The organism is Rothia sp. HMSC069C01 (genome assembly GCF_001814655.1).
Classification (GTDB): Bacteria; Actinomycetota; Actinomycetes; order Actinomycetales; family Micrococcaceae; genus Rothia; species Rothia dentocariosa.
The window spans coordinates 338,824-396,494 of the sequence record NZ_KV817408.1 but is presented as its reverse complement, the minus strand read 5'-3'; the positions used below and the strand labels follow the sequence as shown (position 1 = coordinate 396,494).

Sequence of the window (57,671 nt, the reverse complement as noted above, 5' to 3'; positions counted from 1 at the left end):
ACTGCCCAAAACATCACAGTCCTCTTAGACTATGTGCCCCATCGTTTCCGTTTATTCTCACTCTAGCAGGCACTCTTCTCTGTCAAACCTTAAGTTACGTTTCCTAACATCCCCTATCGCGCACAAAGGTTCAGGTCAACAAAAGTACCTGCATCCTCTCCTTTACATGGGTGAGGATGCAGGTACCTTAAATACAAAGCGGAGAACGAAAGCGCAGACCATACAAGACTGCATTTTTTGCAGCGTTTACCCAACCATCTGAATAAACCTTGTCTTATCCGCTATAAGGCTGCGAGCACCTGTTACTGATAGCGCCAATTCCTTCAATGCGGGTTACTAGAGTCTGCCCAGGCTTAAGCCAGTTCCGTGGGTGCAGTGAAAGCCCTACTCCGGCGGGAGTTCCGGTAGCGATGAGGTCGCCAGGTTCTAGGGTCATGAACTGCGAAATATATGAGATAAGCTGTGCAGAAGTAAAAATCATGTCAGAGGTATTACCGTGCTGACGTATCTCACCATCAATTTCGCAGGTAAGCTCAAGTCCGCGGGTAGGGTCAAGTTCGTCCGTCGCAACAATATAGGGACCAAACGGTGTCATGCTATCCCAGTTTTTACCCTGAAACCATTCGCTGGTGCGTCCCTGCCAGTCGCGCACCGAAACATCGTTGAAAATGGTGTACCCCAGCAGTCCAGCGAGCGCTTCTTCGTCGTCTACCCGGCGCATCTTTTGCCCAATAACAAGGCAAAGTTCGACCTCCCAGTCTATTTTTGTGCTTCCGGTTTCGTTTGCAGAAGGCATCTGAATTTCTTCGTTGGGGCCGATGAGCGCGTTTGGATATTTCGTGAAGATGGTGGGATACTTCGGGATTTCGAGTCCCATTTCTTCGGCGTGATCGCTGTAGTTGAGCCCAGCACAAAGGACTTTTCCAGGGCGATCCAGCGGTCGTACAAAAGGTAGGGTATTCCAGAGTTCTTCGCCGTGTCCTAGTGTTGTAGCACCGTTTTCACGGAGGATACTCGCCGCGTTGGCAGGGTCGCCGAAGTTGGTGCGGTAACGGCTGTAGAACTGGAGTAGGGGTGAGAGTTTTGCGGGGAGTTCATAGATGGTGTCTTCGTGCATGCAGACGGCGCGGCGGCCTTTGTCGTTTTGGATTTGTCCCCAGCGCATATGCTCTCCTTGAGGTGTGATGGCGGTCGTATTACCAGTCTACGGTGAACTTATCTTTATTGTCTTGCTAGGGGTGCCGTGCAGCTGCATGGATTATGTGGGAACCGCCGATAGTTTTAGCGGACATAAGGCGGGAACGCTGCCTTGGTGCATAACGGCTATTTGAAGCCATTCTGTGCATAAATCTCTAAAATTGCGTCTTCGAGGTCTTCCATGAGCAGAGCGGGGTTTGCGTCTTCGGCGGCACCTACAGTTGCAGGGTTAAGGGGCATGCCGAGAGCATCGTATACTCGCGAGGTAATCTCGCGTAGAGATGCCGAGTTATATACAACGATTCCGGTGCTGAACCACCAGCCACCCTGAATAACGCGCTGTGCGGTCCCCACAAGTTTGATGCGTTCCCCGGAGTGTTCACCGCCTAGTCGGACGTATACGGAGTATTCTCCGGGGCAATATTCTTGGGGGATTTCGCCGACTGCCGCATCCACCCCGACGAGTTGCAGGGCTTGAGCGTACATTTCTCCGAAAAGTTTGTAACGCAGGTTGTTGCCGGTTTTTGCGTCTTCGGCGGGCTGAAAATGATCGATGACGAGGCAGCCGGTGTGGTAGGCGGCCGCGTGACCGCCTACTTTACGCACGAGTATGTCGTACCCAAGATCACGGCACGCCTGCGCGGCGGCGGTAAATCCTGGATTGAGCTCATCGCGACGGCCGAAGGCGACGGTAGGGTTCGGCTGATAGATGCGCAGGGTTGCGGGGCGTTTTCCTGCTGCGACCTCGCGCAGCATTGCCACGGTATCGTCGTGGTGCATTAGGAGCTCACCGGATTTTGGGCCTTGTTCACGAAGGATTTCCACGGATTTTATTCTACCGGGTTGGCCCATCATTCCCGACTGTTCAGCGAAAGTAAGGGAAACCAAAGCAGCCCTGTGTTTTTGCGGGCAAACCCTTTTCTGAAAGGTGAGTCTAGACGTAAACTTAAAACGTCTGAACGGTATTCCCACATAAACCATCAGATACCAACACATTCACAGCATAAGAACGCTGACGAAACCGTATGCACACTGCACGTGTGCGCCTATCAAGTTTCGTTTCAAAGGAGTACGGACATGAGCCAATCGTCCTCGACATCCGAACCCGATGCCACCGCTCGCAATGAGCAATCGCAACCTCCCGAAAAATCCAAGCAGGCTAATACTGCTCTCATCGTCAAAGTTGCGGTGATTCTCGCGGTTACTGTAGCCATCTGGTTTATTCCCGTACCCCCAGGGGTGGAACCACGTGGCATGCATATGCTCGCTATCTTTGCCGGTACTATCCTAGGTCTTATCTTCCAGCCGCTGCCAACCCCATCGGTGGCGCTTATTGGTCTCGGTGCCGCAATGATCACCGGTACCATGAATGCGAAAGAAGAAGCGCTTAAAGGCTTCGGCAACGACTCAATCTGGATTATTGTTGCCGCGTTCTTTATTGCCGATGGGTTCCTCATTACTGGGTTAGGAAAGCGCATCGCCCTATTGTTTGTGCGCATGCTCGGTAAGTCTTCCCTCGGGCTTTCGTACGGCATGGCGATCACAGACCTCGTGCTTGCACCGGCTACTCCTTCAAATACGGCTCGCGCGGGTGGCGTGATTTACCCGATTATTCGCTCTCTTGCTGAGGTGAACGGCTCTACCAACGAGACCCCCGAGAAACGCCGCAAGCTAGGCTCTTATCTGCTCATGACTGAGGCGCAGGTCAATACCATCACCGCCGCAATGTTCGTGACAGCAATGGCTGGTAACCCGCTGGCTCAAAAATTTGCTCAAGAAAAAGGACTGCATCTGGACTGGGGCACCTGGGCGCTTGCCGCATTAGCCCCCGGCCTGATTGCCCTTGCCGTTATGCCTTGGTTTATCTCGAAGGTATACCCGCCGACCATCAAGCACACCCCTGATGCTCCCGACCATGCACGCAAAGAGCTTGCCGAGATGGGCCCCTTAAGCGTGTCGGAGTGGATTATGCTCGGTACCTTCGTACTGCTGTTAGCCCTATGGATTGGCGGCACGTCCTGGGGTATTAGCGCGACCAGTGCAGCTTTCTTCGGCATCGCAATTCTTCTTGTGACTAAAGTGCTCACCTGGAAAGATATGGCGAATAACTCCAGTGCTTGGTCCACCCTCATTTTCTTCGCGGTGCTTGTGGGCATGGCGGATCAGCTCAAGAAGCTCAAGGTTGTTGATTGGGTAGGTGACCGCGCCGCACACAGCGTCGCGGGTATGTCCTGGCCGCTCGCCTTTGGCATTCTGATTCTGGTGTACTTCTACATTCACTACATGTTTGCTTCTAACACCGCGCAGATTGTCGCCCTCTATGCTGTGTTCCTGGGGGCAGCAATTTCGGCGGGTACTCCCCCAATGTTCGCCGCACTTTTCCTCGGCTTTACCGGCAACCTTATCGGCGGTATCACTCACTATGCCTCTGGACCGGCAGGAGTGTACTACGGATCAGGGTATTTCAGTGTGGGTGAATGGTTCAAGCTGGGCTTCTTATCTTCGCTCGTAAATATTATTATCTGGGGTGTTGTGGGCACCGCGTGGCTATTCGCTCTCGGATACGCTACTCCCTAGTGAACGCTCGCTAAGCTCTTCCGATTCTATTCAGCCCAATAATCTCCGTGCACTGAATCTTTTTCTAGGATTCAGCGCACGGAGCTTTTTATTTCTGCCGACATTCTGCATTCTGCCCACACCCATAAGCACTCGATACAGCGTGACGTAAACAAAGCCGATACACCAGGGGTCTAGCGTTGAAACTTAAGCCATCTTCCGTAATCTTACTGCGCATCCCTGCAAGAATATGCGCTAAAGCTGTTAGGGTTGTTGTACAACAACGGCGATGTGTTCTATCCGCCATATACGTATTCCCCATCTAAGCATTAACTGTCCGCCATCTACGGGAGAGCCCCATGCATCAAGACCAGCATTTCACGCATGACGCCCAATCGCTGCCCATCATCAAACCCCACCTGCACGGCGCGTTTCCCCCAAATTTTCTATGGGGCGGAGCCTCCGCAGCCAACCAGTGTGAAGGTGCCTGGGATGAAGGCGGCAAGGGTCCTAGTATTCAGGATGTGCTTCCTCACGGAGGGCTGAACCCACGAAGTGCCGCGCCCACACCCGATAACCTCAAACTTGAGGGCACCGATTTCTACCACCGCTACCCCGAAGACATCGCTCTCCTTGCGGACATGGGGTTCAAAGTATTCCGGTTCTCCGTCGCTTGGTCACGTGTCTTCCCAAACGGTGATGAAACAGAACCGAATGAGGAAGGTCTCGCCTTCTACGACCGTGTGCTTGATGAACTTGAAAAATACGGCATCGAACCGCTTATCACTATCAGCCACTACGAAACACCGCTTTACCTTGCAGAACAATACAACGGCTGGGTAAGCCGCGATCTTATCGACTTCTACGAACGATACTGCCGGGTACTCTTTGAGCGCTACGGCAACCGGGTAAAATACTGGCTCACTTTCAATGAAATCAATTCGGTACTGCATCTACCGTTTATGTCTGGCGGTATTAACACCCCCAAAGAACAGCTGAGTGAGCAAGACCTCTACCGAGCAATTCATCACGAGCTTGTCGCCTCAGCGCGCGCTACCCGTGCTGCCCGCGAGCTCGCACCTCAAGCCCAGATTGGCTGCATGATTTTAGCAATGCCAACCTATCCGCTCACACCATCACCCCAGGATGCGCTCGCCGCCCTGCACGCCGAACACGCGAACTTTACCTTCGGCGACGTGCACGTTCGTGGAACCTACCCCGGATATTTCCTACGCATGCTCCACGAAAAAGGTATCGAGCTCAACATTACCGAACAAGATCGGGAAGACCTCAAAAATACAGTCGATTTTGTCTCATTCAGCTACTACATGTCCACCTGTGCCAGCAGCGACCCAAGCTGCGGCGAAAGCAGCGAAGGAAATATTCTCGGTGGAGTATCTAACCCGACATTGACTGCTTCCGAGTGGGGATGGCAGATCGATCCTGTCGGGCTGCGTATTGTACTCAACCAGTACTGGGACCGCTGGCAGAAACCGCTCTTCATCGTCGAGAACGGCTTAGGCGCACGCGACGAACTTGTTGAGGTCGATGGTGAAATGACCGTGATCGACGATTACCGTATCGATTATCTGCGGGCACACCTGGAACAGGTGCGCGAAGCTATTGCCGATGGCGTGCAGCTACTCGGTTACACTACGTGGGGCTGTATCGACATGGTTTCGGCGTCTACAGCGCAGATGTCGAAACGCTACGGTTTCGTCTATGTAGATCGTCATGACGACGGTTCGGGGTCACTCTCCCGCTACCGTAAGAAGTCTTTTGAATGGTACCGTCGAGTGATCGTATCTAACGGTGCGGAGCTTGAGAACTCCTAGTAAATCTTGTGAGAAATGCGGGGTTGGTCTTCGGGTAAGTTTCTGAAAGACCAACCCTGTGTTGTGGGCGCTCACTGAAATTCTCTGACTCTCGCCGAAAATTTTACAAACCTTACGATGCTACATCGAGCGGCATATCGTGCATGCTCGTTGAGACAAACTCCCACCATGTAGGGATGAACCCGGCCGCCAAAGCCACGCGCTGTGAGAGCACATGTGAAGGGCTGGTCCCATAAAACGGAACATACCCATCGGCAAGAACCATTCGGGAAAGTTCATATACAAGACGCGCAGCAAGCCTGCGTTGTCGCACCTGTGGCAGCACATCAATACCGATTTGACGCATCAGTGGCGAATCGTCACTTGCACCCGCCATTGCTAAAGGATCCGCCAAAGCAAGGTCGGCGTCAGAGTCAAACGCGGCAAGGACCGTAATATCGGGACGACGTTTGCTAAACCCTAAAGCGTTCGCATACCGTGGATCACCGCGAAAACGCTCGTACTGCTCAGGTTGAAGGAGCTCTATTCGTACCGAGAGTTCCGAAGCTGCCATATCATCTTCGTCTGCCTCTAAAGCATCTGCCGAAGCGTTCGGTACCGTCATCACCGTGTGAAGACCGCAAATATGTTGCCGTAAGGATTCTCGAAGCGTCCCGCTATCTACCCGGCGCATCATACCGATTCCAGGTACCGCACATTTAACCTCTTGCGCCGAAACATCCGGCGGAACCACAGATTCAAGCAGGTTACGTGAAGGCGTGTAATATACGCTTGTTCCGCTCACCTGCTGGCTGTAAGGGGTCAAGAGTTCATTCAGCTGGCGTAACGGTGCATAATCGCCCAGCCAATTTGAGAGATCCCCACGCATATACTCAGTGGCCGTTTTCAAAACCCGGGGATACTTTGCGCAAAGCAACCCCACGCCCAGATAGTTACCTACCCGAAGTTCCCAGGTATCAGCGTTGCGGCGGCGGGATGCGCTCATCTCTTCCGCTGGAAGCTGCAGTGCACTCAAGACCTCAGCACCCAGATTCTGTGCTTGAGAGATAGCTCCCGCAGGTAAACAGAAATCTGCCTCTAACTGAGCAGCAAGAATATGGCGTACTCTGTCGAGAGTTGTTACAGCACCGCGCATTTGCGCTCGCGGATGATCACCTGAAATATCACTCATACCAAAAGTTCCTTGATGAAACGTCCGGTATGAGACTCCTCGACCTGTGCGACGTCTTCAGGCGTTCCTTCGGCGATTACGGTGCCTCCACCGTCGCCACCTTCCGGACCCATATCAATAATCCAGTCAGCACATTTAATGACATCAAGGTTGTGTTCAATTGTAATAACGGTATTGCCCTTGTCAACAAGAGACTGAAGCACAGTTAAGAGCTTACGGATATCCTCAAAATGCAGACCTGTTGTAGGCTCATCAAGCACGTAGATCGAACGACCGTTAGAACGCTTCTGCAGCTCTGCGGCAAGTTTCACGCGCTGCGCCTCACCACCTGAAAGCGTGGTTGCGGGCTGCCCTAGACGAATGTAGCCAAGCCCCACATCAACCAGCGTGTTTAAGTGCCGAGCGATCGGGGTGAAGGCCGCAAAAAATTCTGCAGCTTCTTCAACCGGCATTTCAAGCACATCAGAAATAGTCTTACCTTTGTAATGCACTTCGAGGGTTTCGCGATTATAGCGTTTTCCCTGGCAGGTTTCACAGGGCACATACACATCCGGCAAGAAGTTCATCTCAATCTTGAGGGTACCGTCACCCGAGCATGCTTCGCATCGACCGCCTTTAACGTTGAACGAGAACCGCCCGGGCGTATATCCGCGCATTTTAGCCTCATTCGTCTCGGCAAAGAGCTTACGAATATGGTCGAATACACCGGTGTACGTCGCGGGATTTGACCGCGGGGTACGCCCAATAGGCGATTGGTCAACGTGAATAACCTTATCCAGATGTTCCAGACCGTCTACCTTCTTGTGCCGTCCTGGAACCTGTTTTGCACCGTTGAGTTTATTCGCCAGTGAGGTATAGAGAATATCGTTCACGAGGGTTGATTTACCCGATCCCGATACGCCTGTGATCGCGGTAAAAACACCTAGGGGGAAGGTAACATCAACATTTTTGAGGTTGTTCTCGCGAGCTCCATAGACCTTTAACACACGTTTACGGTCATGTGGGCGGCGTTTCTTTGGAACTTCAATAGAGCGCCGACCCGCCATATAATCACCGGTTATCGACTTTTTATTGGACAAAAGTTCCTTGTAAGTGCCCGAATGGACGATTTCACCGCCATGTTCGCCCGCGCCTGGACCAACATCGACAATCCAGTCGGCTTCCCGCATCGTGTCTTCGTCATGTTCCACTACGATGAGGGTATTTCCCATATCGCGTAGCTTTGTCAAGGTATCGATTAGACGTCGGTTATCGCGCTGGTGCAAACCTATAGAGGGCTCATCCAACACATAAAGCACACCAACGAGCCCGGAACCAATCTGGGTTGCCAGTCGTATGCGCTGGGCCTCCCCGCCCGAAAGCGTGCCAGCGGAACGTGATAACGTCAGGTAATCGAGCCCTACGTCCAAGAGGAATTGCAGGCGTGCATCTAGTTCCTTGAGCACCTGGTCGGCGATCTTAGCCTCGCGAGGGGTCAACTTTAGGGCGCGCATAAAATCTAAGGCGGTACGAAGCGGCATAGCGGTTACATCCGCAATGGATTTACCCTCAATTTTGACGCTGAGAATAGTAGGGTTAAGCCGCGCACCGTGACATACCGGGCATGCAACTTGACGCATATATTGTTCGTAGCGATCACGCGCAAAATCAGATTCAGTTTCTTGATGTTTACGCATGATATTGGCTTTAACACCCTCAAACCCGGAAGTATAGCGGCGTTCGCGTCCAAAACGGTTGCGGTACGAGACCTCAACTTTAAAATCTTTGCCCTCCAGAATTGCTTTGCGAACTTTGGCAGGAAGATCTTTCCACGGAGTGTTAAGATCAAATCCGAGCTCTTCGCCGAGACCTGCAAGAAGACGTAGCCAATACTCGGTGGTAGATTTTCCCTGCGACCACGGAGCAATAGCACCTTCACCCAGAGTCATGTCTGGGTTGGGTACTAAAAGATCCTCATCAACTTCAAGCCTGGAGCCAATACCATCGCAAGCTTGGCATGCGCCGAAGGGCGAGTTGAAGGAGAAGGCGCGCGGCTCAATAGTGTCCACCTGCAGGGGATGATTGTTGGGGCAGGCAAGGTTTTCACTAAATGTTCGGGTACGTTCGGGTGAATCTGCTTGTACATCTACGAATTCGATGAGCAAGCGGCCATCGGCTAGTCTGAGTGCGGTCTCCACAGAATCGGTCAGTCGCTGGTGGATGCCCTCCTTGATCACGATGCGATCTACCACAACGTCAATGGTGTGTTTGTATTGTTTCGCTAGTTTAGGAGGATCCGAAAGTTGAACTGTTTTTCCGTCCACCCGGGCACGCGAATAGCCCTGTGTCACCAGGTCTTTGAACAGATCAACAAACTCACCTTTGCGAGCTGATACCACGGGGGCAAGAACCTGCAAACGCGTACGTTCGGGGTATTCCAGCAGTGCATCGACAATCTGCTGCGGGGTTTGCTTGGTAATTTCTTCACCACAGACAGGGCAATGCGCACGTCCTACACGGGCCCACAGCAGGCGCATATAATCGTAAATCTCAGTTATGGTGCCTACCGTCGACCGCGGGTTTTTTGAAGTAGATTTCTGGTCGATAGAGACCGCTGGCGATAGCCCCTCAATAAAATCAACATCGGGCTTATCCACCTGCCCAAGGAACATACGCGCGTAGGAAGATAGTGATTCAACGTACCTGCGTTGTCCCTCTGCGAAGATGGTGTCAAAAGCAAGTGAAGATTTACCCGATCCCGATAGCCCTGTAAAAACCACCATTGCGTCACGTGGAATCGCAAGATCAACATTTTTGAGGTTGTTCTCACGGGCACCCTGCACACGAATGCTACTCAAGTCGTTTGACTGCAAAGGGGTGGTTGCTGATCCAGCGCGGGGAGGCATCGAAAATCCTTTCGTCTATCTTCGAATCTACATTCTACGCTCTTTCGGCGGGGATAGCATGCTTTATGATGCAGGTTTGACTCGTGGCGAACTTTTTTCCTGGCGACTTTCGTTCCCGTTACCCCCTTATACCTGCCGCTAGAAACGGGATATACACCGCATCAGTACACTGGATATATGGCTACTTATCCCGAATCAACTCTTATCTTCGAAAATCCGGAATTTACGGTACGTGCCCTAAGCGTCTCAGACATGGATAACAGCGTCTACCTGATCACGATTCGCCATACTGGCGAGCAAATGCTGATCGATCCCGCTTATGATGCGGAAGCACTGTATACCTTCACGCTTGAGGCAATCATGCAGGACTGCCCAAACCTAGCCCTTACAGAAGAAAACGACCGCCGAGTGCGCATTCTCGAATCTGAAGAAGATTTCGAGCCCATCCCCCGCCGTGCTCTTGGCGTGACGGGCATTATGGCCACCCATGGGCACTGGGACCACATTCGTGCTCTGCGCGAGCTTGAATCTCTCACCGGTGCCATTACTTATGCAGGATCCGCGGACGCCGAGGCCATTCGTGCGCAAGAAAATTTCACGGTCGAAAACGAGTTAAACGGCGGCGAAGTTTTTGATTTTTACGATACAGAGCTGCAGGTGCGCGCTATTTCCGTTCCCGGGCATACTCCCGGATCCATCGTATATTCTGTGCAGACCACATGGGAAGATGACTCCCCCGCTACCCTGCTTTTCACCGGCGATGCGCTCTTCCCCGGCGGCGTAGGCAAGACCGATTCTTCCGCGCAGTTTGGCGAACTTTTCTCAAATGTTCTTGAAAAGCTCTTTGGAAACTTTGATGATGAAGCGATTGTGCTTCCGGGTCACGGGCGTTCCACAACATTAGGCACCGAGCGTCCACACCTTGAAGAATGGGGTTCACGGGGCTGGTAGCCCAGTACATCCTGTAGGCTTTCTAGCAGCACAAGTCTGGTTAAACAAAACGACCGCGCTACCATAGCGCGGTCGTTTTATGACACCCGGGGGTATCTATCACTCACTCAAACACAAGCAACTCGAGGACAATTCATGAAACCTTCGATCACTTGATAACTCAAGTCTAGCCTACTTTTGGGTCGGTTTTCTACATGGTTTTTGCTCCCCAAACACCTTAGATAAGCTGAGCGCATATTTGTAACCGTTCTGTTATTTTTACCCCACATGAAAGCAGGGCATTTAAATACCAATCGAGATTTTATCGATTTTTATATGGCATAAATCACTAAAACTTTTTTCTGGAAGTTCCGCGTCATACAGCCATTTTTCAAGGTACACCCCTAAATAACAGTATTGTTAAACCTGCGTAATCATGCGGATTCTATACACCAATTGGTCTGTTTGAATGGTTTTTTCGCAACACACACGAAATCAGTAAAAGCTACCCCTCGGTACAGCCCACGAAGACGCAGAAAAGGTGCCGTGTGCATCCCGATATAACGAGGATGCCCACGGCACCTTATCAAGCTTGCCTTCGTCTTTTATGGGCGAAATATGCCCCAGAAACCACTACGAAAGACCGATCATCGTACCGTTTTCATCAAAACCAATACGCTCTGCAGCAGGGCTCTTGCTCAGACCGGGCATGGTGCGCATCGTGCCGCAAATAGCGTAAACATAACCGGCACCTGCGGCAAGACGAACCTCGCGCACAGGCAAAGTCCAGCCGGTGGGTGCACCCTTGAGGGAAGCATCCGAAGAGATCGACAGGTGGGTCTTGGCAATCACCACAGGTAGATGCGAGTACCCCAAATCAGCAAAACGCTTAAGCTGCTTTGCCGCTGCGGGAGCAATCGAGATACCGTCTGCCCCGTAAACCTTAGTAGCAACCTTCTCAAGCTTAGTTTCGAGAGAATCCTCAAGATCATAGGTGTACTCCAGGTTCGAAACGTCGTCGCAAGCCTCAGCAACCACATTTGCCAGGTCAATCGTACCCTTGCCACCCTCAGCAACACCATGATGGATAGCTACGCGAGCGCCAGCCTCTTCGGCAATACGGCGAATAGCTTCATGCTCAGAATCGAAATCGGTGGGGAACGCGTTAATAGCCACCACCGGCTGCACACCGAAGTCACGCACAATCTCAATGTGCTTCTTCAGGTTAGTAGCCCCTGCTTCAACGTCGGCAGGGTTCTCTTCAAGCATGCCTTCGGGCAGAGGCTTGCCCGGTACGATCTTGTACAGCCCAGAGTGGGATTTGAGGGAACGTACGGTGACAACCAGCACAGCAGCATCAGGCTTCAGCCCTGAGATTCGGCATTTAACGTTGAAGAAACGCTCAGCACCCATATCTGCCCCGAAGCCTGCCTCAGTAATCACGTAGTCGGAGTATTCCAAGCCAACGTAGTCAGCGACAACTGAGGAGTTACCGGTAGCGATGTTCCCGAAGGGGCCCGCGTGAATAAGTGCCGGAGTGTGTTCGAGAGTCTGAAGCAGGTTGGGGTTAATGGCATCCGCCAGAATAACAGCCATTGCGCCGTCAGCCTTCAAATCGGCGGCGGTGACTGCCTCACCATCGTAGTTCAGACCGATAACAATCTTCGCCAAACGTTTGCGCAGGTCCTCAAAGGAGGTTGCCAGCGAAAGAATCACCATGATTTCAGAGGCACTGGTAATATCAAATCCGGTCTGTCGGGGCACGCCGTCAATACGCTCGCCCAGACCGACTACGATGTTGCGCAGGGAGCGGTCGTTCATGTCGATAACGCGGCGCCACTCGATAGCACGGGGGTCGAGACGCAAGTCATTACCCTGGTGCAGGTGGTTATCGATCATGGCGGCCAAAAGGTTGTGGGCTGCGGTAACGGCGTGGAAATCACCGGTCAGATGCAGATTTAGCTTCTCCATGGGAACGATCTGCGAGTAACCGCCGCCAGCGGCACCGCCTTTAATACCGAAGGTTGGTCCCATGGCAGGCTGGCGAAGCGCCAGCGCAGCTTTACGTCCGGTCTGGGCGAATCCCTGTGCTAGCGAGACAGAGGTTGCGGTCTTACCTTCGCCGAGCGGTGTGGGAGTTACAGCGGTAACGACAATGTACTTGGAACCGCGCTTTTGGGCGGTTTCTGCGTTGGTGCTTTCGTCGAGCAGGACCTTGGCAACATATTTACCGTAGGGTTCCAAACGATCTTCGCTGATGCCGTTCTCGGCGGCTATTTCGGTGATGGGCTTAAGCTCAGCAGCGAGAGCAATTTCGAGGTCGGAAGGGAAAGGCTTGTTCGTCATCATTGTCCTTAACAAGTAGAAACCAACAGTTCCATATCCCATTCTATGCTCTAGCTCACGGAATGTCACTCATTTCTGCCTATGCTAACGGACTCTCAATACCTTTCGACATACAGAGAGAATACTTATCAGTGTTAACTTTATAAGCCAGTGTTCCATAGGATTCTGCCACGTGTGATCACCCTGAGAATGTATAAGGCGGGGGGACATTTGCAGCGGGAGCGTGATCTTCGAGCCGGTGCTCTCTAAGTTCAAAGAAACTATATACAAACTGAACGAGTTTCTTGAACGTCTTTACATCTGCTATCGCCCTAAGAAAGGACGGAATCGCTCGTACAGACCTCGGGTTGCTTTTTCGACACGTTTCTTTGTGCGTGCATACGCACTCTTTGTAGCACCAAACCGGCGTATTTTTGGCAGGATTTTCGGGAAGTCAGTTCCAGTTGTCTTGAATTCTCCTGTCTCAAAGGCCCTGTCCATAAACAGTTTAGTTTTTTCAGGGTTTAGTTTCTCAGTTTTGATCAGCTCTTGCTCTTCGTTTTCACGAATGCCAGACGCATAACGGATTAGTCCTTCAGCCGTATCAGTGTAAACATCCGGGTTCTTTACCACTTCTTCTACGTATCCCTGAATAATATCCTCACTGGGGCGTAACTCGGGGTTTGCATGTACCGCGCGGTTGATGGAGCGGCGAATGGTATCGCGTTCCTCCCCATCTTCCGCACCGTGAAGGCGAGCAACGAGTTCCAGAATATAATCAACATTGACTTCCTGGTGCTTCACCAAGTCGATTTCAAAAACCAGCTGCTCGAAAGCCTCAACAGTTTTTTGAGCTTCGGATACTTCCTCGTCAGTTGATGCTGCGAACTCGTCAGGATCCTCTAAAATAATATGCGCTTCGGCAACTTCTGCACGTACATCCTGGTAGGTTCCGGTGTAGTCCTGGAGCGTGTAGTCGTCAATTAGTTGTGCCTGTTCGTCATATTCGTCGAACATCATGAGCTTATTATGTAGATCAAGCACTTCGCCCAGAGTCTGCACAAACTCCGCTTTCTGGCCCTCGCTAGCCAGTGCTAATCCTGTAGCACCAATAGGAAATGATTCAAGCAGCTCAGTAGCTTTTTGGGTGTACGCTGCGTATATCTGTGAGTAAGGTTCAATGAGAGCGGTGCTTGCAGCATTTTTATCGCCGAAAAGCCCAAGCGCCTCATTCGTATTTTCTTCAAGATCACGGAAGCATACGATATTCCCGTAGGGTTTAACAGCGTTAAGGATGCGGTTCGTACGGCTATAGGCTTGCATAAGCCCATGCATGCGCAGGTTTTTATCAACCCACAAAGTATTAACTGTTTTGGAGTCGAACCCGGTAAGGAACATGTTAACCACAATAAGAAGATCAAGCTCACGGTTTTTCATCCGTTGAGAGACATCCTTGTAGTAGTTTTCAAAGCTGTTTCCTTCAAGCGAGAAGCTCGTCCCAAACATAGCGTTATAATCGCCCACAGCGTCCGAAAGCAGCTGCCAGTCTTCGTCGTTCAGATCATCCGTATCGAAGTTTTCTTCACTCATAAAGCCCTGCTGAGCAGCACCTGGTTTTGAGTATATGATGGCTATTTTGAGCGCAGAATCTTCACGAATATCATGACTTGCTATACGTTCTGCCTGCAGATGAGCGAACTGAGTGTAGTACTTACGTGCCGCCTCAATACTGCTGGTCGCTAGAATCGAGTTAAACCCGCGCCGTTGCGTACCTTTATAGTTGTACCCACTCCCCTGGTTAGTTTTCTTAGCATAGTTGGTCAGGATGTAGTCCGCGATAGTGCGGATACGGTCATCAGAATTTAGTAGTTCACGGGTCTGCTCGTCTTCATCGCGGGTTTTTCCCTCAACGTCACGGTATTGAGCACTAACATTGTTGTACTCAATGCGGAAAGGCAGCACGTTACCATCTCCGATAGCGTTGACTACAGTATATTCATGCAGACGTTCGCCAAAGAGGCTTTCGGTGGTAGCACCCAGTGCACCGGTAGAGTTTGCGTCAAAAATTGGTGTTCCGGTGAATCCGAAAATACTGTATTTTGTGAAGCGTTTAGTAATAGCTCGGTGCATATCGCCGAATTGGGAGCGATGGCATTCATCAAAAATAATCGCCACACGTTGGGAGTACGCCGGATGGTTTGTCTCGCTCTTAATTAGGCTGTTGAGCTTGTGAATAGTAGTAATGATAATGCGTTTTGATGGGTCACTCAGCTGTGCGTTTAAAATCCGGGTTGAGCTATTGGAGTTTGCTGCCCCCTTCTCAAAAGCGTCGTATTCTTTCATGGTTTGATAGTCAAGATCTTTGCGATCGACTACGAAGAGGACTTTTTCGACCAGACCCGTTTCAGCCAGTAATTGCGCGGTTTTAAAGCTGGTGAGGGTCTTCCCCGAACCGGTAGTGTGCCAGATAAAGCCTCCCCCTTGGCGGGTACCAATGCGGCGGCGGTCGTTATTGGCAATGAGCACACGGTTAATAATGCGTTCAGTGGCTACGATCTGGTAGGGTCGCATGACCAGAAGCGTACCCTCAGTATTCAGCACACAATAACGGGTAATAATATTGAGGATGGTTCGTTTTGCGAGGAAGGTTCGCGCAAAAGGGATGAGGTCGGTAATACGATGGTTCTGTGCATCTGCCCAGTAACTTGTGAATTCAAATGACTCTGTACCTGCCTTGATATTTCGCTCTTGGGCATTTCCATATTTAGCTACCTGTGCGTTCCGCACCGTGTTGGAGTAGTATTTGGTCTGCGAGCCATTACTAATAACGAATAGCTGCACATATTCGTATAGCCCTAAACCCGCCCAAAAACTTTCTTTCTGGTAGCGGTCTATTTGTTGAAAAGCTTCTTTGATACTCACTCCGCGTTTTTTGAGCTCGATATGCACCATAGGAAGGCCGTTAACCAAGATGGTGACATCATAACGGTTCATCAGAGGGTGGGTGCCATCGCTGCCCTGCACACTGTATTGGTTGATGACCTGTAGCCGGTTGTTATTGGGGTTCCGGCGGTCTAGAAGCGTAATATTGCGGGTAGTTCCGTTATCCCGTTCAAAAGCTATACGCGGTTCTTTCTGGACGCGGTGAGTTTTCTCGGCACGTCCCTCACTTGGTTTAGCAATGTGATCGGTAAGGAGCCGCTTCCATTCACCGTCGCTAAGAGCAAGAGGTTCGTTGTCACGTGTGTTAAGAATTTCAATTTGTGCACGCAGGTTGGTGAGCAGGTCTTCTTCTGTATGAATAGGCAGATATTCATACCCCTGAGAAATTAGGACCTCGATGAGCCGTTTCTCAAGCTGCGCTTCGCTCTGATGGGCGCCATTTTTCTCACGTGGTTCATCGTATTCTGCGATCACGGTTGCATAGTCGGCGTTGACTATGAGCGTGTCAGTGGGGTTAGTAGGCACCGGGTAGTGGGGTACAGTTTCCATACTGAGAGCCTTTCGGTTAGTGCTTGTGTTCGGTGGATTCAGATGCGCTTGGAAATGTGAGCAGAAGGTCACGATAGTATTCATACTGCTTACGGCGAGCCTCAATTTCAGCAGGCAACCCTGAGCTAATATCGTTCACGAGGGCATCGAACTTATCGAGAATTTTCACGATGCGCTCCTGCTCGGCGATAGACGGGAGAGGAATACGTACACCTTTAAGGACTGTTTGCGTAAGACTTGGCACCCCTCCAGCAGTATTTAGCTCTGATAAATTCTGAACCTGTAAAGCATGGTAGAGATATTTAGGAGTTACCTGCTCCCGATTAATCTCTGTATAAAAGATAGTATCCACATTCCAAAATGGGGTGTCTACATAGAAAATATTTCCAATAGACCCCTTACGCGGAATAAGGACAGACGGACCACTATAAGCGCTACGATCAACATATGTCATAATTCCGCCGGAACCATATACGGGGATGTCTCCAGAGTTAAATCCTTTGTAACTTTTCCCATTTTTTATTTTAACTAAATTCCCTAAAATTTCAGACCCCCCCCCGCTCAGATTCTCAAAGAGGGAGTTACGATAATACTCATACTGGGCACGACGAGCCGCGAGCTCCGCTTCTAGCTCCGCTTCTAGCTCCGCTTCTAGTTTCGTGAATTTGTCAAGAATTTCAACAATCGCATTCTGCACTTCTACAGGTGGCAGAGGAATTAGAAACTTTGAATAATTTGAAATCCACTGACGAGCATGATCTTGGGTTTCATATTTAATACACTGCATAGCATAGTATATATATTTTAAAGAAGTGTTAGAATTGTAACTAGTTAATAATTTTATAGCCGTAGATTTTATTTTAAAATTAAAATCCACCCACTTAAATGCAGTTGTAAAATCATCAAAAATTATTACTGGATCTTTTTTGGAAGCGGCGTAAATACCATCCACCTCATCGGTATATCCAAGAATAAAAGTCTTCCCTGCTGTTAAAACTGGGGTCGAATATGAGTCATCGTAGTTTGTAGAAGAAACCGTATACTTTCCTGGTTGTTCATAGTTCAAGAGTTTGTTTAGCTCCACATACTCCACCCCACCCGGGCAAAGTTCAGCCACAAGTTTTTCAATATAGTTAAGCGCTTTAGGGGCTTCCATATCCGAGGATACCTTTGGCATATCTTTTGTTTCTTCGCTCAATTTATGCTTCCGTCCCTTCCAGCTCAGCCACGATCGCATCAATCTGGGTTCGAAGCTCAGTCTGACGCGCCACGATCTGTTCAATCTGTGCGTTTAACTCACCAATATTGATCTGCTCGCGTGTGTCTTCTGCTTCTACCCAGCTCGAAACAGACAAGTTTGCATCCTGCTCCAGCAGAGTCTCGCTCTTCACCAGTTGTGCAAAATACTGCACGTTCTCGCGTGTCCTCACGGCTTGATAAATCTTCTCGCGGTGCGATTCAAGAAGCCTATTCTTATTGCCTACACGTTCAAATTCCGCTGAAGCATCCACAAAAAGCACGCTCGTATCGCGCCGTGTACCCTTTTTGAGAACAATAATGCAGGTGCCAATCGCGGTACCAAAGAAGAGATCGGGCGGCAGCTGAATCACCGCGTCAACATAGTTATTGCGCAGTAAGTATTCTCGGATTTTACGCTCAGCACCGCCCCGGTACAATACACCAGGGAACTCAACAATAGCGGCTGTACCATCTTCGGCAAGAGATGACAGCATGTGCATGGTGAACGCCAAATCGGCCTTCGCCTTAGGGGCTAGCACGCCAGCAGGTGCGTACCTATCATCATTAATCAATAAAGGGTTCGAGTCCCCTTCCCATTTCGTTGAATACGGCGGGTTAGAAACAATTGCTTCGAAAGGCTCTAAGTGTCGGTGCTGCGGAGCTATCAGTGTATCGCCATGCGCAATATCGAACTTATCAAAAGGTATGTTGTGCAATAGCATGTTGATACGGCACAAGTTATAGGTGGTGGGGTTACTTTCCTGCCCCAAGAATTCCTTCACATTCTCTGTACCTAGCAGCTTGGCGAACTTGAGCAGAAGTGAGCCAGAACCACACGCTGGGTCATACACGCGCCCCACCTGGGTTTTACCATCGGTTGCAATACGTGCTAGCAGCTCGGAGACTTCCTGTGGGGTATAGTATTCCCCGCCGCTTTTGCCCGCATTTGCGGCATACATGCCCATCAGGTACTCATAAGCGTCACCGAAAGTATCGTTAGCACTTTGCCGATAACTTGTTTCCAAGTTCATCTCAGCAACAGCGCCCATAAGTTTATACAGGGTCTTATTACGATCTTGAACACTCGACCCCAATTTCTTGCTATTCACATCGAAGTCGTCAAAAAGACCCGAGAAGTTTCTTTCACTTTGCGTATTCTTTGTAGATTTCTCAACTTCCTGAAAAACTTTCTCCAGAGTCTCATTCAAGTTCTCATCGGTGCGAGCCTGCGCATACACATTCTCAAAAAGTTGACTCGGATAAAGGGGAAGAAACCACGCTCTTTCACAATCTCCTGAACTACATCAAGGTCAATCTCCGAGTCACTCATCTGCGCATAGTCGAAACCTTCGGCCCCTGCTTCTTGCTCCTCGTATGTGATGTATTCCGTAAGGTTTTCAGAAATAAACCGGTAGAACATCATGCCCAGCACATACTGTTTAAAGTCCCAACCGTCTACCGCCCCACGAAGATCATTGGCAATACGCCAAATAGTACGGTGCAGCTCTGCACGTTCATTCGCCGATATTGATGCGGCACTGTGCTGGGCTACCTTGACGGTAGAACTAGTTTTTGCAGCCCCTCCCCCAGACAATTTTTCTGCGTCTGAGGAAGCGTCCTTCACCTGCTCAGTCATAGCGGAAGGGTCCTTCTTCTATTGTTTGTGAGAAATTCTACGTGTGGTTAAGGATCTATATAATCTTTCCTATACCAACCCTTCAAGTATACGGGCGTCTTCTACGCAAATCATCCATGAACGTCATTAAAGATCTTAGGGAGTGTCGCCGACGCTTTATCACGCCGATGACACTCCCTAGGTTGTCACAGGACTACCGTCCACATCTGTTATTACATCGTCAGCAGCACCTTGGTTGCGGTACGCTGATCCATTGCCTCATAGCCCTTGGGAGCTTCGTCGATGGGCAATACTAGGTCGAAGACCTTACCGGGTTCAATCTCACCCTTGTAAATCAGGTCAATCAGGGTCGGCAGGTATTTACGAACTGGCGCGGGGCCTCCTTCAAGATGAACCTGTTTGCCGAAGAGCACATCGGTACCGATCGAGCTGTCGTCGTGGGGCACGCCTACGAAACCGATGTAGCCGCCGTGGCGTACGCATCCGAGGGCTTGGTCAAAAGCCTGCTGAGTACCCACAGCCTCCACAACACCGTGCGCTCCCACCCCGTCAGTAAGCTCTAGAACCTTGGCGATGCCTTCTTCACCGCGTTCTTCCACCACATGGGTTGCGCCGAACTGCTTAGCCAACGCCTGACGTTCGGGGTTACGAGACATGATGATGATCTTTTCAGCGCCCAGCTGCTTAGCCCCAATAACTGCGCCCAGACCAACGGCACCATCGCCAACCACAACAATAGCCTTACCTGGGCCGGCCTTTGCGGCATCGGCTGCGTACCAGCCAGTCCCCAGCACATCGGATGCTGCCATCAGATGAGGAATCTGCTCTGCGGTAGGGTATGCGGGAGTCTTAACCAAAGTGCCGTCTGCGAAGGGCACACGGGCGTATTCTGCCTGGGTGCCGTTCGAGCGCATGCCGATGAAGGCGTCACCTGCGGCCAGTGCCTTCAGGCAGCGGGAGGGGTAGCCTGCGGTGCAGGTTTCACATTCGCCACAGGAAATGCAGAAGGAGCCTACGACGAAGTCGCCGGGGGCTACGGTGGTTACCTCGGAGCCTACTTCAACGACTTCACCAATGTATTCGTGGCCCATGGCCTGGTGGTCGACGGGCTGCGCGCCACGGTAGGGCCACAGGTCAGACCCGCAGATGCAGGATGCGGCAAGTTTAATAATGGCATCCGTGGACTCTAGGAGGGTGGGCATGGGGCGGTCTTCTACGACGACTTTACCGGGTTCTTCCATAATGACTGAACGCATTAGCTGTACTCACTTTCATGTAAATTCTTTAGGTTTTAACCAGTCGTTGTATTAGAGTACGCCCTTCGAGTTACTCGAAAGCAAGCACCATGGAAGATAAAAGCTATGTTATTCCACATCTATTTTTGAGAATAAAACTTAGTATCTTATACCTTTGGGGTGCTGTGAGATACTGGAATTATGAGTTACAGCGTCAAAGAAATCTCAGAAAAGCTTGACATAAGCCCGCATACGGTACGGTATTACAGCGACAAAGGCCTTATTCCCACTGTGCAACGAGATGAACATGGACGGCGTGTTTTCACCGAAGAATGCGTGGGGTGGTTTGAAACGATTCACTGCTTACGTGCATGCGGTATGAGCATTAACGATGTCAAAGCCTATGTAGACCTCAGCCGTCGTGGCGTGTCTACAGCATCGGAGCGTTTACACATTATCGAATATTACGCACACGTTGCCCGTCAGCAGCTACTTGATGCTCAGCGAAGGATTGATTTTGTGGACCGAAAAATTGCGTACTACCAAGATTTAATGGCACAAGAGAATAAGAAGCATGCATAACCTAGCGCTCAATTTATTAGTGAATATCGAATATAAATCGGGGTACCTCACACCATTTTAGGTGAGGTACCCCGATCATTATTCCTCTCAGAGAGTATGTGTGAAAGACCCGTCTACCCAAGCTATCTTTTGATACTCTCTAGCATTGGATCTCGCCACCTTACACAGGCTGGATCTTCTTCTTATTCATGAAGGGTTACCTGCGATGCAGGAAGCTGCTGCACCTTCAAGGACGATGCAGGAGCATTGGTGTAAACCCTTACCTTAACGGTGCGCCCTTCCATGGTGCACTTATCGGGCGCTCCAAGCACGGAGCCCTCAACAGTGGCCACGTGGAGAGTACCGTTACTTTCAGCAGCTTCGGCACGTACATCAAAACAAGTTGCGGTACCGGTCGGTACGCTAAAGGTAATCTCATGATCACCCGTCACCTCATAATCCGACCAGTTAACAACATGTTCATGTTCCAAGGGGACGGAGTTCGAATCATGTACTGCCGGAGCTGAGATACCTGCATCCGAGCTAGTTGCCGGAGGAATGACCGGAACGAACGCCTGCACATAGGCAGAAGCTGCGGGGGCGGACAGCATCGAAGCGCCCAACGCGAGAGAGACGGCACCGACCCCGACCAGGGTGGCACGCCGAACGGCTGACAGCGTAGTCTTAAACATGAGCATCGCTCCTTTGCTCGACAATTGCTTGCACCTCCACCCTATAAGTTTTTAAATCTCAAGTGAAGAGTTACATAAAGATGACACACCCAAGATTTAAAAAAATTTTTACGAGTCTCCTAGACTCCCCTGAATTTGACGCACAAAACCCGTATATTCCCTATGTTTTCAAGGAAATATACGGGTTTCTTAAAGTTATATCTTCCTGATCTCAGGATCAGTTTTTGAGACTAAAAATCCCAGTCCTCATCCTCAGTGTTCACGGCTTTACCGATCACATAAGATGAGCCAGATCCCGAGAAGAAGTCGTGGTTCTCGTCGGCGTTGGGCGAAAGAGCCGATAAAATAGCAGGCGAAACATTGGTCACGCTCGCGGGGAACATCGCTTCATACCCCAGGTTCATGAGAGCCTTATTCGCGTTGTAGTGCAGGAACTTCTTGACGTCTTCGCTCCAGCCCACACCGTCATAGAGTGAATGCGTGTAGGCTACCTCATTCTCATACAATTCGTACAGCAGGTTGAAGGTGTACTCCTTAAGTTCTGCCTGCCGTTCCGGGCTCTCTTTTGCTAAACCACGTTGGAATTTATAGCCAATGTAGTAGCCGTGAACAGCCTCGTCACGAATAATCAGACGAATCAGATCGGCGGTATTCGTCAGTTTAGCGTGTGCCGACCAGTACATGGGCAAGTAGAACCCTGAGTAGAACAGGAAGGACTCCAGCAGCGTAGAGGCAACCTTCTTCTTAAGCGGATCATCCCCCGTGTAGTATGCGAGAATAATCTTCGCTTTCTTCTGCAGGTGCTCATTTTCGGAAGCCCAACGGAAGGCATCGTCAATCTCTTTAGTCGAACTCAGAGTCGAGAAAATCGAAGAATACGACTTAGCGTGCACCGACTCCATGAAGGCAATATTGGTGTATACGGCCTCTTCGTGGGCGGTGACTGCATCAGGCAAAAGAGACACAGCACCAACGGTGCCCTGAATAGTATCCAGCAGAGTCAGCCCCGTAAAAACACGCATGGTCAACTCTTTTTCTTCTGCCGTCAAGGTCTTCCATGAGGGAACATCATTGCTCAGCGGAACCTTTTCAGGCAACCAAAAGTTACCGGTCAAACGGTCCCATACCTCAAGATCCTTATCATCTTCAAGACGGTTCCAGTTAATAGCCTCAATCGGGTGGTCGACGAGGTGCACTTTTTCACTCATGTGTATCTCCCAGATTGGATGTCACGCCCACACAGGCATGTAATATTTTCTAAGTTACCAAGCGAGTCTGTTTCGGGGTACAAGAAGAACCTCTTGCACCCCGAAACCCGTAAGATGCTGACTCATTTACAGCATGCAGGATACGCAGCCCTCAACTTCGGTGCCTTCAAGAGCCATCTGACGCAGGCGAATGTAGTAAATAGTCTTGATACCCTTACGCCATGCGTAAATCTGGGCACGGTTAATATCGCGAGTGGTCGCAGTATCTCGGAAGAAGAGAGTCAAAGACAGACCTTGATCCACATGCTGCGTTGCCACGGCATAGGTATCAATGATCTTCTCGTACCCAATTTCATAGGAATCTTGGAAGTATTCCAGGTTATCGTTCGTCATGAACGGTGCCGGGTAGTAGACACGCCCCAGCTTACCTTCCTTACGAATCTCAATCTTAGAAGCAATCGGGTGGATCGAAGAAGTCGAACCGTTGATATACGAGATAGACCCGGTGGGCGGAACGGCCTGCAAGTTCTGGTTGTACATGCCGTATTGGGCTACATCGGCGGCAAGCTGAATCCAGTCTTCGCGGGTCGGAATATGATGCTTAGCAAACAGCTCACGCACCCGTTCGGTCTGCGGTTCCCATTCCTTCTCAATGTACTTGGCGAAGAACTCACCGTTAGCGTACTTTGAACTCTCAAACCCTTCAAAGGTCACGCCGCGCTCCTTGGCGATCTCCATGGAAGCGCGAATAGCATGGTACGTCACCGTGTAGAAGTAAATATTGGTGAAGTCCAGACCTTCTTCGGAACCGTAGTAAACGTGCTCACGCGCCAGGTACCCGTGCAGGTTCATCTGCCCCAGACCGACCGCATGGCTCATATCGTTACCGCGTTCGATAGACGGCACGGAACGAATATCGGATTGGTCGGAAACTGCGGTAAGCGAACGAATAGCGGTTTCGACGGTTTTTCCTAGGTCATCACCGTCCATGGTCATTGCGATGTTGAGAGACCCAAGGTTGCACGAAATATCTTTCCCAATTTCGGCGTAGCTCAAATCGTCATGGTAAATCGACGGCTTTGAAACCTGCAGAATCTCCGAACAAAGGTTAGACATGATGATCTTGCCTTCAATCGGGTTAGACCGGTTAACCGTATCCTCAAACATCACGTAGGGATACCCGGACTCGAACTGCACCTCAGCAATAGTCTGGAAGAACTCGCGCGCGTTGATCTTGGTCTTGCGAATCCGCGAGTCATCCACCATTTCGTAGTACTTCTCAGAAACGTTGATATCTGAGAAAGCTACTCCGTAGATACGTTCTACATCGTAGGGCGAGAACAGATACATATCTTCGTTACGCTTTGCCAGCTCGAAGGTAATATCAGGAATCACAACGCCCAAAGACAGGGTCTTAATGCGCACCTTCTCGTCCGCGTTTTCACGCTTAGTATCTAAGAAAGCATAAATATCGGGGTGATGCGCATGCAGGTAAACCGCGCCTGCACCCTGACGAGCACCCAACTGATTTGCATATGAGAACGCATCCTCAAGGAGCTTCATCACAGGTATAACACCGGATGATTGGTTCTCTATCTTCTTGATGGGAGCCCCAGACTCACGTAGGTTCGTGAGGGCGAACGCGACACCGCCTCCACGTTTTGAAAGCTGCAGGGCAGAGTTGATGGAACGGCCAATCGACTCCATATTGTCCTCAATACGCAGCAGGAAGCAGGAAACGAGCTCACCACGCTGCTTCTTACCAGCGTTCAGGAAGGTCGGGGTTGCGGGCTGAAAACGACCGGAAATGATCTCATCTACGATCTCTTCTGCAAGTTTTCCATTGCCTTCAGCAAGAAGCAGAGCCACCATGCATACACGATCCTCGAAACGCTCCAGGTAACGCTGACCGTCGAAGGTCTTGAGCGCGTAGGAAGTGTAGAACTTGAAGGCGCCTAGGAAGGTGGGAAAACGGAACTTGGCAGCATAGGCACGTTTGAAAAGAGACTTCACAAAGTCAAAACTGTACCGGTCGAAGAGTTCCGGCTCGTAGTACTGATTCTCAATCAGGTACTCGATTTTTTCTTCGAGATCGTGGAAGAAAACCGTGTTGTTATTAACATGCTGAAGAAAATACTGACGTGCGGCTTGACGGTCGGCGTCAAATTGGATCATGCCGTTTTCATCATAGAGATTCAGCAAAGCGTTCAGCTCGTGGTAACTCATACCTTTGAACTTGTCAGGTACCGCTTTGGAGCTGTGTCCGGCACCGAGAGTCTCTAGCGCTGAAGGCAGTTTTGCGTCCAAAATTCTTCCAATCCTTTGTTTACTTTTTCGACATCTGAGGAGGTTCCCATAAGCTCGAACTTGAAGAGCAAGGGAACATCGCATTTCTTCGCCACAATATCTGCTGCGATTCCGAAGAGAGATCCGAAGTTTGTATTTCCCGATCCGATAACACCGCGAAGCTGGCGACGGTTCTCTTCGTTGTTCAGGAATTTGACTACCTGCGGGGGAACATTGCCTGCACCTTCAGGCTTCCCGTATGTGGGTACGCACAGCACATAGGGTTCGTGCATAACGGGAGTCTCATCCTTAGTTCGCAGAGGAAGGCGCACGTTTCGTGCCTGTAGTTTCTCAACGAACTTATGAGTGTTGCCTGAAATTGAGGAGAAGTAGACAACGAGCGGCGAATCCTTACCCAACGAGCTTTGAGTCGCTCGACCCTCAGCGGCATCACGTGCCTGAAGAATAATCTTCTGAATCTCAGCGTTCTCATGCGTAGGATTTTGTGCGAGGGGGGTGCCCATATTTCTCCTTACTCCACGATCGAATACCCACGGAAATTCTGTGGGTTGAGTCGTGCTTGACGCTGCCGCCTATGCTAATGCAAGCGCGTTAATCTTGTCAGGCTGGAATCCTGACCAATGCTCTTCACCGGCGATGACGACCGGTGCCTGCATGTATCCGAGGGACTTAACCATCTCTAGCGCCCGGGAATCTTCCGTAATGTCTACTTTGTCGTAGTTGATGCCCTTGGCGTCTAGCGCCCGGTAGGTCATGTTGCACTGAACGCACTGCGGTTTGGTGTACACGGTCACTACCATCGGTTTTCTCCTTGTCAGCCCCAAGGCGGAGCGTAATTGCGTGAATACTTTGTGTGCAAGGCAGAGGATTCTTGTGCTTGATGAGACTTCCTTTAGCTCTAGAAGACTGGAAGCATTTCGTCATCGACCACGCAAAGAATCGAGCCGGGTATTAATACTACATGTTGTGTCTGAAAATTTCTCTGGCACAAGATGCTGTGGTGAAGTGTGGATGTTTTGTTCGAGAAACCCACACGCGAGCACAAGGACATTCAGTTTATCCACACCTCAGGAGAGTGTAATTCCGCTAATTATTGCGGACAATACAGAGTTATCCACATATCGGCTCTGTGAGCGGAACGCGCATCGCTCTTTTAAACTGAAAATCTGTTCTGTTTTTTCAGGGCGAACAGGCCTTTGTGTGAGATTTCTGGCATTGTTTCCCTCTTGATTTTTAAGCTTTTATACCCATTCCTTGATTCTCTGCGGAACGAGGCTGAAAAACTCGATTGGAATCCACCTACATGCGTCGTGTTGGAAGTTTTTTATGGCTTTTGAGAGTATGGCAAAGATGTGATTAAGAAATTTTTGAAACATTCAGATGATCGGCGTGTTGTTGGGTTTTTGTGAGAGAAATCGTCAAACCCATTAAAACCCACATCTCGTATGAGGTCAGTACAGTTCGCCTGTGGATAAGCGTAATCATCTACTGTCTCAATAGTTGATCTTCCCCTGCCAGCCCTCAAGATGAGGTCAGCTCTTCCCCACACCACAGAGAACAGCCATAAAGATGTACAACCTAATACGTGCTAATACGTGTTTAGAGAAGTCCTCGCTCACGAAGCAGTCGGCTCAACGTATGCCCATCATTCGCTTCCATCCACAATGGAGAATTTGTCATTTTTTGCGCTCTCTGATCGCTCCAGACCCGCCCAGAGGCGAGAACGCTCTCCCCCACCGTGAGGTTACGAATCATGATAGCGGCGACGTTCTGCGGGTAGCGCACCGCAAATCCGTTGTATATATCCGGGTCACGCTGTCCGTCGTCGCCGATAAGAATCCACTGCATCTGGGGAAATTCTTGGGCAAGTCGTTTTAGAGAGTTCACTTTGTGTTGGGACCCCGACCTAAACCAGCGGTCAGGAGTTGGCCCCCAGTCTGTTAATAGGAAGGTTCCACGCGGGTAGCCGTTGCGGGTCAGAAAGCGGCGCAGTGTCGGTGTAATATTCCAAGCGCCAGTGGAAAGATACATAAAAGGTGCCTGAGGATGTGCTCGATGAATGCGGTCCATGAGCACCGCCATGCCCGGGGTCGGAATGCGCGCGTGCTCATCCAGTACAAAAGAGTTCCACGCAGCGACAAGAGGACGCGGCAACATAGTCACCATAACGGTATCATCGACGTCTACGATAACCCCGATTTTCTGGGATTCCGGAACGATATAAACGTTAGTTTCAACGGCGCGGGAACCCGGTACATACATGATGACCTTATGCATTCCGGCCGGTAAGTCTAGGTCAAGGCGCACATCCAGCACTCCACCACGGTCGGTTTGTATCTCAAACGTATGCCCCGCAATAAGAATAGTCACATACACATCCGACATGGCAACGGTGGTAAAAGCCCGCCACCCGCGCGTCGGATTATCGGTATCTTCGGTGCCTTCCACCACATGCAGGAGTTTTTCAAAGGCAGCCGTTTTATAGAGGGCACGCCCAAGAATACGCACCCACCCGGATTCAGTATCTGTGGCTACCCGTCCATATCCTTCAGAAGGCACCACAATAGGCTCACGCCCGTGAGCCACAGCTCGCTGTTCACGCCAACGATGCACGGCATCGCCCATACGATACCCTAGGTTAACGGCTTCACCGGCAACTTCGGTGACCACGCTGCGCAATTCTTGTGAGCCTAGATTCTCCATGCTTTCTAGTTTTCCATATCTTGCAATAAAACACCCCTATTTTCAAGTTCGACTTCTAAAGCGTCCTCATCAATTAGTTTCTTAGCCGCTCAACCTTTTTCTCAGGGGGGTATTCAAACGGGTTAAAGAGAAAAGGATCTCGGTTCCCCTCTACTGTGGAAACCGAGTCCTTCTCTTTCGTCGTTAGGGCTGCTACGGATTTAGTGTGTGCGATAGATCAGATACTCTCAGCCGATGAAGGAACAAGTATCAGTTCAGTGCTCACCACTTTCTAGTGATGCTCAGACTGCCCGGATTCTTCAGTATGCAGCTGGAATGGACCTGAGCTGAGTTTTACCTGGCAGTACGCCGAGCCTTTACCTTCTGACTGTTCTACGTGGTGCACAGGCTCTTCTTCACCGGTAACTTTGATACCGCATTTCACCACGTCATTAGGGTTATCCGCATAAACAGCTACCTGAATGACCTTGCCAGCCAACTCATGGTTATCAGTCGAAGTCAGTCGGTAGTAGTTAGTCTTCGCTTCTAGACTCTGTTCGGCAGAGTTGATTTCTTGACCGTCTTGAAAGATCCGAAGCTTTCCAGTTTGAGCCTTATAACCATTATGTTCACTGCCGTTTAGGATCTCGGCAGAGACGGTAATATCGCCGCGATTTCCATAGTCTGGAGCGGAATTCAGAGACAAACCGGGCACAACTTCTGCGGAGCACCCGGTGAGTAATGCAACCGAAGCGGCCACAACGAGAGTAATTTTCTTGACCATATGTCCATGGTAACAGTAGGCTAAAGGCAAAAACGCTAGATGATGCAAGGTTTCAGCATTGTATCCGTACTAGTTAAAATCTGACACTTTCGCAAAAGCGCCGATGGTCTTCTCTTGAGCTAACCGCACGTTATCCTTAAGAGTATGCCGCACTCTCCTTCACGCCGTCTGCTTCTCGCTGGTTCTCTCGGTGCATTAGCACCGATTATTTTTGCGTCCACGCCCAAGACTATTACTGCGACTACTGGCGATTTTTCCTCTACCGCTCATGAAACACAGGATAATGTTCCTGAGTCGCTCACGTTCTCTCCCGCAGCGCCGCCAAAGCCGAATGAAGGTTTCAACGTAGCAGCTATTGCGAAACAGCCGTGGTCTGCCCCTATGACCCGCCTGCCGGGTGAAGGACGTTATATCGCGTGGACCGTTGACGATGGAGTCAGCCCAGAAACAATTCGAGCCTACGCAGAATTTGCTGCGCGTACCGGTGTGCGCCTAACCTTCTTTGTCAATATGACCTATGTGGGGTTCACTCAAAATGTTGATGTGCTTAAGCCGCTAGTGCAAACCGGACAGCTTCAAATTGCAAACCACACCTTTAGTCACCCCGATTTAAAAACTCTCAAAGATGATCAGATTAAGCACGAACTAGAGAAGAACGAGGCTGAGATTCAAAGAGTTTTTGGGGTCTCGGCAAAGCCTTATTTTCGTCCCCCCTACGGCAGCCATGATGCGCGAGTGCTCAAAGTAGCCGCTAGCGTAGGATACACGCGCCCGGTGCTGTGGGAGGGAACTCTCGGAGATGAGGCTAAAACCTCAGCGCGTGTTATCTATATGCGATCGCTCAAATACGTTCTGCCGCAACGAATCCTGTTAGGGCATCTGAATTTCACGACCATTATTCCGCTTCTTGATCGTCTTGCTGGGCTAGTCGCCGAGCGTAAGCTCATCACGGTCACACTCAACGACTATTTTGAGGGGCTAACCGAGGAAGAACGTAAGGCCTCCGAGCCAAAACCCGAAGATAAGAAGGACGAAAAGAAAGAAGAACCAGCTTCCCCAGCTCCGGCCGCGGGATCTGGCCTTGGCACCACCGGAAATTAGAAACATACAGGATTTTAAGAAATATATGCATCTTTGACCGTAGGTACAACAAACGGTTAAAGAGGCACATGTTTTGATCCAGCGTCATTCGCTTTGGCTGCCGTAGGAACAGCCATACCCACCGAATCCACAGGTTGTTCCTTCCGCTCTCCCCTGGAGGCGTCAGAGCTTTGAAGCCGTGTTCGGTCGTACGGGGCTCATAATTTAGGGCTTGTGAGTTTCGGCCCAAACCCGGTTGAGTCCTTCCAAAATTGCTGCAGGCGGTTGAGCCCCGTTAATAACCCACTGCGCCTCGACCAAAAAGAAGGGAACACTCGTAATACCCAATTCCTGTGCCACACGTTCGTCAGCGCGCACGTCCTCAGCATAGTGATCAGCCGCGAGTATTTCATCAACTTGACGTGAATCGAGACCGATTTCAGCGGCAATCTTCCGTATGGACTCGTGTTTTTCGATGGAGCGTCCCTGCGTAAAATATGCTTTTTTGAAAGCCTCTTGAGCCTCTGCGGCTTTTCCCTGTGCAGTTGCGTGATGAATAATACGGTGGGCATCAAAACTATTGCCGTACTTTGCGTTGCGCCAGTTAAAATCCAAGCCCACTTCTTGGGCACGTTCTGCTATTCCTTCTTGGGTAGCGATAGATTCCTCTAGGTTGAGAGAATATTTCGCGGCAATACGTTCAGCAAGCGGCAAAGCATTATCTTCCCGGGCATTTTGGTCGAGCTCAAAGCTATGCCAACGAACCTCTACTTCATCACGGTGCTCAAATTGGGCGAGAGCTATTTCAAAATTCCTCTTACCTAAATAGCAGAAAGGGCAAACAATATCTGACCAAATATCTACGCGCATCATGTACCTTTCAAGAGACTAACGATTACGCTGGTAAAACTTGCACAGCACTAATTTATCCCAGCGTACGTTCTACCCGTAATAGTCGCGCAAGGTTACGGGGGTAAGATTCCGTTCGCCCAAAAGCATTTTGATCTTATCGAGCACTTCAATAACTCCGGGGTAGTTCAAATGGCCAATGAGAATAGTCTGCGAGTTCGCATATTTTTCGGAATATGCGTATATTTCTTCGGCAGGTATGGGTGAAGAATCAGCTAAAGACCCGTACCAGAGAACCGCCCTGTCGAATCCTACACTTGCCGCAGCCTCAAGCACACGAGAATCATAGTATCCATATGGTGGGCGGTAATATGGTTTAGAAGACACGCCGAAAAGCCGCTGTATCTCTTCGTCATTTTTCGTTAATTCTTCGGCAATTCCTGCATCATCTAGTGTAGTCAGCGCCGCATGCGACCACGTATGATTGCCGATTTGAATCTGCCCTGATTCTACCAACGGTTTAAGAACGTCTAGGTTCGGTTCAAAAGCGTTATATGACCCGTTGATAAAGAAGGTAAGCCGGGTTCCCGTTCGGGCGGCAAAATCTGCATAGGCGCGCACAACATCAGGGCTTTTCCCGTCATCAACGGTCCAAGCAATATAGTTCCCTGCACCTTCCAAAGCGGTTTGCGGTTCATCCCACGGGTGCGCCACCTCTATGGGATTTATCGACTCCGGCAAGGCCGCTTTCTGCGGGTCATCCTCTTCTGAGGAATCTAACGCTGGCGCCGAAGATGCAGAGGACGAATCTACCCATGATGCTGATTCTTCAACGCCTGCGACCTTTTCATCTCGTGTTACGGCATAAGGCACGCCTGCGCCCAAAAGCGGGGTGAGCATACCTAAAACGGCCGCTCGGCGTGGTATACGGGTGAAACGATCCGCCGAATTACGATGTGGAGTTTCTTTGCTTGGACTCTGGTGTTTATATGGGTACATATACTTCTACCCTATCGTGCTCTCGTGCAGAGACATAGTGCTTTTACATAACTTATAAAGTTGGGCGGGAGCGTTCCCACCCAACTTTTTATAACGTAGTTATTAGGGTTTATTTCTTTTTAGGTTCGCAAGCGATACCATCACCATCTGAATCAAGATGAGTTCCATACCCCGGCTGTCCACGATATAAAGGCGCAGCCCCTGCCGCCCGTACAGCAGCACAATTTTTGTAATAGACACCACCGCCGTTATTTACAGGCGCAGGCTGTTCTGGAACCGGGGCAATATGTCGCTGCTGCGCCGAAGTCTGTGCAGGCACAGGAGCAACAGGTTGCTGCTGCACGGGATCATGTTGCTGTTGAACCGGAGAAGGTTGTTGAGCTGTCTCGGGTTGCGGGGCAGAAGTAGAGGCGTCATCAAGAGGTACCTCGACAACATCCTCATGCTGTTCAGCGTCAGCAGTGGCAGCTGGTTCTGGCGTTACTTCAGAAATAGTAGGAGAGGTAGTTGGAGTAGGGGTTGGTGACGGAGTTATGGAAGCCGTAGGGCTTGCAAAGGTGCTCGTAGAGGCCGTCGCAGAGATTGATGGGGATGAAGAAGGGGTTTGTTCTTTGCGGGCATTATTGCCGGAGCATCCGGTAAACAACACAGCACCAATAAGCGCCACCGCGACAATGTGGTTTCTCATATACATTTGTTCCTCATGAATGAGTGGTGAATAAATCCTCATGGAGAGCTACCATAGCTCTCTGTACTAGTTTAGCCTAAACTTATGGTCTCTAATTACTCCGTGTTTTTATATTTGAGAAATTCCCAATGGAGTCGTATCTTGACATATGTTTCTTAGAACAGGTTCATCATTATGAAGTTTTTATCTCTGAGTTATAACGAATGTCTTCTTCAGAAGATCTTCGGTTTTTCCCTAGAAGCCTCACAAAATTCAGCATAATATTCTTGCTATCGAAGGTTTTCGAGAAAATTATCGAGCTCGGCAGGAGCACAGAACCGGTATATATGGGCTTGTACTTCTGGATGCGCGCATGCCGCCATAATACGCGGCAAGCTGTCGCGCCTATAGCGCAGAATCCATTTCCAAAATTCTAGGTTCTCCGGGGAGCGCCGTAACGCACGCATACCGCATACGAGAGCGCTAAAGTCCAAGAGAATAACCGTGTCTGCCGCCTTGAGCCGTTCTAGTAGTTTGGTATCATACACGCCTAAATCACCGTCTATAATCCATTCAGGCTCAGAGATGATCTGCTGATGAATAACATTCCACTGATCTACTGGAGTAGGCGTAAGGCCTTCATCCCAGAAATACTGGTCTAGCTCGAAAACAGGTAGTTTATAGCGGGTAGCAAGATAGGAAGCCAGGGTACTTTTACCGGCACCACCGCGGCCTAAAATAGCAATACGTTTCATCATGACACCTTATAAATTCTCAAGAGCTAATAGTGTTCGAGTTCGTCAATGCTGCCCAATACGGCAACATCCATAGCTTTCAAGGCCTCAAGATTTGTAATAGTGTCATCTTGATCAATCAGATATACAGTGTATCCCTCGTGTCTCATTCTTCTCATAATTTCTAGAAGCATATGCTGGGCTACCTCATCCACAGAATAAACTCGGCTAATATCGAGTGCTATTCGTGTTCCCGTGTAGTGTGTATCAACAATTTCACGGATAACTCGCTCTGCACCGGCAAATCTAATTCTGCCCTGCAGTTGAATTACCTGGGTTATTTTCTCACCGGAGCCTATTCGGTAGTTAGCTCGTATTGCGGACCGAGCAACAGTGGGTATGTTCATAACGTGCATGCCCATATCTGAGGAAAACCGTTCGAAGAGAGATACACCGCGCACGCTGTTGCCGTGTACATCTAGGCGTGGTGAAAATGTTGCTAGTCCCAGCTGGCCCGGTACGGCGCCAATAATTCCCCCGCCTACCCCACTTTTAGCGGGAATTCCGACCTGCGTTGCCCAGTCCCCTGCAGCGTTGTACATACCGCAGGTGAACATAACACTCAGTACCTGGCGCACCACTGTCTTAGGTACTACCTGTTCCCCGGTAACGGGTTGAATTCCGTAGTTTGCCAGAGTTGCCGCCATCATCGCCAAATCCTGCACGGTTACCAGCAAAGAGCATTGACGGGTGTAGCCTTCGACTACACCGGTGGGGTTCTCCGTGAGAATGTCGTGACTGCGAAGCATATGAGCGATCGCTAGATTACGATGCGCGTGCTCGATTTCAGATGAGTACACCGCTTCATCAACGTCAAGGGAACGGCCAGCGAAGGCAGAGAGCCCAGAAATCACACGTTCCATACGCTCTGCCCGATTCATTGTTTCTGTACCGACTAAAGAATGCGTGGTAATTGCGCCGGCGTTAATCATGGGGTTTAGCGGACGACCAGAGCTGTCTTCAAGGGAGATCTCGTTGAAGGGTTCCCCGGACGGTTCAACTCCAACTTTGTCTAAGACTTTCTCAAACCCGCGATCAGCAAGGGCTAAAGCATACACGAAAGGCTTTGAGATGGATTGAATGGTAAATAGCGAATCAGTATCGCCGGAAGCATAGAGTTCCCCATCGACCATAGCTATAGAGGCACCAAGACGTTCAGGATCAACCTCGGCAAGTTCAGGAATATAGTTCGCAAGCACACCCGTTCTATCGGCCGCAACGCTTTGGAGGACTTCGTCAAGGTAGCTCGGTATCGGTGAATGCATGAGTTTCCTCCTGAAGGACAATATTTTCCTAATACACGGCGTGAGGTTCTTGGGCGTAGAAACTTCATGCGTCTTCGCTGTGGCAAGATTCCGCCTATGTCCCAGCTTCTTGAAGTTTAGCTTTTACGCCTTAAATACTCCAAATATGGCTTAACTATTCCATCTGTTCGTAAGTGTATTCCCCTTTCCTCTTCCCAGTGGCTAGGGCAAATTCTGCTTTCAGGTAGTTTTTCGTGTCCTGCAGGTCTTTAGCACGACCGTATATTGTAGCTTTGACATTGATACGAAAATTAAGAAAGGAGAATCATGGCTACATTAATTACTGGTGCTTCCTCGGGCATTGGAGAAGAATTTGCACGTCGCTACGCTGCCCAAAAGCAAGATCTCGTACTCGTTGCTCGCAGCCAGGATAAGCTCAATAAGCTCGCCGAAGAGTTCGAGTCTCAGCATGGTATTCGAGTCACCGTCTTTGCTCTCGACCTATCCGCGCCGGATGCGGCTGAGCGGCTCTGGGAAGAAACGAACCGTGCTGAGCTAGAGATTGATGTACTTGTCAATAATGCAGGGTTTGGAACCTCCGGTGACGTCGCTGATGAGAGCCCTGAGCGTCTGGAACAAGAAGTACGCCTTAACTGCCTCACGTTAACAGGTCTGACGGCTCGGTATCTACCCGCCATGCGTGAACGCAAAAACGGAACCATCATCAACATTGCTTCGACTGCTGCCTTTCAGCCACTGCCCCATATGGCGGTGTACGGCGCAACCAAAGCATTCGTGCTTTCCTTTACTGAAGCGCTCTGGTCCGAAACCCGAAAAGACGGCATCCGCGTACTTGCGGTCTGTCCCGGCCCCACCGATACCTCATTCTTTGAAATCGCCGGTGAATCTGCAGCAGTCGGAAAAATGCGCTCTGTCCATCAGCTGCTAGACAACACGTTGCGTACTCTAAAAACCACGAAACCCAGTTTTGTGGATGGAGTGGGGAACGCCATTGTGGCGCGATTTGTAACCCGTGTGGTGCCTAAGCGCTTCGTTATGACAATAGTCGATCGTGCGCTCCAACAGAGGAGCTCTCAATAAGATGCATACCCCTCTCTTCCCTGGATGAAGGAGCATATTCTTTAAACTCTTTTTAGAATCTTAGCTAGGTTTTTAAATGTATTGTTCGGGGTAATCGCCATACCCCTCTTATCTCTTCGCACTATTATTTCGTGTAAGGGACAAATACTATTACGCGCCAAAGGTACATTCATGTGAAAGCACCATGTACTGTTAGAAAAATAATAAAATACCGCCCAGTCCTTTCGGACCAGACGGTCAATAGTGGAGATAAGGGGACTCGAACCCCTGACCCCCTGCATGCCATGCAGGTGCGCTACCAGCTGCGCCATATCCCCTCATATAGTTTTGCGTTGCCTTAGCAACAGAAAACATAATACACATCTTTCTGCCAGGCATGCAAGTTCTCGCACTGGTACAGACATAAAATACGGGGCACCGCCGAAGATACCAAATTCTGGTATGCCTCAGCGGTGCCCCACATGATGCAACAAAATTGTTACTCGTCAGCAGGAACGACCCGAGATGCTTCCTCTTCGCTTTCGCCTTCTAGATCAAACGGAACTTCATGGGTAACACCTAGTTCAATACGCGGAGCCTGCGCCCACAAACGATCCAGAGCATAGAACTCGCGATCTTCTTCATGCTGAACATGCACTACGATATCCCCAAAATCTAGGAGAATCCAACGACCAGATGCACGTCCTTCTCGGCGTACAGGCTTCAAATCAACCTGTTCTCGAAGCGCATCCTCAATTTCATCAGCAATCGCATTGACGAGGCGCTCATTATGTGCCGAAACTACCAAGAAACCGTCAATCAGCCCCATAGCGTCAGAAGCATCCACCGCAAAAAGCTGGGTTCCTTGTTTTTCTTCCGCCGCTCGGGCGGCAATGCGCAGAGCCTCACAAGAGGACTGTGCAGCAGTCATTTTTTCCTTTCTTGCCGTCAGATTTCTCTGACGGACAGGCGCCAAAGCAAGCAAATGCTTATGCCAATCGTTACCTTTGATTGGAGATAAACATATACACACCCAGAATAGCTAGGATAATGCACCCGATAATTACAACCCAGGACAGCAGGGACAAGGACTTATTTTCGCTTGTCTCAATGGATTCGTACTTTGACACTGTTTCATCCGTATTCGTTGCAGGAACCTGTTTCATACTTGCAGTATTTCCAAGCCTACGAGGAGACTTAGCAGCGTTAACCTTCGCAATCGAGGAGGTCATCGCCTTTTCTGTACGTGCAGACACACGCTGTGCGAGTTCAGTTGCTTGGTCTGACGTCAGGTTCTTGCCATCGTTTAGAGCTTTATCAAAGCCTGGCTTATTCTTCGAAGGTGCAACAGGCTTTGCATCCTTATTCTGAGGCGATGGCTTAACAGCAGAAGTAGAACCCGTTGCCGGAGATTTAGCGGGTGTAGAATCAGACTTCTTCACCTGCGAGAGCGAACCAGTACGCGCATTTACCTTCGGGGTGGCGCCGGTACGCTCGGAAACCTTCGGAGTCGAGCCAGTACGATCCGAGACCTTCGACATCGAACCAGTACGAGTAGGTACCTTAGGCACAGACCCAGTACGCGAAGAAGACACCTGCGAGACGGAACCTGTACGGGTGTTCACCTTCGGAGTCGAGCCAGTACGATCCGAGACCTTCGACATCGAACCAGTACGAGTAGGTACCTTAGGCACAGACCCAGTACGCGAAGAAGACACCCGCGATACAGACCCGGTACGCGGTGAGACCTTGGGGGTTGATCCGGTACGATCGGACGCCTGCGATGGTGAATCTGCGCCCATCGGATTCTGTAAACGGACAGTATTCCAGGGGTTTACAACCTTCGGAGCTGCATCTTTCTGCTCAGAAACCTTGGGGGTTGATCCGGTACGATCCGAGACCTTCGGCATAGATCCAGTACGGGCAGGAATCTTAGGAACGGTACCGGTTGCCGACGGTTTCCGTTTAGCAGAACCGTTCTTTGCCGCTTTCTGTGCAGGAAGAGCACCAGTCTGAGCATGCTGCGCCGAACTCTTTGCTGCGACGGTATCGTTTTGTTCCTTAGCCTCAGAGCCAGCTTGAGCGGATGCGCTATCTTGCTGAGATTTTTCGTCCAGAACCGACAGGTCAAGTCCCTGAGCATCCATCGCGCGGATGGGTGAAGGAAGGTTCAACGGCACAGGAGCAACATTAATGCGGTTCTCATCGGCTTCATTCTGCACATCAGCTGTATGACGGCTTTGCTGAGCTTTAGAGTCACTGGATTTTACCGTAGGCTGCGGTGCAGTTGCCGGGCGAGCCTGCGAGGAAACAGTTTGATCCTCGGTCTCAACGATCTCAGTATCTTCACCCTCGACAACAGGCTCATCGCGCACCATGTACTGGTGCATCTTCGGGGAATTATCAGGAGAAATAATTGGGATTGACGAGGTGAACGTCAAATCGTCTGCCTCCACATGGAGGGAATCCTGAAGCAGGGAATCTTCCGGCTGTGGCTGAGGAGCAGGCGCCGGAGGCGCGGCAGGGGCAGCAGCTGGCGCAGGCTTATTAGCTTTAACCTCTTCCGGGCGAAGAGCACGCATAGTGCTGGTTAGCGGCTCAGGTTCATGCAGTTTCTCTTCATCATTCGCATTCAGCTTAATAGACCCCTGAGTAGCGAGTGCAGCAAAACGACGCTGTACCGCCAAAACGCGTGGATCTATATCGTGGGTATTTGCCAAAGACCCCATATTCTCAACAGGGTTAGGGCGCTCGCCACGACCCATAGCGCGCAGATAGTTCGCCACGTCTTCGCGATAACGTGCTAGACGGCGCGGACCCATCACACGCGTGGGAGGCGGCACCTCAATGCCGTCCTCAGTCACGTATGTTTCGTAGAGGTACGCGTCTCCCTCGCTGTAGGGCTTCTCTTCTTTGCCCTTAGCTTCAGCCATGTAAAACCTCTTGTTCCATTACTTTGTCTTCACTAGTTGGTTGAATATCTGTTGAGTCTTTCTGGCGAGGCAGCCCGCCGCCGTAGTGCGTGGCAGCATCCTCAGGAGAATACAACCGATACTTATTGATGTACTGCACCACGCCATCAGGAACCAAATACCAGATAGGGGCACCCTTAGAGGCGCGTTGGCGAATATCGGTTGACGATATTGCCATCGCGGGAATTTCAAGTGTGGTAATCTGCCGTCCTTCGCCTAACGGAGGATCAAGCTCGTGTCCCGGACGGGTCACTCCCACAAAGTTAGCCAACTCCCACAGCTTATGAGCATTACGCCACGTCATGATCTGGCTAATCGCGTCTGCACCGGTGATGAAGAAAAGATCTGCATCGGGTCGCAGAGCACGTAGTTCATTAAGGGTATCAAAGGTATACGTTGCGCCGCCACGATCTATATCTATCCGGCTTACCGTAAATCGTGGATTAGATGCAGTCGCAATCACCGTCATGAGATAACGATGCTCGGGATCGCTCACGTGCCTCTCCCCCGTCTTTTGCCACGGCTGACCAGTCGGTACGAATACTACTTCGTCAAGATCAAACACCGCCGCAACCTCGCTGGCGGCTACTAAATGCCCGTGGTGAATAGGGTCAAAGGTGCCGCCCATAACTCCTAGACGTACACGCCCAGGAGTTCGCGACGGAATCGACTCAAGGCTGAGCCGCAGAGCTTGAAAAGTCACGATACTTTCCTTAGCGACTAGCGGTTATGCTTCTCGCTATAGCTACGCAATGCCTGTGCTTCGTCACCCTCCATGAGCTCCGGTGTGTGATCGGGTCGTACAATACCGCGTCCGCTGTACGAGAGAGTAACAAGCAGCAGAACGGTAAATACGACGGCAGCAACGATGCCGTAAACATAGGTCGGGATGCCGTTAAGCATTCCCGCAGTGTGCTCAGCACCGTGAGCTGCTAGGACAACCGAGTTCATGTGTGTGCTTCCTTTCGATGGTTAAGCTACTCTCTATGCTACCGGTTAGGGGCGAAAATACGCGAAACGACGGGCCTATATATGCGTGATAGTTGAGACATCTTCGCAAGTCGTCAGGCTGCCTAATTCCCCGATTTACCGGGCTACTGTTTGGCCTCAGGCATATCAATACCTTCAGCTTTACCTTTTTCCTTGAGCTTACGGCGATATTCCACCGATTCAGTCCACACACCCGCAACGCGCTCTTGCTCAAGCTCGGCGCGAGCCTCTGCTTTTGCATCCATGCGTTCCTTATATTCCTCACGTTTTTGGGCTCGGGTGGGGCGAATAATCTCTTCGAGGCGAGAGTCAGTACCACGAGGGGAAGACAGAAGTTCAGCGCCGCCTACCATAGTGGGTTCCCAGTCAAAGACCACGGAGTTATCATTTTCACCGATAACCACGGCATCTCCGGCACGGGCACCGGATTTAAAGAGTTCGTCCTCAACCCCCAGTTTTGCCAGGCGATCCGCCAGGTAACCAACAGCTTCATCATTATTGAAATCGGTCTGCTGAATCCAACGCTCTGGTTTCTCCCCAATAACCCGAAAGAGCGGCTCCAAATTACGTTCTTCGCGGCGAATAATAAATTCTTGTTTTTTCTTGGAGCGGAATCCCTGGGGGCGAATAACTGGGGCTTCAATCGTAGAATTATCTTCTTGAGTAACACGCTTCTGACGGTCTTCTTCCACAAGGTTTGCCATTGCAAAGATGAGCGGTTTAAGCCCTTCATGGGATGCTGTCGAAATTTCAAAAACTTTGTACCCCATGTTCTCAAATTCAGGTCGCACGAAATCGGCAAGTTCACGCGCTTCAGGCACATCAATTTTATTGAGAACAATGATCTGGGGACGGTCATTGAGCGGCACAGTTACCCCAGCAGTGGGGTCTACCGCATAGTTTTCTAGCTCACCGCGAATAACTTCAAAGTCGCTGATGGGGTCACGCCCGGGTTCTAAAGTGGCGCAGTCAATCACATGCACTAGTGCGGAGGAACGTTCAACGTGACGTAAGAAGCGGTGGCCAAGCCCTTTACCCTCGGAAGCTCCCTCAATCAGACCGGGAACATCCGCAACGGTGTACCGAACATCACCTGCCTGCACAACACCCAAGTTTGGGATAAGAGTGGTAAAAGGATAGTCAGCGATTTTAGGCCGAGCCGCAGAGATAGCAGCAATCAGCGAAGATTTACCGGCTGATGGGTACCCAACAAGCGCAATATCGGCAATAGATTTGAGTTCTAGGACAATATCGGTTTCTTCCCCCGGAATACCGAGGAGTGCGAAGCCAGGTGCTTTACGTTTGGTGGATGCCAACGCAGCGTTTCCGAGACCGCCCTGGCCGCCTCGTGCAGCAGTATATTCGTCACCCACATGCAACAGGTCGGCAAGCACGTTGCCGTCACGATCTTTGACGACGGTTCCCTGAGGTACGGTAAGCACCAGGTCTTCACCGTTGTAGCCGTGGTGCATATCGCCGCGGCCGATATCTCCATTGGGAGCGTGTTGGTGCGGGCTGTGATGATACTCCAATAGTGTGGTGGTTTGGTTATCAACACGCAAAATCACGTCCCCGCCGTTACCGCCGTTACCGCCGTTGGGGCCGCCGAGAGGCTTGAACTTTTCTCGACGTACAGAGACACATCCGTTGCCTCCGTGACCACCGGATACATGCAGGACCACGCGGTCCACGAATTCTGCCACGGGTGTTCTCCTTCTGGTAAATTCCTGGTTCGCACAAGCCTAAAATACACGAGATTGCTTGAGCTTGGCGAGGGGGCGCATCCTCAAGTAGATGCGGAAAATCTTATGGTAAGAGGGGGTAGACTTTCGCCTACCCCCTCTTCCTAGCGTGAGCGAGTTTTACTCAGCTGCTGCCAGGATGTTAACGACCTTGCGGCCCTTGCGGGTACCGAATTCGACGGTGCCTGCTGCCAGAGCGAACAGAGTATCGTCGCCACCGCGACCAACATTCAGGCCGGGGTGGAAATGGGTGCCGCGCTGACGAACAAGGATCTCGCCTGCATTGACGGTCTGACCGCCGAAGCGCTTAACACCGAGGTACTGGGGGTTCGAGTCACGACCGTTGCGGGTGGAGCTTGCGCCCTTCTTATGTGCCATTCTGTTTTCCTACCTTAAGGTTTGTATCCGGTGGTTAAGATTACGCGTTGATTGCGGTGATCTTAACGGTGGTCAGCTCAGCGCGGAAGCCCTGACGCTTCTTGTAACCGGTCTTGTTCTTGTACTTCTGAATAACGATCTTCGGACCGCGCAGGTCTTCAATCTTTTCAGCAGTTACCTTGGCGGAAGCCAGGGACTTTGCGTCAGCGGTGATCTTGTCACCGTCAACGAGCAGCAGTACGGGCAGCTCGATGGTGCTGCCGGGTTCACCTGCAACACGGTCAAGGGTAATTTTGTCTCCGACAGAGACTTTTTCCTGGCGGCCGCCAGCGCGTACAATCGCGTATGCCACTTTGGGACTCACTTTTCTCGACATCTTGCTTCTTCGTATCTCACACGTGCAGACAGCCTGCGCTTTCATTGCTGTGCGCTCCACGGGTATCTCTCATGGTGAGTAATAAGGTGTGGATGCGGCCCGCGCTCCTTGTGGGATTGCCCAGTCGGATGCGCGCTCGGTCTGCCGGTGGTGTCTTCCGGAGATCCTCACGATGGGGAAAACCAGAAGCGGTATCTCCCGCTGACCCTGCGTCGATAGGGCTTCACTGAGATAAATACCAATCGTTAAGGATACTGTATGCGCGGGGTCATGCGCAATTGTATCCCTATACTAGAAAATAACGTTGGCAATACAGCCTCTAGTCCTGTATTGCCAACGTTATATTCATCATCTGCGGCAAGGAATCATATACGGTTAGTCTTCCTTACCAACCCGCTTAATATCTGCAGCAGAAACACCGATACCGAAGAGAGTCGGAGCCTCAGATTCGACAGGTGCTTTCGCATCTGCCACAGAAGCCGAAGCCACGACCGAACCGTGAGCCGACTCGGTGGCGTCCACCGTCACGACATTTGACTGCGCGCCCGCCGACGAAGCGGCTCGACGGGAGCGACGTTTACGCGGTGCAGATGAAGCAGCTGGCGCAGCTATCTTCTGCTGAGAACCATCTTTATCATTCTGAGTCTCAACCGAGTTAGAGGCAGACCCGCCGGGGGTAATCACACCGGACACACGCGGCGCACTGCCAATAACACCGCTTACACGGGAGGCCGAAGCTGACTCTTCCGCACGTTGCTCCTGCCCTCGGCCTGAACGCTCCTTCTCAGAGGAACGGCGCGAACGGCGGCGCTTACGCGGGCTCTCGTGCACATCTTCAACCTGCAGATTCTCACGCTCGGCGCGAGGCGACTTCTGCTCTGCTGAAGACTCGTCACCCTGATTTGACTTAAATCCACCGCTCTCGCTGCGGGTAATGCGACCAGCCTTCTGGGAGGCACGAGCCTTCGCCTCTCCAGCACGAATAGCCTCCGAACGGGAAGACTCACGGGTAAACCGAGCATCATGTTCTGGATTCAAATCACGATCAAATGCCACAGCAAGCTGTTCCAGTGTGAAGTCACCCTGCTCACCAATCCAATCGGTCTCGGTTACCTCAGCAACCTTGTCCTCGCGGGATGAGACTTCGCGGTGTGCCTTCGCTCCCGCTTTGATGCCTTGAATCTCCTGCTCCAGCGAAAGCTCGGCAGTTTCGGTACGACGAGAGCGCTTACGACGTTTACGCTTCTTACGGTTTGCTTGGTCCTCAGCTTCAAGCTCGTCAGCCGAGTGCGAAGCTGCAGCAATAGAGGCCATAGCGTTGCGGCGCTCTGCCTTCTTCTCGTCCTTCTCTGAGTCCACGCCCTCAGCGGCATCACGGGTATTATTGCGCGAAGCCGCTCGTGAACGCTTACGTTCGGTGCGCTCTTGACGGTGAATGAAATCGGAGGCACCGCCGGAACGTCCGCTTAACGGCTGATCGTGCACCAGCAAACCGCGTCCACCGCATGAGTCACATTGCTCAGAGAAGACCTCAAGAAGACCTGTTCCCAAACGTTTACGGGTCATCTGCACAAGACCCAGCGAGGTTACTTCAGCAACCTGGTGCTTAGTGCGGTCACGCCCCAGGCACTCGATCAGACGACGCAGCACAAGATCACGGTTCGATTCAAGCACCATATCAATAAAGTCGATAACGATAATGCCGCCAATATCACGCAGACGCAGTTGACGCACGATCTCCTCTGCCGCCTCCAAGTTATTCTTGGTGACGGTCTCTTCAAGGTTACCGCCGCTACCGGTAAATTTACCGGTGTTAACATCTACCACGGTCATAGCTTCGGTACGGTCGATCACCAAGGAACCCCCCGAAGGAAGATATACCTTGCGGTCTAGTGCCTTCGCCAGCTGCTCATTAATGCGGTAATGGTCGAAAAGATCATCTTCGTCCTCCCACTTCTGCAGGCGTGAGAGCAGATCAGGGGCAACATAGGTCACGTAGGCCTCAATAGAGTCCCATGCGCTCTGGCCTTGCACGATCATAGAGGTGAAATCCTCGTTGAAGACATCGCGCACGGTCTTAATCATCAGGTCAGGTTCTTGATAGAGCATTTCGGGGGCAAGCACCTTGCGGGAATTCGCTTTTTCCTGAATCTCTTCCCACTGCGCGCGCAAGCGATTAATATCGTGGGTCAGCTCTTCTTCGGATGCGCCTTCCGCTGCAGTACGCACAATCACGCCCGCGCCATCGGGCAGCTTATCCTTCAAAATCTTTTTGAGGCGTGCACGCTCGGTATCGGGGAGCTTACGCGAAATACCGGTCATTGAGCCGCCGGGCACATACACCAGAAAGCGTCCGGGAAGCGAAACCTGACTCGTCAAACGCGCGCCCTTATGACCGATTGGGTCTTTGGTCACCTGCACCAGCACGGAATCGCCCGGTTTAAGTGCATTCTCAATCTTGCGGGGTGCACCGTCAAGACCGGTAACATCCCAGTTCACTTCACCCGCATAGAGAACAGCGTTACGACCGCGCCCAATATCGACGAATGCTGCCTCCATGGACGGAAGAACATTCTGCACTTTGCCAAGGTAAACGTTCCCAATCAAGGAATCCTGCTGGGTTTTAGAGACAAAGTGCTCTGCCAGCACGCCGTCTTCGAGAACTCCAATCTGAATGCGCCCCTCTTTTTGGCGCACAAGCATCTGACGATCTACTGACTCGCGACGCGCCAAAAACTCTGCCTCGGTCACGATGTGACGACGGCGACCCAGCGATCGGGACTCGCGGCGGCGCGCACGTTTAGCTTCAAGACGGGTAGAACCACGCACGCCAGTCACGGTGTCAGAAGCATGAGAATCTGCAAGGCGAGGAGTGCGGACCTTGGTAACGGTCTCAACCTCGTCATTGGCGTTACCTTCAATTTCTATATCTTCGGTTCCACGACGGCGGCGGCGACGGCGGTGACTCGTCACCTCAGCTTCAGCTGCTGCCTCTTCACGACGGCGCTCCATACGATCGCGGCGCTCTTGTTCCAAACGCTCGGCACGCAAACGCTCGCGCTCCACAGCGACTGCAGAAGCAAGCTCAGAAAGCTCAGTGGGTTCGGGCGAATAGAATAGGGGCATAGCGCCCGGGCGCACCGATTCGCGCAACTGCGCAATCTTCTCATTCTGTACGTCACGCAAAGTTTTTGCTGGCTCCGCCGTTTCCTCTTCGTCTGACTTTTCATCTTCGAATGTGCTGGCAGTGCTCTCTTCGTCTGTCGGCTCAGAAGTCTCAGCTTCATCCTCTTCAGCGTCGTAGGTCGCTTGAGGCTCAGAGTCTTCATCGTTCTCTGCCACTAATTCCTTTGACTGGATGGTATGAGGCTCGTCAGCATCTTTAGTGTTTTCTTCCGAAGATATCATGGCTGTCTTATCTTCTTGAGCAGCTTCTTCAGTCTGGGCTTCTTCACGGTTATCAGAGACAGGCTCTGCTACCTCAGTCTGTTCGGCAAGTTCGGACACCTCAGTGTCCACTTCGGGAGAGGCAAGGTTTTCGGCAGAAGAATCGCGGGTTTCAGTTTTCTGAGATTCGGGTTGGGGCATAGTTTCATCAGCTGATGCTGCAGACTCGGCGGCTTGGGTAAAAAGAGTATCAAGAGTGTTCGCGACTTCTTCGGCAGAGGCCGCAGCCACAGTCTTCCTTGGTGCAGGGGCATGCTTAGCCTTCTGATTGCGTAAATCCGTTAACCCAGCCGCAACAGCGTCTTCGGGCGTGGGTTCAGCAACTTTCTTAGCGCGCGATGAGTTCTTACGACGCGATGCTGCCGATACTGCAGATTCACTATCCTTCAGGGGATCTGCCTGCTTTTCAACCCGGGTATTATTTTTTTCCTGATGAGTTCTCATCGTCTCGCCGGAGACATCCTGTTTATCAGCGAGAGAGATCATGTCAGCAAGAACATCCATATTCATGCTAGATTGATGGGCGTTCTTTTCGTCAGCCATTCTTTTCTTTCTTCTTCCTTCAAGAATTTTACGCCGCATCGTAAAACTCTCTGCATCAACGCGTTAGCGTGTCATAAGCCTAATTACCAAGAAATACGTGGCTCAAGCCTGCTCTTTGTGTCTGCCTTCGTTTGCTTCCGGGCGTACAAGACGGCGAGCACGAAGTCGGCTTACTCCGCAAATACGGCGGATGCGTTTCTTCATGATGTTCTCGGCCAGTATGTTTAACCGAGATGTCACTAAGATACCAATGCCTGGGGTCATCATCCGCTAACGTCTTATCTGAACTTTTGCTATGACGGATGCGCGTGCACGTTCTCTCGGTCAATATACTGGGTATCTTTTATGCGTGCGGGGCATAAAAATGTACCGCTCATCATTATACCGTGTGCAATCCAGAACACCCCATACATGCATAAAAAGCGCAACATTGGTGTGACCAACATTGCGCTTATAACGAGAGTAAAACCTAGCCGAGACCTAGTTCAGCATCACGTTTTTCGCGTGCTTTCTGCGCCAGTTTTGGGTTACTAGGCAGATACTCTGGCCCGGAACCTGTGGCAAAGGGAATACCGAGGATGAAAGCGAAAGGAGCTGCGATCAGTAAAATAACCCACACCATCGAGAACTTTCCTGCGGTCAGAAAGAGTAGCGCCGCCAAAAAAATTACTGCTGATGCCAGCATCAATGTTGTGCCAAAGCCTTTCACGGATTCTCCTCGGTGATTGAACAATAACGCTACGATTATACGCCTCTTCTTAAAAATTTCGATGGCGTATCTTGGCTGAAGCACACATGTCGGCACCTCTTTCCCCTATGATATTGAGCAACCACCACAGAATGACCGCAAACAAGATAGAGGAAAATTATGACCGAAAAGACCCTAATTCTGGTAAAGCCTGACGGTGTTGAACGCGGGCTTATTGGCGAGATTTTGAGCCGCTTTGAGACTAAGGGTTACGTGATTGAAGGACTGAAAATGCTTCAGCCCACCGAAGAACTTCTCGCCCAGCACTATGCTGAGCACGCAGGCAAGCCTTTCTATCGTTCCCTCGTGGATTTCATGGTTTCTGGTCCCGTGGTCGCCGCTGTTCTCAGCGGAGATCGTGTAATCGAGGGTGTACGTACAATGCTGGGAACCTCAGACCCGACAACGGCAGCACCGGGAACAATTCGTGGAGATTACGGACGTGATTGGGGCGAAGGTGTGCAAAAGAACCTGGTGCATGCCTCAGACTCCCCCGAATCTGCAGCCCGTGAGATTGCTCTTTGGATGTCTTAGAGTTGAAACCATATAACAGTGAGGGTGGGTCTTCCATAATCTTCTGGAAGACCCACCCTCACTGTGTTTACATAAAAATTAGCGCATCATATTCATGATCACGTCGAAGAAGCGGATCACAATAATCCCAAAGATGAGAATGAGCACCAAGGTGATAGTAAACCAGCTCCACGTACCGATACTCTCACGAATATTTTCAGGGGCAGGAATAACGCTATGAGAAATATTGCGTACCGTCACCTTTACAAACATAGTAATCGTCATAACCCACACGATCATGCAGAAAAGACATAGTGCGTTAATGTGGAAGGTAGTCTCAAACCAGAGCCAGAAGACAAACGCTGTCGCGAGCGCTAAGCCGATGTTGGTGGCTACCCAGAACCATTTTTTGAAGGTAGCTCCTGCAAGCATGGCGGCGGCTATCGTCATAACGATGGAGAACCCTATGAGTCCGATGAAGGGGTTGGGGAATCCAAAGGCTTCAGCTTGCGGGGTACGCATCACGGTGCCGCAGTTAAGAAGGGCGTTGATGTCGCAGACCGAGGTATGCCCCGCATCCACGAAAATCTGAAGACGCTCAAAAACAAGGGTTGCCGATGAAGCCAGGGCTATAGCTCCCGTCATAAAGAGCCAGATCGCTAAGGAACGCTCCGATCCTTCTGCCGTATCTCGCTCACGAGAGGAAACCTGGGAGTCTATAACATCTTCAGATAGTAGATCGTCGGTTTCCGATGTTTGCTCAACGGCACCCATGTGCTGCTCCTTTACATATACCTGTTTATCGGTGATAAGTGACGCATCATACCGCAGCCGCAGCATGATGCGTTAAACCCTTTGTAGCTATCCTAACGTGTTCGGCACCTAGGGTTAAGTTTCTCGTCATAAAGACAGGGATTTTTATACCTATATCTTGGTGTTGCCAGCGATCATGGCATAATCGCCTGTATCGTTGTTGCTTACTCACTCTCATGTAAGTTTTTTACGCTCCCATTCTTCTTGTTCGGCGGCGCGTATTTCGTTTTCGGCATCGATGCGGGTACCGGCGTGTAGCGCATACCACCAGCAGGCAACAAATGGGATTATTACCACGAGCGAGAAGGGTAACGCAATGACTGAGGCAAGAAGCATGGTGCCTTGAAGCGCCCAACCAGCCGAGTATCCCCATGGTTTTATCAGCTTAGCGGGTAGGACCATACACGCACCGGCAAGAACCAAACCTGCAACCCAGATTATAATTTTTACAGTGCTCGGATCGTTGAAATGAAGTCCGAAAACGGCTAGTGTGCCGAAGAAAATCGTGAATGCTTCGAGTACCAAAATGGTGGAAGCAAACATGACTTTCGTAGAACGTGGTTTCTTAACCGTCCCGGGCTTCCAATCCCGTTGAGCGCGTGTCATAAACTGCTTTTTTGCCATAATGGTCTTAGCTTTCCTCAGGATTATCGGTGCCGTCTGCCAGAGGCAATCCCAATGAGTCTTCTAACGGGATTTCACGAGGTTCCTCCCCCGCCAGCTCAGCCATAATCTCGCCGAATAGTTCATCGGAATCGGTTTCTGCAGCCTCAGCGAGTTCCTCAGGCTCGGCGTTGTGCTGTGCAGTGGATTCTTGGGCGGGTTGTGCCAGCAGGGTACGCACCTCCCCAATGACCGTGACCGATCCTGTTACCAACACACCAGCAGATTCCTGCTCAAAGAGGGCGTTCTCCATAGCGGTGGCAAGCGCCTCATCCAAGTGGTCACATACCGTAATAATGTCTTCGTCGAACCCGGCGTCGAGGGCAATCTCTTGAAGTTCTTCCGGGGCAATGGCTCGGGAAGAATCTGAGGCAGAAAGATACAACCGGAATGTGGCATCGGTTGAGTCTACGTATTCTTCACGAAGCACTTCAAAAATACCGAGAGCGTCTTTTTCGCCTAGAATACCGACGACTGCATGCACATGGGACAGTTCAAATGCCTCTTTAAAAGCCGTAGATGCGGCGCGCACCCCATGCGGGTTATGAGCGGCGTCAAGCACTACCAAAGGCTCGCTACGAATCATCTCAAGTCGCCCTGGCGAACGTACCTGAGCAAATCCGGCGAGTACTACATCTCGCGCAAGGGCACGATCCCCACCGAAAAATGCCTCGACTGCGGCAAGAGCTAATGATGCGTTCTGCCCCTGGTGCTCACCGTGTAGGGGGAGCTCAATATCGGGGTATTCTCCTGCTAAACCTCGGAGAGTCAAAAGCTGCCCCCCGACCGCGCGGGCACGCTCAAGCACACCAAATTCAACACCTTCGAAGGCGTACTTGGCGTTCTGCTTACGAGCAGTATCAAGGAGTATGGTCGCTACTTCAGGGTCTTGCGCCGCAGAAATAAGGTATCCGTCGGGTTTAATAATCCCGGCTTTTTCCGTTGCAATCTCAGCCAGAGTATCCCCCAGCATATCGGTATGATCAAGGCCAACGGGTGCCACGACGGAGACAATACCGTCGGCTACATTCGTAGAATCCCACGAACCACCGATCCCGACTTCTAGAATCACCACGTCCACGGGCTCATCGGCAAAAATAGCGAAAGCAAGCACGGTGATGGACTCAAAGAACGTAAGTTTTGGTTCTCCGCGTGCAGCAAATTCTTCGTCCACAAGAGTGAGGTATGGCAAAATTTCATCCCAAACGCGCACGAACGTGGCATCAGGCACCGGTTCACCGTTAATGCTGATGCGCTCAGTAACGCTTTCGAGATGCGGGCTAGTAAAACGCCCGGTGCGCAGATCATGAGCCAACAAAAGCGATTCAATCATGCGGGCGGTACTGGTTTTACCGTTAGTTCCGGTGATGTGGATGACCGGGGCGGCGCGGTGCACATCCCCGAGGATTTCAACGGCTCGACGAACCGCATCTAGCCGGGGAGCCATCTTATTTTCGGGGGCACGTGCCAGCAATTCACCGTAGACGCGTTCAACCCCTTCGGGATCCGGGATTGCTGGGTAGCTCATCTCGCTCATAGTGTTCTTTCCTTGGCTGGTATCAAGCTGTGCGGCCAGCGTCTTTACCAGGATTCTGCCTTATGTACAGATATATATTTGGGTGTATAGCCACCCCAGCACGGTACATACCGCGGTGTGTTATATGTGCTGGGGCGGCTTAGAGGCTATATTGCCCCTATTCTATGCTGCCTTTGCGACCGTAATGGTCAGGCTCTCGCCCTCCGTGAGATCCAGGGAAACCGCTAGGGTCTCGCCAGTGACCAGTTCCTCGTGGGTGCGCAGAGCCTCCAAGGTCTCCTGCGGCGCACTAACTGTTAGGTTGATGCGGTCAGAGACATTCAGTCCGGCATCTTTACGGGCCTGCTGAATAGCGCGAATAGTATCGCGGGCAATACCTTCTGCTACAAGTTCATCGGTTAATTCGATGTTCAGCACTAGGAAACCGCCGGGCATCACGGCTGCCGCTTCACGCTCGGTACCGTCGTCCGAGGAAGCTACTACGGTTGCCAGCTCATATTCGCCGTCAACTAGTGCAAGTCCGCCGTCGATGGTGTTGAAAGCAACGGTTACGGTACCATCTTCGGCGATTGTCCAATCGCCAGATTTCGATGCCTTAATAGCTGTCTGAACCTGTTTACCAAGGCGAGGACCTGCGGCACGGGCATTCACCTTCAACTGCTGTGAGATACCGTAGTCGGCGGGGTTAGCGTCCTGTGCATTCACGAGGATAACCTCACGCAGGTTCAGCTCGTCCTTCACAATCTTGGCGAAGTAATCGGCGCCCTTAGCACCGAATGCGGTTTCCAGCTGTGCGAACTGCTCGTTGGCAATGGCCGCCGTGAGCGATTGCAGAGGCTGACGCACACGGATCTTCTTCTCTTTACGCAGAGAAGATCCTGTAGAGCATACAGCCCGCACGGTTTCCATGAGCGAAAGCAGCTCAGATTCATCAGCAAAGTCTTCAGCGGCAGGCCAGTCGGCAAGATGTACCGAACGCTCGCCGGTCAAGCCACGGTAGATTTCCTCGGTCGTGAGCGGCAGAAGTGACGCCGCTACCTTTGATACCGTCACCAAAGCAGTGTACAGGGTATCAAAGGCATCGGGGTCTTCGTCAAAGAAACGTTCACGTGAGCGGCGCACATACCAGTTGGTAAGAGCATCAGCATAAAGACGCAGATGCTCGCAGGCACTCCAGATATCGTAAGAGTCCATGTCCGCGGTAACCTGCTGTACCAGCTCCCGGGTTTTACCCAAGATAAAGCGGTCCATCACATGCTGCGAATCGTACTTCACCTGTGCCGTATATCCCGCGCCTTTGTTGGCAGCATTCGCGTAGAGAGCGAAGAAGTGATAGACGTTCCACAGCGGAAGCATCACCTGTCGTACCCCTTCACGAATCCCCTGCTCGGTCACAATCAGGTTGCCGCCGCGCAGAATCGGCGATGACATGAGGAACCAGCGCATAGCATCCGAGCCGTCGCGGTCAAGAACTTCAGAGACATCCGGGTAGTTGCGCAGCGACTTTGACATTTTCTGCCCGTCAGAACCAAGCACGATGCCGTGACTGACAACATTCTTGAAGGCAGGACGGTCAAATAGTGCGGTCGCTAAAATATGCAAAGTGTAGAACCAACCGCGGGTCTGACCAATATACTCAACGATGAAATCCGCCGGATAATGGTTCTCGAACCAGTCCTTATTCTCGAAGGGATAGTGAACCTGCGCATACGGCATCGACCCGGAGTCAAACCATACGTCCAGCACGTCTTCGACGCGACGCATCGTAGACTTACCCGTTGGATCATCAGGGTTTGGACGCGTCAGCTCATCAATATAGGGACGGTGCAGATCTGGCTGCCCCTCTTTGTTCAGCGGCAGGCGACCAAAGTCAGCTTTGAGTTCTTCGAGCGATCCGTAAACATCAACACGAGGATAATTTGGATCGTCCGAAACCCAAACGGGAATAGGAGAACCCCAGAAACGGTTACGCGAAATTGACCAGTCGCGAGCGTTCTCAACCCACTTACCGAACTGCCCGTACTTGACATTTTCGGGAATCCAGTTGATCTGCTCGTTCAGCTCAGACATGCGGTCTTTGAACTCGGTCACCTTCACATACCAAGAGGTAATGGCGCGGTAGATTAGAGGATTACGGCAGCGCCAGCAGTGCGGGTAGGAGTGCACATAGGATTTCTCCACGATGAGCGCACCATCTGCCTTGAGAGCATTAATAATGGTGCGGTTCGCCTCGAAAACCTGAACTCCGGCGATACCCGCAAGCGCGGTAGACCCCGAAGGGCTAGGCTGCCCGAATAGGGGAAGGAACCTGGCGCCTTCATCTACCGAAAGCACCACGGGAATATCGTAGGATTCACAAACTTTCTGGTCGTCTTCACCATAGGCGGGTGCCTGATGAACGATACCGGTACCATCAGTGGTACTCACGTAATCGGCAACGAGAATCTGCCAGGAGGTTCCTGTGCCCCATTTCTCGGCATCGGCGAAATAGTCCCACAGCGGGGTGTAGCGCACACCTTCTAGTTGGGAGCCGGTGTAGCGCGCTGTGATGGCGGCTGCCGCATCCTCGGCAGAGTTCTCCCCTGCATACCCAAGATCTTTTGCGTAGGTTCCCAGCAGATCAGCAGCGATCAGGAAGCGTCGTCCATTGAAATCCCCGGCACCGGGAACTACGACGTATTCAATGTCGGGTCCGACGGCGAGCGCCTGGTTGGTGGGTAAGGTCCAGGGGGTGGTGGTCCAGGCAAGCGCCTCAACGCCTGCCAGTTCAGCGACAACGTTTTTATTGGCAGCGAGCGAGTCGTCCGCGGTGAGAGCGAAAGCTACCGTGACGGTCTGATCTTGACGATCCTGATAGACGTCGTCATCCATGCGCAGCTCGTGGTTCGATAACGGGGTTTCGTCTTTCCAGCAGTACGGCAGAACACGGAACCCTTGGTACGTGAGCCCTTTATCGTAGAGACGCTTGAACGCCCAAATCACGGATTCCATGTACTCAACGTTGAGGGTCTTATAGTCGTTCTCGAAGTCCACCCAACGCGCCTGCCTGGTAACGTATTGTTCCCACTCATTGGTGTATTTGAGCACGGAGGCGCGCGCGGCATCGTTGAAATTATCGATGCCCATCTCTAGGATTTCTTGTTTATCGGTCATGCCGAGCTGTTTCATGGCTTCAAGCTCGGCAGGCAGACCATGAGTGTCCCAGCCGAAGCGGCGTTCTACTTTATGCCCGCGCTGAGTTTGGTAACGTGCTACAAGGTCTTTCGCGTAACCTGTGAGCAGGTGCCCGTAGTGCGGCAGACCATTTGCGAATGGAGGGCCATCGTAGAAGACGAATTCGTTATCGCCGTGGGGCCCGGCTTCGCGGTTATCGATAGATGCTTGGAAGGTTCCGTCTTTCTTCCAATAGTCGAGTACAGCTTCTTCGAGCTTAGGGAATTTAGGTGATGCGCTCACGCCGTTGCCTGCGGCTTCGAACGTGCTCACCTTGGGGTAGATGTTCTCTGACATGTAAGTGCGCCCTATTTCTGTTCAGGTACCCTCCATCGGGTACTTCTGGTGCACCCAATGCCGGGAATGGACAAACGGGTGCAAGGACGCCTTCATCGTGCGCCCCTCATGGAGCGTATGTGCTGGCGCGGTACCACCTTGCTTACTGATACAGACAAACGCACCGACCTCCCCCGGGGCTATGAACTGTTCATCAGGAACGTTCTTACGCCCCGGAGAGCGGCGCGTTGAGCGAGTATCAGTCGCTTATTAACAGCTGTATCGGGCTTAACCGTCCGGGTCTACTAAGACTGCATCTGTTCCGCTAAGGCGCCCCTCGCCGCAGCGAAAAGGTGGGGTCCCGCAGGTGCGGTCTGTTCTTCCGAATTGCTCGCCGGTGATCGCCGGGTCTTTGCAAACATCTACATTCTATGGGGTTTGCAGCTACGGGTGCAAGCTACAAAAAACCCAATTTTTACCCGCTTTCAGACCCTCTGTGACGCATCTCGGGCGTGTCGTAAATGCATGTTTTTACAAATATACTCAATGTTTTCATACACTTTCAGTTGAATATTAACCCTCGACACTAGATATTGGGGTCATTCTTGCCAGCCTCCACTAAATATGCATTTTTACGTGCTCTGTCAACGAAAAAATTTTCGTTTATCTAGCGTTTATACAGCACATGGGACGTCCTGTTTCTCTGAAGAACACGCCCAGAATGCTGTGGGAAAGTTCACGGGTCTCCCCACATCGACTTCCTTCCTCAATGATGCACTTCTGACCTTCCGCACCAGTTCGGCGCCACCTCTGAAATAAGGGGTTATTGAGTCTGAAAAACATATTTTTTAACAGAAGTCGCTAGCCCCTGAATGCTCTGCTCGGGTAAGTGTAGCTCGCGTTCTTCATGTGCACGGCAAGCAGAGTAGTCTCGGTTACTAATTCGGGAAGCCCCAGAATCTCGGAATTCTCCATAGAAAGCAATCCGTTATGTTCTATTATTAATACTTTTGGGGCTATAGAACAAAAATTATTTTTATGACAATATCTACACTTCCCTCTAGATAGGAAGAGGTGACGGCTTCTAGACTGTATGACATGGAGAAAACCCGCACGAAACCTCCCGGAACACCGCTGTTTATTGGAGCCGCTATCGCAGGTTTATTGCACGCTGCACCCAGCTTTTACTGGATGTGCGGCGGGATGTGGCTGTTAGATACCGTGGGGCCGATGGCTGTCGAACTACAGCAAGAGGGTAACGTTCCGGTGCGGTTTTTACTGGCCGCCGTGTTTATCGCCAAAGTTACGGGCGCACTTGTGCCGCTTATATACCATCTACGACCACCTGCGCACGCGTGGGTTCGCATTGTTTCTTGGGTGGGCTCTATAGTGCTTATAGGCTGGGGCGGCCGTGGAACTTTTGTAGGGTGGTGGCGCGTAGTAATTGATCAAGCTTCCCTAAGCAACCCGCTCGTAGCCGGGCACACCTACCTATGGAGTCCCCTTTTCCTCCTTTGGGGACTGCTGCTGTGCGGGGCGCTATTCGTCTCGCGCGCTCGACGCCAGAAAGTGCCGTCAACAGGCTAAAGACCACTCGGCATATGACCTTAAGAGATGTTGAAGGCATCTGCCACATCGCTACTACATATAACGTTTTGGGCAGAAATGGAGGCTTAAATTCCCTCGGCAGAAAGCTTCTTAATGTATCCGGTTAGTTCAAGGAATGTACAGTCGAGGATTTTTCCATAATTATTATCTTCTGGCTCCCCGAAAGTATTCGGGGAGCCAGAAGAATTTTTGAAAATTACTTTAGAGAGTTCTGCGGCTAAAACCGTAAGAGTAATGTAGCTAGGTAGCGGAGGAAGAACTGTTGCCACTTTCAACAAGCTGAGGATATTTTTGCTTCAGATAGGTATTGGTGACGTACTTCCACGACCCACCATCGTAGATGGTCACCATGTAGATGTTATCCGCTGTATCTGCTGGCCGGTCTGCCACTTCTTCCTTACTAAGGTGGGCTTTATAGGCTTCAAATTTTTCACCATAATTCCATGCAACAGCCACGATATCGGATTCGAACACTACTGTAGGCCTTTCATCACGAATCCAGCACTTGAGGTCGTACCCTTCCATCCAGCCACCGCCGTTATAAATGTCGCGATACAAGTCAAATTGTGGTCGAAGATTCGGATCATCTTCATGGCTGAGTTTCTTCGCGTATTCAGAATTTCCGGTAAGAACCGCGTAAAGGAATGATGCCTCATAGGCGGCAAGAGCCTTATATGAGCCTTCTAGGGTCTTCTGGCGTATGGCATTCTCGTCAATATCAGGTTCGGGAACGTTCTTTGCAGGCTCGGTGTTGGTTGCGGGAGTATAACCGCCTTTATCTTTAGTCGGAAGTTTTATGTCTCCCACATATTTATTCCAGTCAGCAACGAACTTTGCATACTCTTCCGGTGAGGTCGAGTCGCTGGGTGAACTTGTTGACGAAGCGCTAGAGCTTGAAGAGGATGAGCTGTTGCTCGGCGAGTTTTGAACACTCTTGATGGAGGGGGCGCATCCGGCGAGGGTTGCAATCCCAAAAGCCCCAAAACCAATAAGAGTAGCGCGACGTGAAGGAGTAGAGGTGAAAGTGGTGTATGGCGAATTCATTGGTTTTCTCTTTTCAGTATGCGTATGTTTTTGAGTGATTACTCTGCACCGTAACAACTGCGTCTGAAAAGACCCTGAACTTTCGTACACACAACCTGAGAGTAGCCTAAAAGTTACAGAACAAAACTCTAAGAATTAGACCTGCAGGTAAATATTGCCGTCTCGCACTTCTAGAGGGTACACACCGATCGTATAGTCAGCGCCTGAGACACACTCACCCGTAGCGAGGTCGTACACCTCTTTATAAAGGGGTGAGGCAATAGTCGAGTGCCCGTCTTTCTCTCCAACAATGCCGCGAGCAATCACAAGAGACTGACTATTAGGGTCACGATGATCGCATGCATAGTACCCATGCTTAGTTTTAAAGATTGCATACTGCTGACCTTTGACGAGTGCAACTTCGCCCCAATTTTCTTCGAGTTCGCTTTCGGGACAGATGCGAACCCAGGAAGGTGCTACGGCGGCATTTTCAGTCATGACGGCTCTACCTTTCGACAGGTGCTATCTATGCAACCGGTCACAGTCAAGAGCTACATATCAAATCAGCATAGACAGAAGGCGGCATACGAGAGCACAAGTATTTCTTGTGTGTTCCGTTTGGAGTCTACCCTATAAAAACCACAGATAAAAATATGACATACCTAAGCTACTAAAGGTCTGAAAAACCCTTAAAAACACAGCACTTTAGGGAGTTTAGGCTTACCTAAAACAACAATCCTTAGGGTCAAAAACACCCATTAATCCCTAGATATTTCAAGGAATTTCCTTAAAATTTTTCTCAAAAATACCGATTTTGGCACTTTCGTCGTATAGCCTCTGTGTAAGATAAAAACAGCGACTTTTTACAAGCAAGAATCTGCGTATAAAACAACATAATCCCACACTCTTGTTGTTCTGGCTCAAGGTTTGTTCCCGGTTTTCCTGCATTGCCGGTTCCTAGAGACAGGTCATTCTTTGCTGAAGTCGGTATACACACAACTAGGAAGGACAAATATGTCTCAGAACGGCCCTGGGAACACCGCCCGTAATATTCTGGTCGTCGGTGCAGGACCCGCAGCATGGCGTTTTGTACGCGCTTATCATGAAGGCGCTCAGGATGCCGGACGCACCTCTGACACCATTACCGTTCTCAATGATGAACCGTATATTCCGTACGACCGCGTTGCTATCGAACAGCTTTTTAAAGATACCGACAAAGACCTTACCCTTGGCGACCCGGCGCTCTGGGACGAGTCCACGATCAACCTGGTTAACAATACCCGTGGCGAATCACTCAACCGTGACTCGCGCGTTGTTAAAGGTTCAGACGGCGTAGACTACCCCTACGATGTGCTTGTATTCGCTACCGGTTCAAGTGCGG

At 50.9% G+C, this 57,671-nt stretch carries 44 protein-coding genes, 1 tRNA gene and 1 pseudogene (1 of these 46 running past the window's edge); 9 read left to right on the top strand and 37 right to left on the bottom strand.

Annotation, left to right across the window (positions count from 1 at the left end):
* Nucleotides 1-274: 274 nt before the first annotated feature.
* Together HMPREF2981_RS08440 and HMPREF2981_RS08435 are read right to left on the bottom strand one after the other, a co-directional pair.
* Nucleotides 275-1,165 (bottom strand): fumarylacetoacetate hydrolase family protein, encoded by an 891-nt coding sequence (locus tag HMPREF2981_RS08440; RefSeq protein ID WP_070662329.1) that lies wholly within the window; start codon nt 1,163-1,165, stop codon nt 275-277.
* Between the two features lie 158 nt (nt 1,166-1,323).
* Complete coding sequence (locus tag HMPREF2981_RS08435) at nt 1,324-2,022, bottom strand: lipoate--protein ligase family protein (protein WP_070662327.1); 699 nt, start codon at nt 2,020-2,022, stop codon at nt 1,324-1,326.
* Between the two features lie 252 nt (nt 2,023-2,274).
* Here HMPREF2981_RS08435 and HMPREF2981_RS08430 point away from each other — a divergent pair, with 252 nt between their 5' ends.
* Nucleotides 2,275-3,774, top strand: coding sequence for an anion permease (locus HMPREF2981_RS08430; RefSeq protein WP_070662324.1), 1,500 nt, complete (start codon nt 2,275-2,277; stop codon nt 3,772-3,774).
* Between the two features lie 338 nt (nt 3,775-4,112).
* Nucleotides 4,113-5,588, top strand: a complete 1,476-nt coding sequence (locus HMPREF2981_RS08425; protein WP_070662321.1) for a glycoside hydrolase family 1 protein — start codon at nt 4,113-4,115, stop codon at nt 5,586-5,588.
* Nucleotides 5,589-5,700: 112 nt separating this feature from the next.
* Here the strand turns inward: HMPREF2981_RS08425 and HMPREF2981_RS08420 are convergent, their stop codons facing one another.
* Both HMPREF2981_RS08420 and uvrA read right to left on the bottom strand, forming a co-directional pair.
* Complete coding sequence (locus HMPREF2981_RS08420) at nt 5,701-6,759, bottom strand: aminoglycoside 6'-acetyltransferase (protein ID WP_070662319.1); 1,059 nt, start codon at nt 6,757-6,759, stop codon at nt 5,701-5,703.
* Nucleotides 6,756-9,644: an excinuclease ABC subunit UvrA gene (uvrA, locus tag HMPREF2981_RS08415; protein ID WP_070662316.1), complete on the bottom strand. Its 2,889-nt coding sequence runs from the start codon at nt 9,642-9,644 to the stop codon at nt 6,756-6,758. Before uvrA ends, HMPREF2981_RS08420 begins: the two co-directional genes overlap by 4 nt.
* Before the next feature lie 177 nt (nt 9,645-9,821).
* On the opposite strand from uvrA, the gene HMPREF2981_RS08410 reads away from it, so the two are divergent.
* Nucleotides 9,822-10,595, top strand: coding sequence for an MBL fold metallo-hydrolase (locus HMPREF2981_RS08410; RefSeq protein ID WP_070662313.1), 774 nt, complete (start codon nt 9,822-9,824; stop codon nt 10,593-10,595).
* 612 nt (nt 10,596-11,207) lie between these two features.
* On the opposite strand, the gene HMPREF2981_RS08405 is transcribed toward HMPREF2981_RS08410, so the two are convergent.
* From HMPREF2981_RS08405 to HMPREF2981_RS08385, 5 genes and pseudogenes are all read right to left on the bottom strand, one after another.
* Nucleotides 11,208-12,920 carry a formate--tetrahydrofolate ligase gene (locus HMPREF2981_RS08405; RefSeq protein WP_041321801.1) on the bottom strand — a complete coding sequence of 571 codons (1,713 nt, stop codon included), beginning with the start codon at nt 12,918-12,920 and terminating at the stop codon, nt 11,208-11,210.
* A 303-nt stretch (nt 12,921-13,223) separates the two neighbouring features.
* Entirely contained in the window at nt 13,224-16,391 is a 3,168-nt protein-coding gene (locus HMPREF2981_RS08400; protein WP_070662310.1) for a type I restriction endonuclease subunit R, read from the bottom strand.
* Between the two features lie 16 nt (nt 16,392-16,407).
* Complete coding sequence (locus HMPREF2981_RS08395; RefSeq protein WP_210398823.1) at nt 16,408-17,589, bottom strand: restriction endonuclease subunit S; 1,182 nt, start codon at nt 17,587-17,589, stop codon at nt 16,408-16,410.
* A gap of 1 nt (nt 17,590) precedes the next feature.
* Nucleotides 17,591-19,266, bottom strand: a pseudogene (locus tag HMPREF2981_RS08390) (type I restriction-modification system subunit M).
* Between the two features lie 212 nt (nt 19,267-19,478).
* Nucleotides 19,479-20,522: a zinc-binding dehydrogenase gene (locus HMPREF2981_RS08385; protein ID WP_070662307.1), complete on the bottom strand. Its 1,044-nt coding sequence runs from the start codon at nt 20,520-20,522 to the stop codon at nt 19,479-19,481.
* A gap of 180 nt (nt 20,523-20,702) precedes the next feature.
* Here HMPREF2981_RS08385 and HMPREF2981_RS08380 point away from each other — a divergent pair, with 180 nt between their 5' ends.
* Nucleotides 20,703-21,083, top strand: a complete 381-nt coding sequence (locus tag HMPREF2981_RS08380; protein WP_048752873.1) for a MerR family transcriptional regulator — start codon at nt 20,703-20,705, stop codon at nt 21,081-21,083.
* A gap of 182 nt (nt 21,084-21,265) precedes the next feature.
* On the opposite strand, the gene HMPREF2981_RS08375 is transcribed toward HMPREF2981_RS08380, so the two are convergent.
* The 7 genes from HMPREF2981_RS08375 to HMPREF2981_RS08345 form a co-directional block, all read right to left on the bottom strand.
* Nucleotides 21,266-21,754, bottom strand: coding sequence for a CTP synthase (locus HMPREF2981_RS08375; protein ID WP_238382356.1), 489 nt, complete (start codon nt 21,752-21,754; stop codon nt 21,266-21,268).
* Between the two features lie 230 nt (nt 21,755-21,984).
* Nucleotides 21,985-22,962 carry a class 1b ribonucleoside-diphosphate reductase subunit beta gene (gene nrdF, locus HMPREF2981_RS08370; RefSeq protein WP_004004796.1) on the bottom strand — a complete coding sequence of 326 codons (978 nt, stop codon included), beginning with the start codon at nt 22,960-22,962 and terminating at the stop codon, nt 21,985-21,987.
* A 126-nt stretch (nt 22,963-23,088) separates the two neighbouring features.
* Nucleotides 23,089-25,269 carry a class 1b ribonucleoside-diphosphate reductase subunit alpha gene (gene nrdE / locus HMPREF2981_RS08365; protein WP_037230970.1) on the bottom strand — a complete coding sequence of 727 codons (2,181 nt, stop codon included), beginning with the start codon at nt 25,267-25,269 and terminating at the stop codon, nt 23,089-23,091.
* A complete protein-coding gene (gene nrdI, locus HMPREF2981_RS08360) occupies nt 25,242-25,772 on the bottom strand; it encodes a class Ib ribonucleoside-diphosphate reductase assembly flavoprotein NrdI (protein ID WP_070662303.1) in 531 nt (176 codons plus the stop codon). Before nrdI ends, nrdE begins: the two co-directional genes overlap by 28 nt.
* A 69-nt stretch (nt 25,773-25,841) precedes the next feature.
* Complete coding sequence (nrdH, locus tag HMPREF2981_RS08355; protein WP_004004799.1) at nt 25,842-26,069, bottom strand: glutaredoxin-like protein NrdH; 228 nt, start codon at nt 26,067-26,069, stop codon at nt 25,842-25,844.
* Between the two features lie 799 nt (nt 26,070-26,868).
* Nucleotides 26,869-27,972, bottom strand: coding sequence for an App1 family protein (locus tag HMPREF2981_RS08350; RefSeq protein ID WP_070662300.1), 1,104 nt, complete (start codon nt 27,970-27,972; stop codon nt 26,869-26,871).
* A 271-nt stretch (nt 27,973-28,243) separates the two neighbouring features.
* A complete protein-coding gene (locus HMPREF2981_RS08345; RefSeq protein ID WP_070662297.1) occupies nt 28,244-28,735 on the bottom strand; it encodes a hypothetical protein in 492 nt (163 codons plus the stop codon).
* 144 nt (nt 28,736-28,879) lie between these two features.
* Between HMPREF2981_RS08345 and HMPREF2981_RS08340 the strand changes: the two genes are divergently transcribed.
* Nucleotides 28,880-29,836, top strand: coding sequence for a polysaccharide deacetylase family protein (locus tag HMPREF2981_RS08340; protein WP_070662294.1), 957 nt, complete (start codon nt 28,880-28,882; stop codon nt 29,834-29,836).
* A gap of 204 nt (nt 29,837-30,040) precedes the next feature.
* Here the strand turns inward: HMPREF2981_RS08340 and HMPREF2981_RS08335 are convergent, their stop codons facing one another.
* The 5 genes from HMPREF2981_RS08335 to HMPREF2981_RS08315 form a co-directional block, all read right to left on the bottom strand.
* Nucleotides 30,041-30,688 (bottom strand): DsbA family oxidoreductase, encoded by a 648-nt coding sequence (locus tag HMPREF2981_RS08335; protein ID WP_070620584.1) that lies wholly within the window; start codon nt 30,686-30,688, stop codon nt 30,041-30,043.
* Between the two features lie 69 nt (nt 30,689-30,757).
* Nucleotides 30,758-31,663 carry a polysaccharide deacetylase family protein gene (locus HMPREF2981_RS08330; RefSeq protein ID WP_070620587.1) on the bottom strand — a complete coding sequence of 302 codons (906 nt, stop codon included), beginning with the start codon at nt 31,661-31,663 and terminating at the stop codon, nt 30,758-30,760.
* 109 nt (nt 31,664-31,772) lie between these two features.
* Entirely contained in the window at nt 31,773-32,351 is a 579-nt protein-coding gene (locus tag HMPREF2981_RS08325) for an excalibur calcium-binding domain-containing protein (RefSeq protein WP_070662850.1), read from the bottom strand.
* A gap of 269 nt (nt 32,352-32,620) precedes the next feature.
* On the bottom strand, nt 32,621-33,088 hold the full coding sequence (locus tag HMPREF2981_RS08320; protein ID WP_048755294.1) for a P-loop NTPase family protein: 468 nt from the start codon (nt 33,086-33,088) through the stop codon (nt 32,621-32,623).
* Between the two features lie 23 nt (nt 33,089-33,111).
* The gene (locus HMPREF2981_RS08315) at nt 33,112-34,389 is read right to left on the bottom strand and encodes a glutaminase (protein ID WP_048755293.1); all 1,278 of its coding nucleotides are present in this window, start codon (nt 34,387-34,389) and stop codon (nt 33,112-33,114) included.
* Between the two features lie 306 nt (nt 34,390-34,695).
* Between HMPREF2981_RS08315 and HMPREF2981_RS08310 the strand changes: the two genes are divergently transcribed.
* Entirely contained in the window at nt 34,696-35,469 is a 774-nt protein-coding gene (locus tag HMPREF2981_RS08310; RefSeq protein WP_048755292.1) for an SDR family NAD(P)-dependent oxidoreductase, read from the top strand.
* A 244-nt stretch (nt 35,470-35,713) separates the two neighbouring features.
* On the opposite strand, the gene HMPREF2981_RS08305 is transcribed toward HMPREF2981_RS08310, so the two are convergent.
* The 10 genes from HMPREF2981_RS08305 to HMPREF2981_RS08260 form a co-directional block, all read right to left on the bottom strand.
* A tRNA-Ala gene (locus HMPREF2981_RS08305) sits at nt 35,714-35,786 on the bottom strand.
* Nucleotides 35,787-35,947: 161 nt separating this feature from the next.
* Complete coding sequence (gene rsfS, locus HMPREF2981_RS08300; RefSeq protein ID WP_048755291.1) at nt 35,948-36,379, bottom strand: ribosome silencing factor; 432 nt, start codon at nt 36,377-36,379, stop codon at nt 35,948-35,950.
* A gap of 70 nt (nt 36,380-36,449) precedes the next feature.
* Complete coding sequence (locus tag HMPREF2981_RS08295) at nt 36,450-38,381, bottom strand: hypothetical protein (protein WP_070662291.1); 1,932 nt, start codon at nt 38,379-38,381, stop codon at nt 36,450-36,452.
* Complete coding sequence (nadD, locus tag HMPREF2981_RS08290; RefSeq protein ID WP_013399181.1) at nt 38,374-39,123, bottom strand: nicotinate-nucleotide adenylyltransferase; 750 nt, start codon at nt 39,121-39,123, stop codon at nt 38,374-38,376. The genes HMPREF2981_RS08295 and nadD overlap by 8 nt, the downstream gene beginning before the upstream one ends.
* Before the next feature lie 17 nt (nt 39,124-39,140).
* The gene (locus HMPREF2981_RS08285; RefSeq protein ID WP_004004816.1) at nt 39,141-39,371 is read right to left on the bottom strand and encodes a hypothetical protein; all 231 of its coding nucleotides are present in this window, start codon (nt 39,369-39,371) and stop codon (nt 39,141-39,143) included.
* A gap of 143 nt (nt 39,372-39,514) precedes the next feature.
* Nucleotides 39,515-41,113 carry a GTPase ObgE gene (gene obgE, locus HMPREF2981_RS08280; protein WP_070554390.1) on the bottom strand — a complete coding sequence of 533 codons (1,599 nt, stop codon included), beginning with the start codon at nt 41,111-41,113 and terminating at the stop codon, nt 39,515-39,517.
* A gap of 159 nt (nt 41,114-41,272) precedes the next feature.
* On the bottom strand, nt 41,273-41,530 hold the full coding sequence (gene rpmA / locus HMPREF2981_RS08275) for a 50S ribosomal protein L27 (RefSeq protein WP_004004819.1): 258 nt from the start codon (nt 41,528-41,530) through the stop codon (nt 41,273-41,275).
* Nucleotides 41,531-41,570: 40 nt separating this feature from the next.
* A complete protein-coding gene (gene rplU, locus HMPREF2981_RS08270; protein WP_006887214.1) occupies nt 41,571-41,882 on the bottom strand; it encodes a 50S ribosomal protein L21 in 312 nt (103 codons plus the stop codon).
* A 399-nt stretch (nt 41,883-42,281) separates the two neighbouring features.
* Nucleotides 42,282-45,896: an Rne/Rng family ribonuclease gene (locus HMPREF2981_RS08265; RefSeq protein WP_070662288.1), complete on the bottom strand. Its 3,615-nt coding sequence runs from the start codon at nt 45,894-45,896 to the stop codon at nt 42,282-42,284.
* Between the two features lie 469 nt (nt 45,897-46,365).
* Nucleotides 46,366-46,605 (bottom strand): nucleoside-diphosphate sugar epimerase, encoded by a 240-nt coding sequence (locus HMPREF2981_RS08260; RefSeq protein WP_238382412.1) that lies wholly within the window; start codon nt 46,603-46,605, stop codon nt 46,366-46,368.
* Between the two features lie 159 nt (nt 46,606-46,764).
* On the opposite strand from HMPREF2981_RS08260, the gene ndk reads away from it, so the two are divergent.
* Entirely contained in the window at nt 46,765-47,178 is a 414-nt protein-coding gene (gene ndk, locus HMPREF2981_RS08255) for a nucleoside-diphosphate kinase (protein ID WP_048751441.1), read from the top strand.
* A gap of 78 nt (nt 47,179-47,256) precedes the next feature.
* On the opposite strand, the gene HMPREF2981_RS08250 is transcribed toward ndk, so the two are convergent.
* From HMPREF2981_RS08250 to ileS, 4 genes are all read right to left on the bottom strand, one after another.
* Nucleotides 47,257-47,931, bottom strand: a complete 675-nt coding sequence (locus HMPREF2981_RS08250; RefSeq protein ID WP_048751442.1) for a vitamin K epoxide reductase family protein — start codon at nt 47,929-47,931, stop codon at nt 47,257-47,259.
* Between the two features lie 213 nt (nt 47,932-48,144).
* Nucleotides 48,145-48,576: a DUF4233 domain-containing protein gene (locus HMPREF2981_RS08245; protein WP_246825421.1), complete on the bottom strand. Its 432-nt coding sequence runs from the start codon at nt 48,574-48,576 to the stop codon at nt 48,145-48,147.
* Between the two features lie 25 nt (nt 48,577-48,601).
* Nucleotides 48,602-50,170: a bifunctional folylpolyglutamate synthase/dihydrofolate synthase gene (locus HMPREF2981_RS08240; protein WP_070662282.1), complete on the bottom strand. Its 1,569-nt coding sequence runs from the start codon at nt 50,168-50,170 to the stop codon at nt 48,602-48,604.
* A gap of 162 nt (nt 50,171-50,332) precedes the next feature.
* Nucleotides 50,333-53,680: an isoleucine--tRNA ligase gene (gene ileS, locus HMPREF2981_RS08235; RefSeq protein ID WP_070662279.1), complete on the bottom strand. Its 3,348-nt coding sequence runs from the start codon at nt 53,678-53,680 to the stop codon at nt 50,333-50,335.
* Nucleotides 53,681-54,733: 1,053 nt separating this feature from the next.
* Between ileS and HMPREF2981_RS08230 the strand changes: the two genes are divergently transcribed.
* A complete protein-coding gene (locus tag HMPREF2981_RS08230; RefSeq protein WP_246825420.1) occupies nt 54,734-55,246 on the top strand; it encodes a DUF3995 domain-containing protein in 513 nt (170 codons plus the stop codon).
* A gap of 261 nt (nt 55,247-55,507) precedes the next feature.
* Here the strand turns inward: HMPREF2981_RS08230 and HMPREF2981_RS08225 are convergent, their stop codons facing one another.
* Both HMPREF2981_RS08225 and nirD read right to left on the bottom strand, forming a co-directional pair.
* The gene (locus tag HMPREF2981_RS08225) at nt 55,508-56,311 is read right to left on the bottom strand and encodes a DUF6318 family protein (protein ID WP_048779227.1); all 804 of its coding nucleotides are present in this window, start codon (nt 56,309-56,311) and stop codon (nt 55,508-55,510) included.
* Nucleotides 56,312-56,446: 135 nt separating this feature from the next.
* On the bottom strand, nt 56,447-56,788 hold the full coding sequence (gene nirD, locus HMPREF2981_RS08220) for a nitrite reductase small subunit NirD (protein WP_048779226.1): 342 nt from the start codon (nt 56,786-56,788) through the stop codon (nt 56,447-56,449).
* Between the two features lie 516 nt (nt 56,789-57,304).
* Here nirD and nirB point away from each other — a divergent pair.
* Nucleotides 57,305-57,671, top strand: the 5' end (the start) of a protein-coding gene (nirB, locus tag HMPREF2981_RS08215; RefSeq protein WP_070662273.1) for a nitrite reductase large subunit NirB. The gene runs 2,321 nt beyond the window's last position; 367 of the gene's 2,688 nt are visible here — the first part of the coding sequence; the start codon lies at nt 57,305-57,307; its stop codon lies beyond the right edge, outside the window.

Coding starts and splice junctions, on each gene's coding strand:
- HMPREF2981_RS08335 (WP_070620584.1), bottom strand. CDS start 30,688: ATGATGCGCGTAGATATTTGGTCAGATATTGTTTGCCCTTTCTGCTAT.
- nrdF (WP_004004796.1), bottom strand. CDS start 22,962: ATGAGTGAAAAAGTGCACCTCGTCGACCACCCGATTGAGGCTATTAAC.
- ileS (WP_070662279.1), bottom strand. CDS start 53,680: ATGTCAGAGAACATCTACCCCAAGGTGAGCACGTTCGAAGCCGCAGGC.
- HMPREF2981_RS08340 (WP_070662294.1), top strand. CDS start 28,880: ATGCCGCACTCTCCTTCACGCCGTCTGCTTCTCGCTGGTTCTCTCGGT.
- HMPREF2981_RS08440 (WP_070662329.1), bottom strand. CDS start 1,165: ATGCGCTGGGGACAAATCCAAAACGACAAAGGCCGCCGCGCCGTCTGC.
- HMPREF2981_RS08315 (WP_048755293.1), bottom strand. CDS start 34,389: ATGCATTCACCGATACCGAGCTACCTTGACGAAGTCCTCCAAAGCGTT.
- HMPREF2981_RS08320 (WP_048755294.1), bottom strand. CDS start 33,088: ATGATGAAACGTATTGCTATTTTAGGCCGCGGTGGTGCCGGTAAAAGT.
- ndk (WP_048751441.1), top strand. CDS start 46,765: ATGACCGAAAAGACCCTAATTCTGGTAAAGCCTGACGGTGTTGAACGC.
- HMPREF2981_RS08380 (WP_048752873.1), top strand. CDS start 20,703: ATGAGTTACAGCGTCAAAGAAATCTCAGAAAAGCTTGACATAAGCCCG.
- HMPREF2981_RS08245 (WP_246825421.1), bottom strand. CDS start 48,576: ATGACACGCGCTCAACGGGATTGGAAGCCCGGGACGGTTAAGAAACCA.
- nrdH (WP_004004799.1), bottom strand. CDS start 26,069: ATGGTAGTGACCGTGTACACCAAACCGCAGTGCGTTCAGTGCAACATG.
- HMPREF2981_RS08325 (WP_070662850.1), bottom strand. CDS start 32,351: ATGAGAAACCACATTGTCGCGGTGGCGCTTATTGGTGCTGTGTTGTTT.
- uvrA (WP_070662316.1), bottom strand. CDS start 9,644: ATGCCTCCCCGCGCTGGATCAGCAACCACCCCTTTGCAGTCAAACGAC.
- nirD (WP_048779226.1), bottom strand. CDS start 56,788: ATGACTGAAAATGCCGCCGTAGCACCTTCCTGGGTTCGCATCTGTCCC.
- HMPREF2981_RS08310 (WP_048755292.1), top strand. CDS start 34,696: ATGGCTACATTAATTACTGGTGCTTCCTCGGGCATTGGAGAAGAATTT.
- HMPREF2981_RS08350 (WP_070662300.1), bottom strand. CDS start 27,972: ATGGAGAATCTAGGCTCACAAGAATTGCGCAGCGTGGTCACCGAAGTT.
- HMPREF2981_RS08400 (WP_070662310.1), bottom strand. CDS start 16,391: ATGGAAACTGTACCCCACTACCCGGTGCCTACTAACCCCACTGACACG.
- HMPREF2981_RS08420 (WP_070662319.1), bottom strand. CDS start 6,759: ATGAGTGATATTTCAGGTGATCATCCGCGAGCGCAAATGCGCGGTGCT.
- HMPREF2981_RS08250 (WP_048751442.1), bottom strand. CDS start 47,931: ATGGGTGCCGTTGAGCAAACATCGGAAACCGACGATCTACTATCTGAA.
- HMPREF2981_RS08240 (WP_070662282.1), bottom strand. CDS start 50,170: ATGAGCGAGATGAGCTACCCAGCAATCCCGGATCCCGAAGGGGTTGAA.
- HMPREF2981_RS08385 (WP_070662307.1), bottom strand. CDS start 20,522: ATGCGTTCAGTCATTATGGAAGAACCCGGTAAAGTCGTCGTAGAAGAC.
- HMPREF2981_RS08430 (WP_070662324.1), top strand. CDS start 2,275: ATGAGCCAATCGTCCTCGACATCCGAACCCGATGCCACCGCTCGCAAT.
- HMPREF2981_RS08225 (WP_048779227.1), bottom strand. CDS start 56,311: ATGAATTCGCCATACACCACTTTCACCTCTACTCCTTCACGTCGCGCT.
- HMPREF2981_RS08330 (WP_070620587.1), bottom strand. CDS start 31,663: ATGTACCCATATAAACACCAGAGTCCAAGCAAAGAAACTCCACATCGT.
- rsfS (WP_048755291.1), bottom strand. CDS start 36,379: ATGACTGCTGCACAGTCCTCTTGTGAGGCTCTGCGCATTGCCGCCCGA.
- nrdI (WP_070662303.1), bottom strand. CDS start 25,772: ATGGGCACCCCCCTCGCACAAAATCCTACGCATGAGAACGCTGAGATT.
- HMPREF2981_RS08285 (WP_004004816.1), bottom strand. CDS start 39,371: ATGAACTCGGTTGTCCTAGCAGCTCACGGTGCTGAGCACACTGCGGGA.
- HMPREF2981_RS08345 (WP_070662297.1), bottom strand. CDS start 28,735: ATGGTCAAGAAAATTACTCTCGTTGTGGCCGCTTCGGTTGCATTACTC.
- rpmA (WP_004004819.1), bottom strand. CDS start 41,530: ATGGCACATAAGAAGGGCGCAAGCTCCACCCGCAACGGTCGTGACTCG.
- HMPREF2981_RS08405 (WP_041321801.1), bottom strand. CDS start 12,920: ATGACGAACAAGCCTTTCCCTTCCGACCTCGAAATTGCTCTCGCTGCT.
- HMPREF2981_RS08410 (WP_070662313.1), top strand. CDS start 9,822: ATGGCTACTTATCCCGAATCAACTCTTATCTTCGAAAATCCGGAATTT.
- HMPREF2981_RS08265 (WP_070662288.1), bottom strand. CDS start 45,896: ATGGCTGACGAAAAGAACGCCCATCAATCTAGCATGAATATGGATGTT.
- HMPREF2981_RS08375 (WP_238382356.1), bottom strand. CDS start 21,754: ATGTTTAAGACTACGCTGTCAGCCGTTCGGCGTGCCACCCTGGTCGGG.
- HMPREF2981_RS08425 (WP_070662321.1), top strand. CDS start 4,113: ATGCATCAAGACCAGCATTTCACGCATGACGCCCAATCGCTGCCCATC.
- HMPREF2981_RS08295 (WP_070662291.1), bottom strand. CDS start 38,381: ATGGCTGAAGCTAAGGGCAAAGAAGAGAAGCCCTACAGCGAGGGAGAC.